This is a genomic window from Xanthomonas sp. BRIP62418 (assembly GCF_003993495.1).
Lineage (GTDB): Bacteria > Pseudomonadota > Gammaproteobacteria > Xanthomonadales > Xanthomonadaceae > Xanthomonas > Xanthomonas euroxanthea.
Window position 1 is genome coordinate 171,576 of sequence record NZ_QEZG01000019.1, and the last position, 53,117, is coordinate 224,692.

Consider the following 53,117-nt stretch of genomic DNA (forward strand, 5'->3'; position numbering starts at 1 on the left):
ACCAGCGCAAGCCCCAGGCCATTGCCGTCGCTGCGGCCGCTGACGAACGGCTCGAACAGCTGCGCCGCGATGGTCTCGGCGATGGCCGCGCCACGATTGCTCACCTGTAGCTGCAGCAACCCATCGCTGGCGCTGGCCTCCAGTGTCACCGTGCTGCCGGCATCGGCGTGCTGCAGCGCGTTGCGCAGCAGATTGTGCACGGCGCGCCCGAGCTGCTGTGGGTCGAACGTCCAATGCAGCGGCGTGTCCGGGGCACGCAACCGGGGCGCAGGCGCGCCTGGTGGGCGCAAGGCCGGATCGAGCAAGGTCGCCAGCCAATCCTGCACCACCACCGTTTCCAGCTGCAGGCGGATCGGCTGCACCATGCCGAGCAGGCTTTCGACCACCCCGTCCAGGCGACGGATCTGCCCCAGCATCAGCTCGCCGTGTGCGGCATCGTCCGGCGTGCCCTGGCGCATGGCGATGTCGTTCTCCACCGCCAGGCGCATCGTGGCGATGGGGTTGCGAATCTCGTGTGCCACCGTGGCCGTCAGGCGCCCGAGCGCGGCCAGCCGCTCGTGCCGTGCCAGCTCTTCGGCCAGCCGCCGTGTCTGCGCCAGGGCCTGCGCATTGCGCTGTGCGTAATCGCTCACCGCAGCGCTCAGCCGGTCCAGTTCGGGGGCACCGGTGACCGGAATCTGCGGAAGTTCGGTATCGGCGGCCAGCGCCTGTTGGATGCGCTGCAGGCGCTGGCTCCAGCGCCGCACCACCACGCCCAGCGCGATCGCCGACACCGCCACCATGGCGAAGATCAGCAGCATGCCGATCACCAATGGCCGCCAGGCATCGGAGGTGCTCGCCGGCACCCGCGACATGGTCCATGCCGCAGTACCGGCGGCCAACGGGCAGGCGCTGATCAACACCACTTCACGGCTGCCGTCGCGACGAAACTCCACGGCCTTGTTGCCCACCGCACTCTGCCGTGCAGTGCTGACGATCGTGGTCCACTCGGCCGCCGGGATATCGGTCTTGTGATCGCTGCCGTCATAGGTGGGATAGGCGTAGGCAACGAATCCCTTGTCGAGATTCCACACCCCGCCCTCCACACCGGGCGCATCGGCCAGCACCAGTTGCACCACCACTGCAGCCAGCCCGGCGCCGTTGTCACCGCTGCGCGCCGCCTCGCTCGCGCCGGTGTAGCGCTGCACGATGCGCGTGCACTGCGCGGTCAACTGCTGGCGCGCCTCGTCCAGGCGCACGCCTTCGGTCTGTCGGTACAGGCCATACAGCATCGTGGCCACGCCCACACAGGCAGCCAGGATCACCACCCAGATCAGCAGCAACTGGCGCAACAACGAACGCGGCATGCGAGGGTCCGGTAAAGACGTGCAGTTTCAGAGCGCTGCCACTGTGTCAGCGCATGTTGGTCTTGACCAGATCGATCACTTCATCGCCGCGCCCGGTCATCACTGCCTTGAGCAGATACAGGCCCATGCCTTTGGCCTGTTCCAGCTTGATGGCCGGCGGCACTGCCAGTTCCTGCGTGGCGATGCGCACATCCACCAGCGCCGGGCCGGAATGCGCGAAGGCCTGCCGCAATGCGCGCTCCAGTTGCGCGGACTCATCGACGCGGATACCCAGGATGCCCATTGCATTGCTCATCGCAGCGAAGTCCGGATTACGCAGCTCGGTGCCGGTATCCAGATAGCCGGCAGCCTTCATCTCCATCGCCACGAAGCCGAGCGAGGCATTGTTGAACACCACGATCTTCACCGGCAGGCGCAGCTGCGCCAGCGAGATGAAATCGCCCATCAGCATTGCAAAGCCGCCATCACCGGACAGCGCAATCACCTGACGGCCCGGATATGCCGACTGTGCACCCAGCGCCTGCGGCATCGCATTGGCCATCGAACCGTGGTTGAACGAACCCAGCAAGCGGCGTTGTCCGTTCATGCGCAGGTAGCGCGCGGCCCACACCGTCGGCGTGCCGACATCGCAGGTGAACACCGCATCCTGGTCGGCGATCCGGCTGATCATGCGCGCCACGAATTGCGGATGCAGCGGCTCGCCCGGATCGGCCGGCACCGCCAGATCGTCCAGCCCTTCGCGCGCCTTGCGATAGTGCGCCAGCGACTTGTCCAGGAAGTCGCGTTTTTCGCGCCGCTGCAGCTGCGGCAGCAAGGCGGCGATGGTTTCGCCGACATCTGCGGCAATGCCCAGCTGCAATGGCGTGCGCCGTCCCAGCGCGCCCGGGTCGCGATCCACCTGCACGATGGTCGCGTCCTTCGGGTAGAACTGCCGATACGGGAAGTCCGTACCCAGCATGATCAAGGTGTCGCAGTTGAGCATCGCGTGGTAGCCGGAGCTGAACCCGATCAGGCCGGTCATGCCGACATCGAACGGGTTCTCCCACTCCACATGTTCCTTGCCGCGCAAGGCATGCACGATCGGCGCGCCCAGGGTGTCGGCCAATGCGACCACCGCATCGTGCGCACCCGCGCAACCGCTGCCGCACAGCAGCGTGACTGCTTCGCTGTGCTGCAGCAGTTCGGCCAGCTGCTGCACATCTTCGGCGGCCGGCAGTACGCGCGGCTGGCGCAGTGGCGGCCAGGCCGTGGGGAGGTGCTTGTCCACTTCCAGCAGCGCGATATCGCCGGGGATCACCACCACCGCCACGCCTTGCTGCAGGATGGCCGCACGCATCGCGCGGTGCAGCACTTCCGGCAGCTGCGCCGGATTGGTCACCAACTCCACGAAATGACTGCACTCGCGGAACAGTTCCTGCGGATGCGTCTCCTGAAAATAATTCAGCCCGATCTCGGACGAGGGAATATGCGCGGCAATCGCCAGCACCGGCTGGCGGCTGCGATGGCAATCGAACAGCCCGTTGATCAGGTGCAGGTTGCCCGGCCCGCAGCTCCCCGCACAGACCGCCAGCTTGCCGGTCACCGCCGCCTCGGCGCCGGCGGCAAACGCGGCCACCTCTTCATGGCGCACATGCATCCACTCGATCGTCTGCATCTCGCGCAGGGCATCGGTCAGGCCGTTGAGGCTGTCGCCGGTCAACCCCCAGATCCGCTCCACCCCCGCGCTCTGCAGCGTCTCGGCCAGAAACCGCGCCAACGTCTTTTTCTTCGCCACGATGCAGCTCCACGCTTGTTCGACAAGCCTGGCATGCTCCCAGCCACGGCGTCAGCACAATGTGCTTGCAGGCCGCAAACGCGGCAAACATCACTGAAAAACAGCTGCTTCTAGACATGCGCGTCACATCGACGCGAGGTAACCACCAATGCATCACGCTTTGTACGTGCGCTGCGCGCATTGCGTTTTGATGACAAGGAAGCGCAGCTGAACCGGGCGCGATGATTTACGCACCAGTCAGTTCAAAATTCAGGCCGCGTTCCATCGAATAACGGAGAATTTACATCTCGGCAGCGAACGGCATCCGCCTCAGCGCCGGCCCAAACCATAAGTACAGGTATCGATCATGAAGAATTCACTGCTGGCCCTCGGCCTTCTCGCAGCCCTGCCGTTTGCGGCCTCCGCTGCTGAAAACCTCTCCTACAACTTCGTCGAAGGCGACTATGTGCGCACCCCGACCGAAGGCCGCGATGCGGATGGTTGGGGCGTGAAGGCGTCCTACGCCGTCGCTCCGAACTTCCACGTGTTCGGCGATTACAGCAAGCAGAACGCTGACGACAACGACAACGTGTTCGAAAGCTCCAACTCCGACTTCCAGCAGTGGGGCGTCGGCGTGGGTTACAACCAGGAGATCGCCACCAGCACCGACTTCATTGCCCGCGTTGCCTACCGCAAGCTGGACCTGGACACCCCGAACATCAGCTTCGACGGTTACAGCGTTGAAGCCGGCCTGCGTAATGCCTTCGGCGAGCACTTCGAAGTCTACGCCCTGGCTGGCTACGAAGACTTCTCCAAGAAGCGCGGCATCGACATCGGCGACAACTTCTACGGCCGCCTCGGCGCTCAGGTCAAGTTGAACCAGAACTGGGGCATCAACGGCGACATCCGTATGGATGGCGACGGCAATAAGGAATGGTCGGTCGGCCCGCGCTTCAGCTGGTAAGCCGCACGTTTGACTGCAACGCGACTCTCTCTCCCGCGTTGCATTGGAAGCCCGGTCCCCCGACCGGGCTTCTTTCTTTTGCGCGATCGGTTGGCGATACGATGCGCATCGCTGCACGGCGGTGGTGGGTAATGCGGGTCCTGCAGGCGCATGGAACCTCGCGCTCAGGCTGTTCGTCTTCCCGCCGGTCGTTGCGATCCGCATCAACAAAAAGCCCGGCATTGCCGGGCTTTTTGTTGATGTCCATGCAATGCGCGCCAACGCGCCATGCCGCAATCAGGTGAACAAGGTCTGCGGATATTCGGGCTTGCGCTCGCGTGCCAGCAATTCCTTCAAGCCTGCTTCCGGGGTGATCTCGCCATGCAGCACCGCACGCACGGCGTTGGAGATCGGCAGCTCGATGCCGTGATGCTCGGCCTGGCGCATGACTTCGTCGGCGGTCTGCACCGATTCCACCACCTGGCCGATCTCGCGGATGGCATCGCTCAGGCTCTGTCCGCGTCCCAGTGCCAATCCCAGCCGTCGGTTGCGCGACAGATCGCCGGTGCAGGTCAGCACCAGGTCGCCCAGGCCAGCCAGACCCATCAAGGTTTCCGGACGCGCACCGATCGCCGCCGCCAGCCGCAGCATCTCGTTCAAGCCGCGCGTGATCAGGCCGGCACGTGCGTTGAGGCCCAGTTGCATGCCATCGGCCACACCGGTGGCCACGGCCAGCACGTTCTTCATCGCGCCACCAAGCTCGGCACCCACCATGTCATCGCCGGTGTAGGCGCGGAAGGTGGGGCCATGCATGGCATCGGCCACGACCTGCGCAAACGCCGCATCGTCGCCGTGCACGGTGATGGCGGTCGGCAGGCCGAGCGTGACTTCCTTGGCGAAGGACGGCCCGGTCACCACGGCCAGCGGAACGCTGGGGCCGAGGATGTCGCGCGCCACTTCGTGCAGGAACCGCCCGGAGCCGGGCTCGAAGCCCTTGGTCGCCCACGCCACGCCGGCACCGGCCGGACGCAACGGTGCGATCAACCGGATCGTCTCGGTGAACGCATGCGAAGGCACCACGACCAGGATCCAGCCGGCATCGGCAATGGCCAGCTGCAGGTCGGTGGTCGCGCGCAGGCTGTCGGGCAAGGCAATGCCCGGCAGATAGCGTACGTTTTCATGACGGCGGTCGATGGCATCCACCATCGCCGCATCGCGTCCCCAGAGCACGGTCGGATGACCGTGTCTGGCGAGCAGCGCGGCCAGGGCCGTGCCCCAGGAGCCGGCGCCGAGAACGGCGATCTTCTGTGTCGAATCGCTCATCGGCGCACGCAAGGCTTAGGCGTTGCCAGCCGGCTCGGAATCGGCCAGCGAGGTGCCTTCGCCCTGCGAACGCTGGCGCAGGGTTTCTGCATACAGCGCTTCGAAGTTGATCGGCTGCAGGTAGAACGGCGGGAAGCCGCCGGCCTGGATCAGATCGCTGACCAGCGTGCGCACGTACGGGAACAGGATGTTCGGGCACTGGGTGCCGAGCAGCACGTCGATCGCCTGCGGCTCCAGGCCGACCAGGCCGAACACGCCGGCCTGCTGCACTTCGGCCACATAGGCGGTCTTGCCACCGGCGGTGCAGGTCAGGGTCACGGCCAGCACGACTTCGAAGGCGTTGTCGTTGAGGCGCTGCACCTTCTGGTTGAGGTTCAGCTGCAGCTCGGGCTGGTTGGCGTCATTGAAGACAGCCGGCGCGTTCGGCGATTCGAAGGAAACGTCCTTGACGTAAATCTTCTCGATGGTGAAAGCGGGGCCAGCAGCGGCGTCGGCCGGCGCAACCGCGCCGTTGATGATTTCGTCGGACATTCCTAACTCCAGAAACGGTTCGGTGGATGCAGCGTTGAATGATGCAGACGTGAAAGTGCAAGTCTCTCACGCCAGCAATGGGGTCTTGCCCGGCGCCTCACAAGATGCGGTCAGGCGCGGCCCTTGACCAGCGGCAGCTCGGCGATCTGCCAGGCGGCCACGCCGCCCTCGAGCCAGTAGACCTGCTCGAAACCGGCTTTCTTCAGCGTCTTGGCCGCGCCTGCGGAGGCATTGCCGTTGCGGCACACCACCACCACCGGCGATGCCTTGGCGTTGGCGAGCAGCTTGCCGGCCGGGTCGAACTTGGCCAGCGCCACGTTGCGGCTGCCGGCGATATGGCCTTTTTCGAAGTCGGCGGTGGGCGACAGGTCGATCACCAGCGCGTTCTCGCTGTTGATCAGGCGGGTCAGCTCGGCCGGCTTGAGTGCGCGGTACCCACGGAACAGGCGCGCGACCTCGGTGACGATCAGGGCGATGGTCAGGCCCACCAGGGCCAGCGACAACATGGGGTTGCGGCCGACAAAGGCCTGCAGCTCTTCGAAATTCACGGGGTCAGGGTCAGTCAAGCGGGCGGGAATTGTCGCACAGCTGGCGCGCGCGCCGGCCAGCGCCCTCGGCACGGGCTATTGGCCCTGCCACAGATCGGGCAGGCCGCTGGCCAGCCACCAGCGTTTGTGCTCGGCGTCCCAGCGCCACAGCTCGATGCTGCGCACCAGCCGTTCGGCCTGGGTATTGCGGTTGATCACCCGCAGCTCGACCTCGCGGCGCAGGTCGCCGTTGACGTCTTCGCCCACCCGCAGCTCGCGGTAGCCGGAGATCTGCACCTGTTCGTAGCGCGAGCGTTCCAGGTCGCTGAGCGGATGCGCCTGGGCATAGGTCGGTTCGACAAAGCCCTGCGCGGCATCGAAATCGCTCCAGCGCACGGCGGCCGTGTAGGCGGCCTGGGTGGTTTCCAGCGCGCGTGCCTGGGCACGGCTGCCGGCAGACACCACCCCGCTGACCATCGTCAGCCCGAGCAACAGCATTGCCCCGATCACTGCACGCATGCGCATTCCCCCAAGTCCAGCGCGCATCCTACCGTTTTGGAAACGCCACGAAGCGCCCGCTCAAGGTGGCCGCCGCCGCGCCGGAACCCAGCGCGATCTGCGCACGCATGCCGATGCGCGCCTTGCCGCGCTGCCGGAAGGTCGCCAGGAACGCCTCCCAGCTGCCGAGTTCGGACGGCTCGGCATTGGCCACCAGGTCTTCGTAGACCGGGGCGACGTAGCGCAGCTGGCTGTCGGCCACGTAGACATCGGCACTGTGTCCGGCCAGTTGCAGCTGCAGCGTCAGCCAGCCCCAGCTGGCCAGCGTCATCAACGACGCCAGGCTGCCGCCGAACGCATTGGCCTTGTCGTTGACGTTGGCCTGCAGCGGCGCACGCAAGCGCAACGCGCCGTCATGCAGGCCGTCCACGGCAATGCCCATCGACAGGACCGGCGGCATGGCGATGAACTGTTGCTGCAGCGACTGCAGGGCGGATGCGAGCGTGCACGAAGGAGTCATCGGCAAAGGCTGGAAGACGGCGAAGGGCGGCATCATGCCGCAATGTTCCGCGAGCGTCTTGTGCACTGGAATGACATGCGGTACCGCATGGTAAAACACGTTCAGCGCCGTCTCGTTGCACGCCTTCGCTAGCGCGCCGCTCAGGGCGCGAACACGACCTTGCGATAGCCCTGCGCCACCCGCAGCAATGCGGTGGCCCTGGCCTTCCACTGCGCACTGCGCTGCTTTTGCGCCTGCGTCAACGGCGCATCGATGGTGCTGGTGAACACGATCTGCTCCGGAGTGGCGTGGAAGAACTTGTCCTGGATGCACGCGGCCGGCGACAGCTGATAGGTGGACAGTTGCTGTGCGACAGGCGATTCGTTCCAGCCGAACAGGAAGATGTCGGCCATGGTGTGCCAGCGCACATCGGCCGCCAGCAGCAGGCGCGCCGCCTCGCGGCTGAGGAGCAACGCCCCGGCGCAGACCGGCCAGCAGTGTTGATGGGGCGAGGGACGCACCAGGCGCAGCTGCCGCCCGCCGACTTCGGCGACCTTGGCGTCGAGCTTGATGCGGTTGTAGGACGGTTCCAGCCGCACGATGCTGTTGCCGCCCGGCAGCCACGCGCTGCTGCGCAGCAGCGCCGGCAGCGCGTCGGACAGATGCATGTCGTCTTCGAAGATCGCGGTGTAGGCGTCGTCGGAGTCGGCTGCGATGCGCCACGCGGCCTGATGGCTCAGGAAGCAGCCGATGTTGGAGGCGGTCCACTTGCGCGGGCCGGTGCTGAATGCGTCTCCGGAGCCCTCCAGCGGCCGCGCGCGTGCGAAGTCGGCAATCTGCGCAGGCGTCAGGGTGGCGCCATCGACCGCGGCAATCCGCTCGAACGGCAGGCCCAGCGCCTGGAACCGCGTCGCCATCGCCTGCAGGCGGTCACCGCTGCGCTGCATGTTGATGAGGTAGGACTTGATCACGGCGCCACTCCAGCTCGATCGTCGTGGCGGAGCGTGGGCGGAAGCGATCAGTGGCACAGACACGGGGACGAGGTTCTGGCCGCAGAAACGCAGGCATCGCGGCGGGCAGGCACGCAAGGCCGGACAACGCGCCAGGATCAACGCGTCGTCGGCGCCACCGCAACGCGCGACAGCTGCCCCGACACCTCATTGCTCTCGCATAATCACTGGATGACATCTCCCGCCCCCGCTGCCGACGCCTGGACCTTGATCTCGCTGCGGCCCAGCGGTGCGCACGCCCCACTGCGCCGCGCCGCCGCGCGGCACGGCGGACGGTTGCTGGCACTGTCGCCGTGGCGGCTGCAGACCAACCACACCCCACAGGCACTGGCCGCATTGCGGCAAGCCTTGCACGCGCCGATCGCGGTGTTCACCAGCCCGGCCGCGGTGCATGCGGCGCATCGCCTGGCGCCGCTGCAACGGCCGGCGCAGGCGCACTGGGTCAGCGTGGGCGATGGCACCGCGCGCGCGCTGCAGGCCTGCGGCATCGACACGGTGATACGTCCGACGCGCATGGACAGCGAGGGCCTGCTCGCGTTGCCGTTGTTCCGGCAACCGCTGCAGGCCGTCGGGCTGATCACCGCCCCCGGGGGGCGCGGCATGCTGGCGCCGGCCCTGGAGCAACGTGGCGCCCGCATCCTGCGCGCCGATGTCTATCAACGCGTGGCGCTGCGCCTGCGCGCCTCGTCAGTGCAGGCGCTGGCCGATGCGCTGCCGGAATGTGTCTTGGCGCTGAGCAGTGCCGAGGCGCTGACGTTGGTGCTGCAGCAATTGCCGACAGCGCTGATCGACGCGTTGCGGCAACGCCCGGTGGTGGCGTCCAGCGAACGCATGCGGGAATCCGCACACGCCGCCGGCTTCCATCAGGTGGTGCGCGCCGCAGGGCCCTTGCCCGAGCAATTGGCTGCGGCTGCCGCCGCGATCGTGACACCATCGCGACCTTGCTGAACTTCGAACGCGAGCACGGCTTGCGGGTGTCTGCCGCTGCACGCCATGCTGTGGCAGATGATGGCGGCACCTGCACCCGTCGTGACCGCGCGAGGATGGACGAATGACCGAACTGCCCGCTTCCACGCGACGCTTTCCCCTGGCATGGCTGCTGCTCGTCCTCGCGCTGGCCGCCGTGGGCGTGGCGCTGTTGTTCGGTTGGCGCGCGTGGCGGGACTACCAAGGCACGCAGCTGCAGGCCGCCCAGGCGCAGCAACAGCGCTGGGATGGCGCACAGCAGATGCTGGAGATGCTGCGCCGTGACCAACGCCTGGCCAACGAACGCCTGGCGGATGCGGCAGCCACCAACCGCGTGCTGCGCGACGAGATGCTTGGCCTGAGCCAGCGCAGCGCCCTGCTCGAGGAAACCGTGCAAAAGCTCGCCGATCCCAACCGCCATGGTGCGCAGGCGCTGCGGCTGGATGAGGTGGAGCTGCTGCTGCGGCTCGGCCAGCAGCGGCTGAGCATCGCCGGCGATGCCGATGGCGCGCGCCGCGCCTATGCGCTGGCCAATGCCGCACTCAATGGCGTCGACGATCCCGGCTATCTCAATCTGCGCCAGGCGCTGGTGCAGGAACGCGACGCCCTGGATCGCCTGGGCGCCGGCCCGCAGGCGCAGGCTGGTCACACCCTGGATCAGTTGGCCGGTGAGCTGCAGCGCCTGCCCGAACAGACCGCCACCGACAGCGAGGCCGCGCGACCGTGGTGGCAGAAAGCACTCGCGCCGCTGGTGGACATCCGTCCCAGCCGTGGCGATGCGCTGCTGACCACCGGCGCCGACCGCCACGCCGCGCGCGACGCCCTGCAGATCGAAGTCAGCCTGGCCCGCGCCGCGGCCGAGCGCGGCGATGCCGCCGGTTTTGCGCAATCGCTGCGGCGCGTGGATACCTGGACCACCCGGCTGTGGCCGGATTCGCCACAACGTCGCCAGGCGCGTACGCGCCTGCGCGCACTGCAACAAGCGCCACTGCGTCCGCACCTGCCGGAACTGGGCACCACCCTGCTGCAACTGCAGGCCATGCGTGAAGGGAGATCCACCCAATGAAAGTGTTGCGTACCGTCTTGATCCTGTTGGTTGCCGTGGCGCTGGGCGTGCTCGGTGCGCAATGGCTCTCGCATCAGACCAGTTACGATCTGGGCAATGTGGTGGTGAGCGTCGGCGGCAACGACTATCGCGCCGCCATGCCGCAGGCGTTGCTGATCCTGGTCATTGCGCTGCTGGTGCTGTGGCTGGTGTGGACGCTGGTCAGCCTGCCGTTCCGGGTCTGGGGCAAGTATCGCCGCAAGAAAGGCCGCGCCCGCCTGATTGAAGGCCTGCGCGCAGCCGATCATGGCCAGTGGCAGCGTGCCGAGCGCCTGCTCGTCAACGCCAGCGAGGATGCCGACGTCAGCGGCATCGCCCTGGCCAGTGCGGTGCGCGTTGCCGATGCCCGCGGCGATGAGGCGTCGGCAAACGCGCTGGCCCAGCAATTGGCCGAGCGCGACCCCACCGCGCACGCGCTGCTGCAGGGCGAGCGGCATCTGGCGCGGCAACGCCCGGTCGAGGCGATCAACGCGCTCGATCATGCCAGCGCGCAGCCACTGCCGGCGCGCGGCCTGCTGCTGCGCACGCACGCCCTGGCACAGATCGGCCGTGCCGACGAGGCCTACGGTCAGCTCGGCGCATTGCGTCAGCAGGCGGTGCTGGCACCGGAGGCCTACAGCGCACTGGAAGCCACGCTGGCCGAGCAGACGCTGTTGCAGGCCGGCGATGCCAATGCGCTGGCCGAACGCTGGGAAGCGCTGCCCAAGCCGCTGCGCACCTATCCCGCGGTGGTGGGCGCCTACGCACAGCGCGCGGCGGTGCTGCACTGGGACGATGCGGCGGTGCATAGCCTGGAACAGGCGCTGGACGCGCAGTGGGACGAATCGCTGGTGCGTCTGTACGGCGTGCTGCCATTGGAAAAATACGATTCACGCCGCGCCAGTGCGCAGCGATGGCTGACTCAGTACCCGGACAGCCCTGGCCTGTTGCTGACCCTGGCGCGTCTGGCGCGGCACCAGCAGCAGTGGTCGCAGGCCGAAGAGTTCCTGCATCGCGCGGTCGCCAATGGCGCGGGCAGCGAGGCCTGGGAAGAACTCGGCCACGGCTTTGCCGCCGCGGGCGACCTGCTGTCCGCGCAGCATTGCTACGCCAATGCCCTGCGAGCCGCACGCGGCGAGCCGGTGCACGAGGGCCTGCCGCAGCAGTCGCTGCGCGGGCCGATCGTATCGGCATACCCAACGCCGCCGGCCGACCCGCTCGCACCGGACGATCGCCTGCCTTGATCGCTGGGGTCTGATCGCTGCGGCAACGCTGCGCGGACAAAGCAAAAGCCCCGGCCTGTCCGGGGCTTTTGCTTTGTCCGCGTCTGCACGCGAGAACCGCCACGCAGGTTTACCGGCTGGCCGGGAGATCTGCAGGAGCGCGACGCACAACCGCTCTTAAGGCGTGTGCAGGCGCACCGCCACAAATTACCAATCGCGTGCGCGCCGGGGTGGCGCCGGCAACTCGTGCAAGAACGCATCGCAGGCGCCCAGGAAACGCGACTGCGCGTCGTCGACCGAGTGCGGCGACAAGACACGCGACCCCAGTCTGCCGATCAACAGCATGACCGCCATCACGCCAGCGCCGGCCAGCCAGCCGATCGCGCCATCCAGCACCAGACCACCTGCCAGCAATGGCAAGACCGACGCTCTGGTGATGACGGCATAGCGCACCCGGCGCCGCTCATGCTGCAGGCACAAGGTCACCACATGCGCGCTGCGCTTGCGCAGCACCAGGGCCAGGATCAGATACGGCAGTACGCCCATCAGCAGCGCCAGATAGATCGCCGGATGATGCCAGTGGAAGATGTAGCGGCGCGGCGAAGTGTCGGCCGGCGCATTGCACTTGACGCAACGTGGCGGCAGATCGGCGCCCGGCGTGCACACCAGCACATCGCCCTCGCGCCACACGGCACCGTGCGCCGGAGGCAGGTAGAGCGTGGGTGGTTCGCGTGCATCAACGTTCGACATCCATGCGTCCTTGCAGGTTGGGGATTCCGGATTGGGGATTGGGGATTCGTAAAATCAGGAGTCCGCTTCATGCGTTGCGAATCCCCACTCCCGAATGCCCAATCCCACGCTGCCAAGCAGCGTCAGCGCTCGACGATGGCCACCACGCCCATGCCGCCGGCGGTGCAGATCGAGATCAACGCCCGCCCGCCGCCGCGCTCTTCCAGTTGCTTGGCGGCAGTGGCCACCACGCGTGCACCGGTGGCGGCGAAGGGGTGGCCGGTGGCCAGCGACGAGCCCAGCGGGTTGATCCTGTCCGGGTCGATACGCCCAAGCGGCGCTTCCAGCCCCAGGCGATTGCGGCAGTAATCCTCGCTTTCCCAGGCACGCAGCGTGCACAGCACCTGGGCGGCGAAGGCCTCGTGGATTTCGTAGATGTCGAAGTCCTGCAGGGTCAGGCCCTGGCGCGCCAGCATCTGCGGTACCGCAATGGTGGGCGCCATCAACAGGCCTTCGCCATGCACGAAATCCACCGCCGCCACCTGCGCATCGCGCAGATAGGCCATCGGGGTGTGGCCGTGCGCCAGCGCCCAGGCTTCGCTGGACAACAGCACTGCGGCCGCACCGTCGGTGAGCGGGGTGGAGTTGGCCGCGGTCAGCGTGCCGCGGCCGGAGGTCTTGTCGAAGGCCGGGCGCAGCGTGGCCAGCTTTTCCAGCGAGGTGTCGGCGCGCAGGATGTTGTCGCGCGAGACGCCGCGGAACGGCGCGATCAGCGTGTCGAAGAAACCGCGCTCATAGGCGGCGGCCAGCTTGTGGTGCGAGGACACCGCCCATTCGTCCTGTGAATCGCGCGAGATGTTCCATTCCTTGGCCATGTCCTCGCAATGGTCGCCCATGCTCTTGCCGGTGCGCGGCTCGGCCACGCCGGGGAATTCGGGCTTGAGCTCGCCGAACTTGAAGCCACGCAGCAGCGCCTTGAGCTTGTCGCCGGTGGCCTTGGCGCGGTTGGCGGCCATCAGCCGCGCGCGCAGCTTCTTGCCGTAGACGATCGGCACTTCCGAGGTGGTGTCCGAGCCGCCGCCGATGCCCGAATCGATCTGGCCCAGCGCGATCTTGTTGGCGATGGTGATCACCGAATCCAGGCTGGTGCCGCAGGCGCGCTGCAGGGTGATGCCCGGCGTCAGCGGCGACAGCCCGGACGACAGCGCCGCCTCGCGCGCCAGGTTCCAGTCCGAGGAGTGCTTGATCACCGCTCCCATCGCCACTTCGCCCAATTGCTGCCCATGCAGCCCGAAGCGCTCGACCAGCGCGCCCAACGTGCGCACCGACATGCCCAGGTTGCCCACGTCCGCGTAAGCGGTGTTCTGACGACAGAACGGGATACGAACGCCGCCCAGAATGGCGACGGGACGGGCTGCGGGCATCGGTTGACCTGGCATGGAGGACTCGGGGACATGGCCTGCACAGGGCCGGCAGGCATAATGGCCGCAGTGTAGCTTCGACCCCGTGATGGGCCAACCGCGAATCATGAGCAAGACCGAACACGGCGTGACCGCCATGGGTGTGATGGCGCTGGAATTGACGGGCGGCACCGCCCCCGAGCGCGGCGCCCTGGCGCCGGACCAGGCCGGCATGCTGGCCGAACACATCGGCCGCGACCTGGCGCAATGGATCCCCGAAGTCCGCGAGCTCGAGCTCAGCGTGGCAATGGCGCATTTCGACCCGGCCGAAGTGCTGCGGCCCGGCTGGCCGCTGCATCGCCGGCTGGACGAGCTGCATGCACGTGCGCCCGGGCGCGACCAGGGCCCGCGCGTGCTGGCGTTTGGTGCCGATGCGCAGGGCGAGATCCCCTTGCCCTTCCAGGCCGACCCGCAGCTGATCGGCGGCGGCCTGCGCGTGCTGCCGTTCCTGCTGTCCGGCGATCCGCAGACCGTGGCGACGGTGGCCGATGCGATGGAAGAGGTGCTGCTGGCCCAGGGCATGGCGCAGGCCGATACCGCGCTGCTGGCGCAGGAAAGCTTCGGGGCACGCATCGAGCATGCGCGTTATCTCACCGCGCACGACCTGGCGGCGATGATGTCGATGCAGTACGACAACCAGGGCCTGGCGCCGCTATGGCCGCTGATCGAAGCCGCCCTGCTGGCCCCGCACACCGAAGAGTGGCTGGAACAGCCGCCCGAGCCGGTGCTGCGCTATGTCGATGGCGAAGTGCGCATCGCGCTGTTCGACCCGGCCGGCTGGTGCGATTACTACCAGCACGACCGCGAGCATTGCGAGCGCCTGCGCGGGGTGTATGAGCAGTATCTGTCGCGTCAGCGGCAGATGGCCGCAGTGCTGGAAGCCCACGGGCTGCCGGTGCTGTACGTGCATGTGGAACCGGGCCAGGATCCGCGCCAGGCACTGGCCGCGTGAGCCGGACGCCGGCTTCCACGGCACCTGCGTTGCAGGGCATCCTGGAAACCGGCGTGTATGTGGCGGATCTGCAGCGCGCCTGTGCGTTCTACGCCCGCGTGCTGGGAGTGGACGCGATGTATTGCGACGCACGCATGGCCGCATACGCAATCGCGCCCGGGCAGGTGCTGTTGCTGTTCCTGCAAGGCAGTACAACTGCGACAGTGACGCTGCCGGGCGGCACGATTCCGCCGCATGATGGCAGCGGGCGCACGCATTACGCACTGGCCATCGCTACCGATGCACTCGCCGCATGGGAAGCACACCTGCAGGCCTGCAACGTGCCCATCGAAGGCCGCACGCAGTGGCCGGGCGGCGGGCAGAGCCTCTATTTCCGCGACCCGGATGGGCATCTGCTGGAACTGGCAACGCCGGGGCTGTGGCCGAATTACTGAGCCGGTGATGCCGCCGATCTGGTGCCGGCGATCAACGTCAGCTGCCTGCACAGCGCGCCCGGATCGGTCCGTAGCGACATCTCGATGCGTACCGACAGGCCCCATGCAACGCGCGATGCGCGGCATGCCGGAGGCGCCATACGCCCGCACACACATGAGCGGATCGCTCCCAGTGCTGCACAAAAACAGCAACGCCGCGGTGATCGATCACCGCGGCGTTTTGCCGGGCTGCTGGCGTGTCCTGCTTACTTGGTTGCCGCTGGCGCGTTGTCGGTGGTGATCACGCCGCAGGCCAGGCGACCGCCGGCGTTGCCGGTGGGCTGGGTCTTGTAGTCGTCGGCATCGGCATGCACGATCACCGCGTGGCCGGCGATGTCGAACTGGTCGGCCTTGCCGAGGTTGACGTTGCTCGACACCGGACCATCGATGCTGGCATTGCCCTGCGCATCGGCCTTGATGTTGGGCATGTCGCCGCCGTGGTGCGGGTCGGCACTGACGGCGCCGTGATCGGATTGGGCCGGATTGAAGTGGCCACCGGCACTGCTGCCGTCCGGTGCGCTGCAATCGCCCTTCTCGTGGATATGGAAGCCATGCTCGCTGTCGGGCTTGAGGCCACTGAGCTGGCCGGTGACACGCAGCGCGCCGTCGACGATCTTGAAGCTCACCGTCCCTTTGACCTCGCTGCCCTTGGTCGGCTTGAGTTCGGCGGTTGCGGTGGTGGTGGCCGCCGCTTCGGTGACCATGGACGCGGCGTGCTCGCCGCCATGCGCCGCTTCAGCCGGTGCGCCGGCCTGCGGCGCGGGTGCAGGATCGGCCGGGGCGGGCTCATCGCGCTTGCACGCGGTCAGCACCAGCGCGGTGGCCAGGAACAAGGTGGTTGGAAGAATGCGCATGAGTAACTCCTGTAGAAAGGCCGCAGCTGCAGCCAGGGGTGCCCCGACTCAGGGCTGCGAAGGGGGTGTGCGCCACTGGGTGACGCGGATGACGCCGCAGGCCAGACGTGCGCCGGCATTGCCGCTGGGTTGGCTGCGATAGTCGTCGGCATCGGCATGCACGACCAGCGACTTGCCGACCACGTCGGTGGGCGCGGCATCGCCCAGGGTGATGCCGGCAACGATCATGTCCAGATGCGCGACACCTTCGGCATCGGCACGCAGGTTGTCCATGTCGCCGGCGTGGTGGGGAGTACTGCCGGCCCGCCCGTGCGGCGCACCGGCGGGATTGAAGTGCGCGCCGGCGCTGCTGGCGTCGGCGGCGCTGCAATCGCCGCGTTCGTGCACGTGGAAACCGGCCACGCCGCCGGGGCGCAGGCCACCGACCGTGCCGGTGATGCGGATGCCCTGCAACGCCGGCACCAGCACCACCCGACCGCTGACCAGACTGCCCGACGCCGATGCCAGCGCCGCTTCGGCCTGCTGGACCGGACGGACCGGCACCACGCGCGCCGCCGGGGGTGGAGGCGGTGGCGGCGGTGGCGTGCTGCTGCAGGCGGCAAGCGCCAGCGCGGTGAGGGCAACGATCGTGGGCGACCGGTAACGCATCGAGCTGTTCTCCTGATCAGGCTGGAAACCTATGCGGGCGCATGTTCACGTGTCATGAAAAGCGCTTGGGGCAGCCCAGGAGTTTACGGGGTTGGTGTCGCGAGCCGGGATATGTGCAAAAGCGCCCTCACCCCAACCCCTCTCCCGCAGGCGGGAGAGGGGTTGGGGTGCGAGGATTCATGCCTGCCTTGCCTGCCTGCCTGCCTGCCTGCCTTGCCTTTTGTCACCTGCCTTGCCTTTTCCCGCGTGTTTGACCTTGCTCGCGTGCCTTGCCTTCTCCCGCGTGCGGGGGAAGGTGCCCGAAGGGCGGATGGGGGCGTCGTACGCCGCCAGATAATCGAGGCGGTGGCACGTGCGAGCGAAAAACGGCGAGTTCATCCCCGCTTGCCGCCGTGATGCGCGTCAATCCCGCCTGGTTCGCTGCTTGGCTCGACCACCTGCGCGCGCAGTACGGCTTTTCGCAGGCGCCCCTCTCCCGCCTGCGGGAGAGGGGCTCGACTCCGGGTGTGGGCCAATCAGCGGCGCTTGCGCCCCGGCCCGAGCTTGCGGGTGACGGTGTTGCGGCCCAGACCCAGGCGTGCGGCCGCTTCGGCGCGGCGGCCCTGGGTCAGTTGCAGGGCGGCTTCGAGCAGGGTCTTGTCCAGGCGTTCGCGCGCTTCGGCATGCAGGCCCTGGGCGCCTTCGCTCAGGCGTTGCGCGGCCCAGCTGGAGAGCATCTCGTCCCATTGCCCGTCGCTGCGGCCGGCACGCTGGCGGCGGCCGCCGCGTGCCAGCGCCGATTCCACGTCGACCACGTCGATGATGTCGGCAGTGGACAACGCGGCCAGGCGCCAGCATACGTTCTCCAGTTCGCGCACGTTGCCGGGCCAGTCGTAGTGGCGCAGTTGTTCCAGCGCGGCCGAGGACAGTCGCTTGGGCAGCATGTCGAGCTTGCGCCCGGCCATGGCCAGGAAATTCTCGGCCAGTTGCGCGATGTCGCCGCGGCGCTCGCGCAGCGGCGGCAGTTGCAGGCGCACCACGTCCAGGCGATGCAACAGGTCGGCCCGGAAGCGGCCTTGTTCGACCAGCGCCTCCAGGTCCTGGTGGGTGGCGGCAATCACGCGCACATCGACGCGAATCAACTCGCGCCCGCCGACACGGAAGAATTCGTTCTCGGCCAGTACGCGCAGCAAGCGGGTCTGCAGCGGCAGCGGCATGTCGCCGATTTCGTCCAGGAACAGCGTGCCGCCGTCGGCCTGTTCGAAGCGGCCAATGTGGCGTTTGGTGGCGCCGGTGAAGGCGCCGGTTTCGTGGCCGAACAACTCGCTTTCCAGCAGTTCCGCCGGAATGGCGGCGGTGTTGAGCGCGACGAAGGGTTTGCGCGCGCGCGGCGACTCGTTGTGCAGCGCGCGCGCGACCAGTTCCTTGCCGGTGCCGGTTTCGCCGTTGATCAGCACCGACAGCGGTGCCTGCGCCAGCCGGCCGATCGCGCGGAACAGCGCCTGCATCGCCGGGGTGTCGCCGATCAGCGCCGCCGAGCCTTCCGCCAATGGGGTCCCGATGATCTCCTCGACACCGGCGTCGGCATCCGGCAGCGCGCGTGCGGCCAGTGCCACCGCATCGTCCAGGTCGAAGGGCTTGGACAGGAACTCGTGCGCGCCGCCCCGGAAGGCGCCGGCGGTGCTGGCGACATCGGTGTAGGCCGACATCACGATGACCGGCAGCTGCGGATGCCTGGACTTGAGCTTGTCGAGCAGGCTCAGGCCATCCTCGCCGGGCATGCGCACGTCGGTGAACAACAGATCCGGAGTCGGCCGCATGGCCAGCGCCTGCAATGCGGCGGCGGCACTCTCGAAGCCGTCGACGGCGTAGCCGGCATCGCGCAAGGCGGTGGACAGCACGAAGCGGACCGAACGGTCGTCGTCGACCACCCAGATGTGGTGGGATGCGGCGGCGGCCTCAGCCATGCAGATGTTCCTTGTCGTGGTCGCCGGCCAGCTCGGGCAACAGCAGGGTGAAAACGGTATGCCCCGGCCGCGAGCGGTAGGTCAGCGTGCCGTGGTGTTCGCGCGAGACCTGCTGGGCCAGCGCCAGGCCCAGGCCGCTGCCTTCGGCGCGCCCGCTGACCAGCGGCAGGAACAGGTGCTCGGCCAGTTCTTCCGGCACGCCGCCGCCGTCGTCGATGATTTCCAGCCGCAGCGACATCGCATGCACGCGGTCGCGGATGCGCTGGCCGTGCTCGACGCGGGTACGCAGGGTCACGCGGGTGGCGCCGGCCTGGAACGCGTTGCGTACCAGATTCCACACCGCCTGGGTCAGGCGGTCGCCGTCGCCGAGGATGTCGGGAATGCTGGGGTCGTAGTCGCGCTGCACCTGCACCGACCAGCCGCCCTCGGCTTCGGCCAGGCGCAGCACGCGTTCGAGCACGACATGGATATTGAGGCGGTCGTGCGGGCGCGCCGGCGTGGGCGAGAGCAGGCGTTCGAGCAGGGTGTTGAGGCGTTCGATCTCGGTGCCGATCAACTCGATCAGCTCGCGCTCGTCCTCGTCGCGGCCGGCCGAGCGCCGCGCCAGCAACTGCGCCGCGCCCTTGAGCCCGGCCAGCGGATTGCGCAGTTCGTGCGCCAGGCCCTTGAGCGCGGCGCTCAGGGCATTGGGCAGCGCATGGGTGGGATCCAGCGCGGGAAACTCGTCGACCGGGTGGGTTTCCAGCAGCCAGCCGCCATCGTCTAGCCGCGACAGCCAGCCTTCGGCAAAACGCGGTGCGTCATTGGGCAGGCCCAATGCCAGCCGGTGCAGGCGCAACACGTCGCGCTCGTCGTTGAGCAGGAAGCGGGCCAGCGCATCGCCCTGCACCTCCAGAGCGGCCAGCGGTTGATCGACCAGGCGCCGGGCACTGACCCCGAGCCAGCGCGCGAAGGCCGGATTGACGCCCAGCACGCGGCCCTCGCGGTCGGCCCAGGCCACCGGTGTGCCCAGGCTGTCCAGCGATGGCAGGAGCGATGGCATCAGCATTGCACCAATTTAGTGCAAGCACGCCCGGCCTGCGCGTGTGTCGCGCAACACGCAGCATGCATGGAAGGAATTCGGGCCGGACGGCGGCAGGTCGCACCGATCCAGCGGGCATCCGCGCCGACCGTCACAGGCGTGGGGCTGGTCATGCAGGCACCTCGGCAGTTGGTCCGCCGCCAGCGCGGCAACGGGGAAAAACGGACCCGGCACGGCTCTCCCGGCCGGGTCGTTGCGCCACCCGCGGCAGCGTGGCCGCGGGTGTGCATGCTCAGGACTCGTATGCCGCTTCGCCGTGCGAGGTGATATCCAGGCCCTCGCGCTCGGCTTCTTCGGTGACGCGCAGGCCGAACACCAGCTTGGCGACCAGGAAGCCCACCACCGAGACCACGCCGATCCAGACCAGGGTGATACCCACGCCCAGCGCCTGGATGCCGACCTGATGCAGCATGTCGTAATCGCCGCCCTTCTGGCCGCCCAGCGAAGCGGCCGAGAACACGCCGGTCAGGATCGCGCCGATGATGCCGCCCAGGCCGTGCACGCCGAACACGTCCAGGCTGTCGTCGGCGCCCAGCAGGCGCTTGAGGCCGGTGACGCCCCACACGCACAGCACGCCGGCGGCCAGGCCGATGACGATCGCACCGAACGGACCCACCGTGCCGCAGGCCGGGGTGATGCCGACCAGACCGGCGACCATGCCCGAGGCCACGCCCAGGGCGGACGACTTGCCCTTGATGATCTTCTCGGTCAGCGACCAGCCCAGGATGGCAGCGGCGGTGGCCAGCAAGGTGTTGAGGAAGGCCAGCGCCGCACCGGCATTGGCTTCCAGGTTGGAGCCGGCGTTGAAGCCGAACCAGCCCACCCACAGCAGCGAGGCACCCACGAAGGTCAGGGTCACGTTGTGCGGCTTGATCGCCTCACGGCCCAGGCCGGCACGCTTGCCGACGAAGTAGGCGCCGACCAGGCCGGCGATACCGGCGTTGATATGCACCACCGTGCCGCCGGCAAAATCCAGCGCGCCCAGGCCGAACAGGTAACCGCCGGTGGCCCAGACCATGTGCGCCAGCGGCAGGTAGCCGAAGGTGAACCAGATCACCGAGAACAGCAGCACAGCGGCGAACTTGGCGCGCTCGGCAAAGGCGCCGACGATCAGCGCGCCGGTGATGCCGGCGAAGGTCGCCTGGAACGCCACGAACACGTATTCCGGCAGGCTGACACCCTTGGTGAAGGTCGCCGCCAGCGTTTCGATGGTCACGCCCTTGAGCAGCGCCTTGTCCAGGTTGCCGATCCACGGGCCTTCGCCGGAGAACGCCAGGCTGTAGCCGTACACCACCCACAGGATGGTCAGCAGCGAGAACACCACCGCGACCTGGATCAGCACCGACAACACGTTCTTGGCGCGCACCATGCCGCCGTAGAACAGCGCCAGGCCCGGCACCACCATCAGCAGCACCAGCAGCGTGGAGGTCAGCATCCAGGCGACATCGCCCTTCTCCACCACCGGTGCGGCCTCGGCGGCGGCCACCGGTGCGGCGGGCGGCTGCGCCGACGGCAGCGGTTCGGTGGTGACCGGCTCGGTCGGCAGCGGGGTGACCTGCGGCGTGGACTGCGCGTGCGCACTGCCCATGCCGCCCACCACCAGCGCGCTGAACAGCATCAGCATGCAGACACTGTAGAACCGGGCCTTCCACCCGGCAAAGAGAGCTGTCTTCATAAGAACTCCGGGGGTGGGGGATTCAGAGCGCATCGGCGCCGATCTCGCCGGTGCGGATGCGCACGACTTGCTCGATCGCGGTCACGAAGATCTTGCCGTCGCCGATCTTGCCGGTGCCGGCGGCGTTCTGGATCGCCTCGACCACTGCGTCCAGCCGGTCGTCGGTCACCACCGTCTCGATCTTGATCTTGGGCAGGAAGTCGACGACGTACTCGGCGCCGCGGTACAGCTCGGTGTGGCCCTTCTGGCGCCCGAACCCCTTGACCTCGGTCACGGTGATGCCCGACACGCCTGCTGCGGACAGGGCCTCGCGGACCTCGTCGAGCTTGAACGGCCGGATGATGGCGGTGATCAATTTCATGCGCATACCCCGAATGGTGGAAAAGACCGGCCGGCATTGCGCCGCCCGGCGGTGTCATTCACCTGGATGCCAACCCCGGCATCCGCGCGTTCGCGATTACGCAGACCTCGGCCGATGCCGATGCATCCGCCTCGTGGGAGAGGTCAGGCCCGCGCGTCGCGAACTGTGTGCTCTCTCAATCCCCTACGATCCACGGCCGATGCCGTGGACCGATCGAACGTGTGCGGCGATGGCGGAGGTGGGAGGGGGGGCCTCCGCCATCACCGCGGTGGAACTCAGTTGCCGTAGTACAGCTGGTACTCCAACGGGTGGGTCGCAGCACGGAACTTGGTGACTTCCTGCATCTTCAGCGCGATGTAGCCGTCGATGAAGTCGTCGCTCATCACGCCGCCGGCCTTGAGGAACTCGCGGTCCTTGTCCAGCGCTTCCAGTGCCTGGTCCAGGCTGGAGCAGACCTGCGGGATCAGCTTCTCTTCTTCCGGCGGCAGGTCGTACAGGTCCTTGTCGCTCGGGGCGCCCGGGTCGATCTGGTTCTTGATGCCGTCCAGGCCGGCCATCATCAGCGCGGTGAAGGTCAGGTAGCCGGACTGCAACGGATCGGGGAAGCGCATTTCGATACGGCGCGCCTTCGGGTTGGTGACCCACGGGATGCGGCACGAGGCCGAGCGGTTGCGGGCCGAATAGGCCAGCATCACCGGTGCCTCATAACCCGGGACCAGACGCTTGTAGCTGTTGGTGCCGGAGTTGGAGAAGGCGTTGATTGCGCGCGCGTGCTTGAAGATGCCGCCGATGTACCACAGCGCCATCTGCGACAGGCCGCCGTAGCCGTCGCCGGAGAACAGGTTGACGCCGCCCTTGGTCAGCGACTGGTGCACGTGCATGCCCGAGCCGTTGTCGCCCACGATGGGCTTGGGCATGAAGGTCGCGGTCTTGCCGTTGCGGTAGGCGACGTTCTTGATGATGTACTTCATCGTCAGCAGTTCGTCGGCCTTCTGCACCAGCGAGCTGAACTTGGTGCCGATCTCGCACTGGCCGGCGGTGGCCACTTCGTGGTGGTGCACCTCGGTCTCGATGCCGACCTGTTCCAGCGTCTTGATCATTTCCGCGCGCAGGTCGTGCAGCGTGTCGGTCGGCGGCACCGGGAAGTAGCCACCCTTCACGCCCGGACGGTAGCCGCTGTTGCCGCCGTCGTACTTGGCGCCGGTGTTCCAGGCAGCCTCTTCCGAGCCGACCTGGAAGAAGGTGTGGCCCATGTCGTTGGCAAAGCGCACCGAATCGAAGATGAAGAATTCCGGCTCCGGGCCGAAGAACGCCTGGTCGGCGGTGCCCGAGGACTTCAGGTAGGCCTCGGCGCGCTTGGCGATGCCGCGCGGGTCGCGCTCATAGCTCTGCATGGTGGCCGGATCGAGGATGTCGCAGGTCAGCACGATGGTCGGATCGGCGAAGAACGGATCCAGATACGCAGTGCCGGCGTCCGGGAGCAGGACCATGTCCGACTCGTTGATGCCCTTCCAACCCGCGATCGAGCTGCCGTCGAACATCTTGCCTTCTTCGAACAGCGCCGGCTCGATGATGTTGGCCGGAAAGGTGATGTGCTGCTGTACACCACGCATATCGACGAAGCGCAGGTCGACAAACTCGACCTTGTTGTCCTTGATCAGCTTTTCAACATTTTCCACGGACATCGGAAGAAACCTCTGCAGAGTTAAGTGGCTCGTGGACGGAGCTACAGCAGGGACCATGCCAAGCGCCGGACCTTCACAAGTCGTTGATTTTGCTTGTTTCGCTTGAGGCCGCTGACGCAGCGCTAGCACCCTTAAGGTGCTAACCAATCGCATGTTGCACCGATATGGTGCATGCCGCAATGCACTATCCTGACGCCTCCCCCATCCCCTCTCCAGTCCGATGTCCGATCTGATTTCCGCCCTGCTGTTGGGCATTCTCGAAGGCCTCACCGAATTCCTGCCGATCTCCAGCACCGGCCACCTGCTGATTGCCGAACAATGGCTCGGACGCCGTTCTGACTTCTTCAACATCGTCATCCAGGCCGGCGCGATCCTGGCGATCTGCCTGGCACTGCGGCAGAAGCTGTGGACCCTGGCCACCGGCCTGGGTGAGCGCGCCAATCGCGACTACGTGCTCAAGGTCGGCGTGGCCTTCATGGTGACTGCGGTGGTGGGCCTGATCGTGCGCAAGGCCGGCTGGCAGCTGCCGGAAACCGTGCATCCGGTGGCATGGGCGCTGCTGATCGGCGGGCTGTGGATGCTAGTGGCCGAGCACTTCGCCAGCAAGCTGCCCGAGCGCGATGTGGTCACCTGGAAGGTGGCCATCGCGGTGGGGCTGGCGCAGGTGGTGGCCGGCGTGTTCCCCGGCACCTCGCGCTCGGCCTCGGCGATCTTCCTGGCGATGTTGCTGGGCCTGAGCAAGCGCTCGGCGGCGGCGGATTTCGTGTTCATGGTGGGCATCCCGACCATGTTCGCGGCCAGCGCTTACGCCCTGCTGGAGATGTACAGGGAAGGCGGCTTCGGCAGCGAGAACTGGGCCGATGTGGCGGTGGCCTTCGTGGCGGCGACCATCACCGGCTTTGTGGTGGTGAAGTGGCTGCTGGGCTATATCAAGAAGCACCGCTTCACGGTGTTTGCGGTCTACCGCATCGTGCTGGGCGCCGCCCTGCTGTTGTGGCTGCCGGCGCTGGCCTGAGACCGCTAGCGGCTGCGTGTCGTGCCGGTTGAACCGGACGCGAGGTGCAGGGCAGATGGCCGGGCAGTGACTTGCGTCATTGCCCTGGCCGCGCGGTGGCGGTATCACTGACGCATCGATCACCGGGAGCCGCCGCATGCGTGCCGTGTTGTTTGCCCCTGCACTGCTGGCAGCGGGCGTGACGGCCTGCGGGTCGAGCGCAGCGCCGGAGCTGCCCAGGTCCGGTGCCGACACTGCTGCGGCCGCGTTGGCCGCAGCGGCTGCCGCCAACGCCCCGCTGCAGGCTGCCCTGCAGGCGCAACACTGGCAGCTGCAGCAGGCCAGCGACGCGCATGGCACCGCCTTGCGCAGCCTGTTCGTCGCCGGCACCGCGCCCTTGCAGCTGGATTTTCGCGATCAACGCATCCAGGTCAGCCAGACCTGCAACGCATTGGGCGCCGATTACAGCCTGGCGCAGGCGCACCTGCAGATCGGCCGGGTGGTGTCGAGCAAACGCCTGTGCGCGCAACCGCGGCGGATGGCCCAGGAACGCGCCGCCAGCGAGCTGCTGTCCGGTCGCTTCGCGGTGGCGCTGAACACCGCGCAGACCACGCCGCAACTGACCCTGATCCGCAGCGACGGCACCCGGCTGGTGTTCGGCGGTGTCGCCACCGCCGACACCCGCCATGGCGGCCCCGGCCAGACGCTGCTGATCGAAGTGGCCGCCGACACCGTGCCCTGTCGGTCCGATCCGGCGCGCCACTGCCTGCAACTGCGCGAACAAGGCGCCGATGGACAGCCCGCGACCCGCGCCTGGCAGCCCTTCGATGGCAGCATCGAAGGCTTCGAGCACGAGGCGGGCATCCGTACCCTGCTGCGCGTCACCCGCTACCCGGCCGCCGCGGGCACGGACGCTGCGCCGGTGTACGTGCTGGAGCAGATGATCGAGGCGAGTGGGTAGTTTGGGAATTGGGAGCAGGATCGGAAGCGGGAAGCGGGAAGCGGGAAGCGGCGAAGTGTTGCGTGACCGTTATGCAATGGCGCTTCGGAAGCGACAGCCTGCTCTGCTTGAGGCGCCCGGGTGACCCACGTGCTGATCGCCCTGACATCACGGTTGCGGCGCTTGCAGCTTCCCTGTCACCACCACCGCGCGGCCTGGTGGCCGTGCAGTGGTGGTGATCTGCGCTTAGCGCAGCGCCGGATTCAACGTGTAGGTGCCATGCAGGGCTGCCTCGGCCAGTACGTGGCCCTGGATTGCCGACAGCACATCGGCGGCGGTGAAGGTCTCAGGCAGGCTGAGCTGCGCTACGTCCAGCGCGAACACGCGGAAGAAATAGCGGTGCACCCGCAGGTCGTTGAACGGCGGGTACGGGCCGTCGTAGCCCAGGTAATTGCCGGCCATGTCGGCATTGCCGGCAAACCACTGGGTATACGAATTCAGGCCCTGGCGCGCCCCATCCGGGCCGGCCGGCTGCTGCTTGCCCTTGGGCACGAAGCCGTCGCTGCAGCTGCCCGCGGCGATCGCATGCACGTCGGCGGGGATATCGGCCATCGCCCAATGCACAAAATCGGTGCGTGGCTGATCGACCGGGATCTGCACTTCGTCGCGGCCCACGGTTTCCGGCACGGTCGGCACATCCGGGTCCAGGCACAGCAGCGCGAACGAGCGCGTGCCGGCCGGCACTTCGCTCCAGGCCAGGTGCGGGTTGCGGTTGGGCGCAAAGCCCTCGGGCGTTCCGGCGGCAAATTCCACCGCGATCGGCTTGCCGTTTTCGATGCTGTTGCTGGTCAGGCGCATGCAGGAGTCTCCGCGGGAATGAGGCCGACCAGGGTGCCTGGGTCCGCGTCGCAGAGGAAGCCATCGCCATGGAACCCTCTGGTGCGCGCGGCCGGGTTTATCGCTGCCGGTGCATCACACCGCCGAACACTGCGGTCGCCGGCGCCAGCTGCGGCGTGCGCGTGCTGCTTGGCGCACCCTCCCCGCGCCCCGACAAGAAGCGCGATATCCAGTCGATACCCAGCCCCGTAGGAGCGGACCTGGCCGCGACGGGGCTTTATCGGAAACGCCTCATCGGTGCGGAGGCATTCCCTGTAACGCCCCGTCGCGGCCAGGGCCGCTCCTACGGGTGTGCGAGCTGCCGCGGGCGGCGCTCAGTCCTGCGGGTAGCCGAGGCGCACCGCGATCGGCGTCAGCAGATCGAATTGCGCGCCAAGCACGTTGCGGTAGCTGCGCCAGCGCCCCGCGGCCAGGCGCGCCGGGCCGCGCGGTTCGACCAGCGGGAAGCGCAGGCCGAACGCCTGTTCCAGCGCGGTGGAGATGCCTTGCGGGTCGCTCTCGATGCCGTCCAGGCGGATGATCCGGTGCGGATACAGGTCGCGCTCGTGCAGCACGGCGAGCTGTTCCAGCGCCGCCAGCAGCCAGTCGGCGGCCTGCTGCGGCGATTGCACGGCCAGCGGTGCCGGCGCGCCGGCCGACAGCCAGTCCAGCAGCATGTCGCGCGGGTCGCGCAGCGCGATCGCCAGCCGGCCTTCGGGCAGATGCGGGCGCAGCGCGGTCAGCAGGGTGTTGTCCCACCACAGCAGCCAGTCGATGACGTTGCCGTCGTCGATGCCGCGCCGCGGCAGCTGCGCCTTCCAGCCTTCCACCAATGCCATCGGCGCCAGCTCGCCGGAGGCCAGCTGCTCGACCGTGCGGTAGCTCTGCAGCGCATCGGACGGCGGCGTGGTGCCATACCGGTCGTCGCGCACCAGCGGGGTGGCCGCGCCCATCACCGCGATCAGGCGTTCGACATGCGAGCCGGGCGTGCCAAAGACGAACAGCGGCCGTGCCGTCACGATCTCGGGGATGGTCCCGATGTCCGGCCACTGCATCGGCTGTCTGGCGGCCTGCGGCGGCAACGGCAGGCGGTGCTGGGCCTGCTCGCGCTGGAACTGCATCCAGGTGGCCACGGCGGCGTCGGGCTGGCCGGCGCGGTCCTGCACATTGCCCAGCCACGGCCGCAGCACGGTCTGCTGGGGCGCGGGCAGCGAGTCGATCAGCGACTGCACGCAGGCGATCGCCGCCGGTGGGTCGCGCTCAAGCAGGGCTTCGACGATGCGCTGCTCGCCGCTGATGCGGCCCGGCTCCACCGCCACGATCTGGCGGGCCACCATTTCGGCCTGTTCGGCATGGCCCTGCATGTCGTGCACGCGCATCAGCGCTTCCAGCGCCGGCAGATGCTCGGGCATGGCCAGCAGCCAGCGCTCGATCACCGCCTGCGCCTGCGGCCCGCCGACCGGCTCCACCGCCAGCCGTGCCAGCCACAGGTCGTGCGCCGTGGCCGAGGTGGCCAGCGCCGCGTCCAGGGTGTCGCGTGCATCGTCCACCGCGCCCAACCGCTCCCAGGCGGTCAGCAAGGCGTGCAAGGTGCGCCGGTCGGCCGGCCAATGGGCCAGCGCCAGGCGCAGGTGCGCGGCGGCCTGGTCGGGGCGGCCGGCCTGCAGTTCCATCTCGCCGGCGAGCCGGCGCATGGCCGGGATGTCGCCGCCGGGCTGGGCGAACACGCCCTGCATCGCGGCCAGCGCATCGTCCAGGCGGCCCTGGCGCTGGGCCAGCTGGGCGATGAAGGCGCGCAGCGCGGTGCCCGGCGGGTTGAGCTCGACCACGCGCTCGAAGGCGCGCTCGGCAAATGCGAAGTGTTCCTTCTGCAGATACGCAAAGCCCAGCGCGAACATCACCCGCGGGTCATCCGGCAGTTGCTCGGCGGCGCGGGTCAGCAGCGACAGTGCGCGATCGCCCTGGCCGCGGCGCAGCTCCACCACGCCATCGACGGCCAGCAACTGCGGGTGCTCGGGCGCCAGCCGCGCGGCGGTGCGGCTCAGCCGCTGCGCCTCGTCCAGATCGCCACGCGCCACCGCCAGATGCGCCTGCATCACGTAGGCATTGAACTGGTTGGGGTCGAGCGCGGTGGTACGCGACAACGCGTCGTCCGCCGCAGACAGCGCGCGCGTGGCCAGCAGCAGCCCGGCGCGCAGCAGATGCAGGTCGGCATCTTCCGGCGTCAGCGTCAGCGCGGTTTCGATGCTGGCCAGCGCCAGCGCCGGTTGCCCCTGCTGCTGCAGGGCCAGGCCGAGCCAGCGATGCGCGGCGGCGCTCTCGGGCGCGCCGAGGACCCACTCGCGGGCCAGCGCCACCGCATCGTCGGCCGCATTGCGGCGCAGGGCTTGAAGAATGGCGTCTTGCATGGCGGTGGGCGTGTCCAGGACAAACGCCTATTGTAACGATGCGCGGGGTGGCGCCGACTTACACCTGCGCGGCCAGCCGCTCGGCCACCCAGCGCTCGGCGAATCCGTCGCCGCGGGCGTTTTCCAGAAAGCCGCAGTGGCCGCCCCAGCGTGCGATTTCCAGCCGTGCGTGCGCCGGCAACTGCCAGGCGGCGAAATCCTCGAACGGAATGACCGGATCGTCCTCGGCCATCAGGATGTCCACCGGCACCTGCAGGCCGGCCAGGCGCTCGCCGGCGATCGAATAACTGTCGAAATACGCTTCCAGCGAGCCATGCCCGGTGTGCTGTTCGGCCAGCCAGGCCATCAGCCCGCGCATGTCCAGCGCCAGGGTGGCGTCGTCATAGCCATGCTGATCGGGGAACAGCTTGCGCTTGCGCAGCAGCGACTCGCGCCACTTGCGGCGGAAATACCAGTCGTAGAACTGCGGGCCTTTTTCCAGCTGCAGCATCGTCGCTGCCGGGTCCAGCAGCGGGCATACCGCCGCCACGCGCGCCAGCGGCAGGCCGGCCGCCGGTGCACGCAGCGCCAGCCGCAACGCGAAATTGCCGCCCAGCGAATAGCCCGCCGCCAGCAGCTGCGGCGCGGGAAACCGCCGCCACAGATCGCCCGCAGCATTGACCACTTCCTCGATGCGGTCGGAGTGAAACAGGTCCACGTTGAGGTGGTGCGTGCCGCCGTGGTCGCGGAAATTCAGCCGGAATACCTGATAGCCCAGGCCAAGCAGGCGCGCGGCGGTCAGGCGCATGTAGTTGGAATCGGCGCTGCCTTCCCAGCCATGCAGCAGCAGCACCGTGCCGCGCACGGGGGCATCGCCGGGCGGGATGCTCATCCAGCCCTGCAGGCGCACGCCATCGCCGCCGTCGAGAATGTGTTCGCTGGTGACCGCACCGCTGGCGGCCAAGAGCTGGCGGCTGCGGAGCCGACGCAAGGCACTGCTGCCCAGCACCGACTGCACATGCGGATTGCGCAGCCAGCGCGGCGGCAGATAGTCGGAGGCGTTCATGCGCTCATCGGGCCGGACAAGGGGGTGCCGGCCGCATGGAGGATGCGCGCTTGCATCGTCGGCTCAGGACTCCATCGCCGCGATGATGCGTTGCCGCGAGGTATCGGCCAGGCGGCGACGTCCGTCGATATCCAGCGCACCGATCGGCTCGAGAAAATGCACCTCGGCCAGCCGCGACGGCTCGCCGAGCAGGCGCACGATATTGGCGAAGAAACTCTCGCGCTCGCCGAACGCCACCACGGCCTGCGCATTGCCGCGCTCTCCGTAACGCAGGGCCACCGGCTGCACCGGCACGCCGGCCTCGACCGCGGCCTGGAAGATGCGCGCATGGAACGGGCCGACCTCGGTACCGCCACGGGTGCGGCCTTCGGGGAACACGCCCACCGGCTTGCCGCTGCGCAGGCGCTGCAGCATTTCCTGCAGCACGCCGCCCAGCGACTCGGTATTGCCGCGCTGGTGGAAGATGGTCTGGCCCTTGGTCGCCAGCCAGCCCACCAGCGGCCAACCGGCGATCTCGCGCTTGGCCACGAAGCCCATCACGCGCTGGCTGTGCAGCATCGAGATGTCGACCCAGCTGACGTGATTGGCCACGAACAGGGTCGCGCCCGGCAGCGGGGTGCCGAAGCGACGCAGGCGGAAGCCGAACACGCGCATCAGGTTGCCCTGCCACCAACGGATCATCAGCTCGTCCAGGGTGTCGTCGGGGCCGGTGCGGATGCGCGCCAGCGGCGGCGCCACCACGCACAGCATGGTGATCGGCAGGCAGATGCTCAGATGCAGCAGCAACAGCGGCACCCGATACAGGTACCGGAACCAACGCAGCACGCCGCCAGCGTCGCGCGTGGCGTCCAGGGATGACTCGCTCATTGACGGAACGGGACCGGTACCAGGGGAAGGAAGCGCAACTATTGTGACAGCAGCGTGGCCTGCGCGCAGTGCCCGCGGCGGGTGGCGCTGTTCCACCCATGCACTTGCACGGCGTGCTCAGCCATTGCTGCGTGGCACCACGGCCAGGGTCAGCCGTGACACGCACACGCGCTTGCCGGCCGGATTGTCGATGGTGATGTCCCAGACCTGGGTGCTGCGCCCCACATGCACCGCGCGCGCGGTGCCGGTGACCAGGCCATCGGTGGCGGCGCGCAGATGGTTGGCATTGATCTCCAGCCCGACGCACATCCGGGTGGTCATGTCCACGCACAGGTTGCCGGCGCTGCTGCCCAGGGTTTCGGCCAGCACCACCGACGCACCGCCATGCAGCAGGCCGTACGGCTGCCTGGTGCGCGCATCCACCGGCATGGTGGCGCGCAGCCAGTCGTCGCCGGCATCGGTGAACACGATGCCCAGATGTTCGATCAAGGTGTCGCGGCTGGAGGCGTTGAGGGCGGCCAGGTCGACGGGTTCGCGGAAGGTCATAGGTTGGGGATTGGGGAATCGGGAATCGGGAATCGGGAATCGGGAATCGGGAATCGGGAATCGGGAATCGGGAATCGGGAATCGGGAAAGCATCCGCGGCGCGGGGGTTGGATGCAACTGCCCTTGGCTGGCGCTACGAGCCGAGTTGCGACGGCGACTTTCAGCTGATGGCGGTGTGCGGCGCGCCGCCCATCTACGTCAGCGCACCGCGCCATTGCAGCGGTGCGGCACGCCACGATGCACCGGTTGCCACGCGCCGTCTCGATGCCGGCGCCGGGACCGGCGCCGCTGCGATCAGAGGATCGGCACCAGTCCCGCACCGAAGGCGGTCAGCATCCGTACCAGCAGCCACTTCGGGCCGACGTTGACCTCGGGGAAATCGCCTACCGCCACATAGCACTTCCGGAACTGCGGGTCCTGGCGCTTGAGCGGGAACGGGCAACCCGGCCCCGGCTGGAACTCGTAGTTGGTGGCGTAGCGCCAGGGCCAGAAATCCAGCACCGGCAAGGCTTCGGACACCTTGCCCACGCTGTAGTTCAACCCGCTCAGCACCGGCGGCTTTTCGCGCGGGGCCACGGTCCAGGCGTTTTCCGGCGCCATGTCGCGCGCGATGCTGGCCGCCAGCGCCTGCGCAAAGCGCGCATCGTCGATCACCACCGCCGCTTCGGTGTTGTAGTTCTCGCTGCGCGGATCGAAGTTGTGCGTGCCGATCACGCCGATGCGGCGGTCCACCACCAAGGACTTGGCATGCAGGCCCATGCGCGCACCGGCACGGGTCACCGGCAGCGGCTTGTTGACCGCGCGCGTGCCCAGGAACGACGGCCGCGTCTCGGTGCGCAGCACGCGCCGATCGACCTCGCTGCCGCCGGGCACGCGGCCCGCGCCGCCCCCGCTGCCGCGGATTGCGCTGCCGGCCGTGCCACCACCACCGCCACTGCCCCGCATCGCATTGCCGGCCGCACTGCCGCCGATCACCCGATTGACGCGACTATCGTCGTCGGCCGGCTCGGCTGCATCGGGGTTGAACGGATCGGGCACCAGGTTGGCGTAGTCCACCGGTGCATTCAGCGGGAACGGCTTGAACTCGTAGACGTTGAAGCCCAGCTCGCGCATGTTGCGGCGTTTGAACTTGTACGACAGCGCATACACGATCGGGTTGTCGGTGGCGGCCAGGCTGTTGGTGGACACCACGATGCGTGGCGGCTGCGGGCGCTGGCGCAGTGCGCGGAAGATTGCCTGGGCCTGGTCGGACAGCACCAGGTAGGGCGTCTGCAGCAGCACTTCCTGCTGCGCGTTGGCGATCAGGCCGTCCAGCTCGGGCGCGGTGGATACCGCCTTGGCGGTGTGTTCCTTGCGGTGCTTCTGCGGCAGGTCGGCCACATACAGCACGCGCTGCACCGGCATGGCCGGGGCCACGAACGCCTCGCGCACGAACTGCGGATCGCGCGCCTCCTGGTCGACCCGTTCCACCCGCTCGGGGCGGCGGAACGTGGCTGGCGGCATCTTCGGTGCGCCCTGTTCCAGCAACAGGCGACCGACATCGTTCAGACGCTCGGCCGGCACGCTGCGGCGCGCGTGCCAGAACGCGTCGAAGTTGGCCGCCATCGCACGCACTTCCGGCCCGGCCAGGATCACGTCGCGGTCGCGGAAGTTGTACTCGCTGTCCCAGTCGTAATAGTCGTCCTGGTAATTGCGCCCGCCAACCACGCCGAGCACGTCGTCCACCACCAGCAGCTTGTTGTGCATGCGCTGGTTGAAGCGACGGAAGCAGCACACCACGCTGCCGGCATAGTCGAAGTAATTGAGCTTGACCTTGCCGAAGGTCGGGTTGTAGATGCGTAGCTGCAGGTTTTCATGGGTGCTGGCCAGTGCACCGAGAATCTGCAGATCGGCAATCGCCGAGAGCTGATCGATCAGGATGCGCACCTTGACCCCGCGCTGCGCCGCATCGGTCAGCGCATCCAGCACCATGCGCGCGCTGTCGTCCTTGTCGAAGATGTAGGTCTGCAGGTCGATGCTGCGGGTGGCACTGCGGATCAGGTTGAGCCGCGCCACCAGCGATTCTTCGCCATGGTCGACGATGGTGGCGTAATGCCGCGGCGCGGCCGGCGTGGAGGCGGTGATCGCCTCGCCACCCAGCGCGCGCAGCGGCGAGGGCTGGGCGCAACGATTGGCCTGCGTGCAGCTGACAACGGTGCTGCGGGCGGCGGCGGCCACCCCGGCGGCACGGTTGCGCTCGATTTGTGACAGGCCGGCACATCCGGTGCCGAGCAACAGCGTTGCCAGCACAATCACCCTCAACAGGAACCTCACGGGCGCCGCGCCTCCTGCAGCCGCCCACGCAGAATGAACGTCACCCTGTCGCCCAGGGCCATCTGCCACGCATTCATTCCGTAACGTCCACGCAGGACCGTACCTCGACTGATCACATCGCAATCATAGCCCGGCCGCGCGCATTCAGCCGGCACCACATGCAGGGTCTCGACGTGGGTGATTCCGCGAATGGTCAGGTTGCCGGTGATGTCACCGCCCTTCTTCACCACCTCCTCGGCGTAGGGACGCGACTCGAATTCCACCACCGGATACTGCGCGACGTCGAAAAAATCCTCGCCGCGCATCCACGCGGTGTAGCGATCCTTGCCGGGAATTTCCACCTGCGTGGCATCCAGGCGGAAACGCACCTGCTGGCGTCCGTCCGGCAATTCCGCCAGTTCACCGCGAAAGCGCGGGAAGAACCCCTCGATCTTCATGCCGAAGCGCGTCCTGATCTCGAACCCGAAGCGCGATTGCACCGGATCGATGGAATGCAGCTTCTGCTGCGCCACGCAGGGAAGAGCGACCCAGAGCGCGAGCCAGGCAAACCAGCGCAGCGACGATGGCACGGATCAAGGCCACCAGAAGGCGGTCAGGCGGGCGATGCCTGGTTCGATGGCCGCGTCTAGTGGCAATGCCAGCAGGGCGATCGCGGCGGTCGGCATGCCGCGGTAGTCGCCGGTCTGGCCGCTGTGCATCAGCGCCGCCAGCCGTTCCAGGCCCGGGTTGTGGCCGACCAGCAGCAGCCGCTCGGCATCGCGGTGTTCGTCCACCAGGCTGGCCAGGGTCCCGGGCGTGGCGTCGTAGATCCGTTCGTCCAGGCGTTGTTCGATATAACCGGTGAGCTCCAGCACCGCTTCCAGCGTCTCGCGCGCACGCCGCGCCGGCGAGCACAGCACGCGGTCGGGCACCAGGCGCTGCTCGCGCAGCCAGCGGCCGGCCGATTCGGCCTCGGCGATGCCGTGCGGGGACAGCGGGCGGTCCAGATCGGCCTGGCCGGTATCGGCCGGCTCGGCGTGGGCGTGTCGCAGCAGTATCAGTTCGCGCATGAAAACACTCCGGTCTAGGATTTCTTGAGCCACTTGAACAGCGGCTCCCAATCCTGTTGATGGTCGCGCACCTGCGCCGAGCGGTAATCGAACAGGCTGCGTCCCAGCCCGGCCATGACCACATAGGCCTGGGTGTCGCGCAGTTGGGACACCAGGGGATAGGGCCAGGCGCCGATCATCTCGGCAGCTTGCTGCGAGGTCTGGGTCCAGGGGCGGGCGCGGTTGAGCACCAGGCCCACCGGCAGCTTGCGCTGATGCACGCGCGGCACCTTGGCCAGCGTGTTGAGGAAGCCGACCACCGCTTCGATATCCAGCGCCGAGGACAGCACCGGCACCACGATGGCGTCGACGTGGTCGAGGAAGCCGCTCAGATCATCGGCCATTGCACCGGCCGGGGCATCGATGATCAGCTGGTCGGTGCCGTCGGGCACAGCGGCCTGCCAGTTGCGACGGCGGGTGGCATCAATCGGCAGCACCGCACTTTCCAGGCTGGCGCGACGCTGCGCCCAACGCGTGGACGAGCCTTGCGGATCGGCGTCGGCCAGCACGGTGCGCTGGCCCTGCAGGGCCGCATGTGCGGCCAGATTGGTGGCGATCGTGGTCTTGCCGACGCCGCCTTTGGAGGCGGCCACCAGGACTGTCTTCATGCACGCCTCGCTTCCGGGAGCAAGCCAGCAGCGTACACCGCGACGAAGTGAGGAAGTAGTCGAAAGGCGTTAAACGTCCCTCGGCAGGCGCCATCGCGCTGCAACATCGGCCCCGGCACATGGCCGCTGCCCCGTGCAACGACCACGCGGATCAGCGGATCAGCGGATCTGGCTGCTCGCGGCGCCGGGCTGCCAGTCCGCCGGCGGTTGCGCGGCAAGGCCTTGATGCTGCAGGCGCGCGCGCAACGCCGGCACTTCGCCCTGCGTCAGGATCGCATCCAGTGCGGCAACCTGCGCATCGACCGAGGGTGCGCTGCGCTGCTGTTGCTGCTGCAGCCACTGCAGCTCCCGCATCCGCGCCTGCCAGCGGGTGGCGTCGGCGCCGCTGCTCAGTGCGGCCATGCCCTTGGTGCCGATCACGGCCGTGGTCAGGGTGGACTCGTCGTTGGCCACGTTGTTCAGCACGACCATGCACTCGTCGCGTAACGCAGGCGTGGTGGCACCGGGGTTGCAGCGCCGCATCAGATCGCCGAGCGCGGGGAGTGCATGTGCAGACCAGGTACCCATCACGAACATCGCCGCCATGCCGGCGCCCGTGGACGGAAACCCCTGGGCGTCGAGTTTCTCGCGCAAGCTGACCGAGGCCAGCGATGGCCATTGCACGCCGTCGTAGACGGCATAAAGGGCCTGGCCCAGCTCCAGCACACCGCTGTCGAAATGATCGGACTGCACGGCCGCCTGCCAGGCGCGTTCGGCGGCCGCCTGGTCGCCGCGGCGCTGTGCAGCCGCATAGGCGCGCAGATGCACGGCGGCATTGCCGGCATCGGTCTGCTCCAGGAACGCCCGCGCGGCGCCTGGGTCGCAGCGCAATCCTGGGGCACAACCGACCGCTTCCATCCGCGCCACCAACCGGTCGCGCGGCCGCGCGTCCAGGGCACGCTGCAGCCAGGCGCGCTGGATGGGTGCATAGCCTCCGTCTGCGGCCGACACTGCCTCGTCCTCGGCATCGATCCACAGCAGACCGGCCAGATACAGCTGCCTGGGCTCGCCGCTGGCCGCCATGCTGCGCAGGCGTGCCTGCATGGTCTGGCCGACCTGGCTCACCCAGTGAGTCATCAGCGGATCATCCGCCGGAACCGGGGGGGTGGCGGGCGATGCCGCCAGGGCGGACTGCGCCGCGAAGACGCCGCCAAGCCATAGCAGCGCAGTGGTGATCAAGCGATATCCGTGCATGTGTTGCTCCTGTCCGTGTGGCGCGCGCAATGGCGCGCGCCAGCATTTCACACGGGGTACGCCGCATCAAGCGGCCAGGCGCGCCAACAGCCAGGCCCATGCCGGCAGGGTCAGCAGCGACAGCAGGATGCTGTAGCCGACCATCGCCGCGGCCAGGCGCGGCGCCAGCCGGTGCGAGATGGCCAGCGCGGCGGCGGTGATCATGGTGGGCATGGCCGATTCGAGCACGTTGGTCTGCAGCATCGCGCCATGCAGGCCGAGCGCCCAGGACAGCGGCAATGCCAGCACCGGCATCACGGCCAGCTTGAAGACCAGGCCGACGGCCAAGGGTTTGAGTTCGTCTGCAGGCAGGCGCAACTGCAGCGAGAAGCCCACTGCCAGCATCACCAGCGGCAGCATCGCGTCGGCCAGGCTCTTCAAGCCCGAGCCGATCCAGGCCGGCGGCTGTTCCGGCATCACCGTCAGCGCGAACAGCAACGCCCACAGCGGCGGAAACCGCAGCACGCGCACCAGGATCAGCTTCGCAGTCGGCGGCGTGTCGCCGCTGTAGCGGGCCAGCACGTACAGCCCGAACGTGGACAGCAGCACGAAGGTGCCGAACTGGTCGTAGACCACCGCATACGGCAGGGCGTGATCGCCGATCAACGCGCGCACCATCGGAAAGCCGATGAAGCTGGAATTGGTGAACACCACGCACATCAGCAGCGCGGCGTATTCCTCGCGCTTGAACCGCAACAGCCGGCTGCAGCCCCACAGCAGCGGCACGATGAGTGCGGTCAGCAGCCACGGCGTGGCGATCACGCCACCGAGCGAGGCATCCAGATGCAGACGCGGCACATAGGTCAGCACCGAAGCCGGCAGGCAGATGTACAACACGATGCGATTGAGCACATCGGCGCTGTTGTCCGGCAACACCCGCAGGCGCGCGAACAGCAGGCCGAGCCCCAGCATCGCCAGAATCAACGCAAATGCATCCACCGCCATGGCGTGGTCAGGTCCGTGGGAAAGCGGCACTCAGCATCGCATAGTGGGCGTGTCGTGCCTTGATCAGCGACGGGCTGGATCGACGACGGGCTAAATCGACGAGCATGCCTATGCGTGGCGCAGATCGTTCGCTCAACGCCTGGCGACAGGCATGTCGAGGCTTGCCGCTTCTAGGATCCGGCCCATCACTATCGAACAACGCGAATCACGCACTACTCTTAACCATGTGCACCGACCATCTCGACTGGTCCTTGCCCCCCACCGTCGCGGGACCTTACGCGGCATGGATGCCGCGTAAGAGCCTACAAGGACGTACTTGCGGCGTGTCCTGCGATGGTGGGCGGGCAAGGGCCCTGCAGCAAAGCCGCAGATCAACCGCTCTACGATTGAGCCATCGCACGGACGACTGCCTCAAAAGACCGACCCTCTCGACTGGTCCTTGCCCGCTCACCGTCGCGGGACCTTACGCGGCATGGATGCCGCGTAAGAGCCTACAAGGACGTACTTGCGGCGTGTCCCGCGATGGTGGGCGGGCAAGGGCCCTGCAGCCAAGTCGCAGCCCATCCGCTCTACAGCTGACCTACACGCACAGGCCAGTCGCAAGTCGCGTTGGCCTGCTATTGACGGCCGCAAAGCCACGTAAGCGCTGATGCACCGCGGCGCGCTGCAAGGGCTTTCCGCAGCATCCCGCCGAGTTACGGAAATGCCGGCGGGTTCGCCTGCCATGCGGCAAAGACCTCGGCCAGCGTGGCGCGTTCGGCCTCGCGCCAGTCCGGCAGCAGGGTGGCGTAGCCGGCGGTGCTGCTCCAGCGATCCGGCCAGGTGCGCACGGCGGCGGCATACCACTCGACCGCTTCCTGCTTGCGCCCGGTGCGCCATAGCGCCAATGCCGCAGTGGTCGGCAGCCAGGCCGGCGCGGCCGGGCGGCCGTTGGCCAGGGTGGCCCACTGCTGCAAGGCCTTGTCGGCCTGGTCGGCGCGCAACAGATCCCAGCCGTAGTTCCAGGTGATGGCGCGGTACTGCTGGCTGCCACTGGAGACCAGCCCCAGGGCGCCCTGATAGAGCTCGTCGCCCAACTGCGTGCGTCCCCCCGCATAGGCCAGCGACGCCAGCTGCGCGCGCGGTTCGGCAGCGCGGGCGTCACGCTGCACCATCGCCGCCAAACGGTCGATCACTGCATCGCCCTGCCCCTGCACGGCCACCACCGGCTTGGTGGTGCCGCGATCTTCGTCGAAATAGAACTCCTTGGGCTTGGGCAGGTTCTGCGCCTGCGCCATCGACCACACGCCCCCGAGCAAGGCCAACATCGCGGCCCATGCGTATTTCCTTTTCACTGGCTTTATCCCCTGACAGCAAACGACCCTTCCCGTTCCCATCGTAACCGCAGCGCGGCGGCTGCGCATCCGCATGCAACGGGAGCGTGAAAGGCGACTGCTACACTTTGGGCCGCCGTTTTGGAATCCGTCGGGCGTGTCATCCGGTTTCGGATGACACGCGCCGGGTCCCAGCCACCCTTTCCGGGCACGCCATGACCAGTACCGCTGCACTCTCTTCTCCCGACGCTGCCAACACGCCGGAGCTCGGCCAGGTCGATGCGGATTACACGCTGGAGCACAAGTACACGCGCGCCGACGGGCGCATCTACTTGTCCGGCGTGCAGGCACTGGTACGGCTGCCGTTGATGCAACGCCTGCGCGATGATGCCGCCGGCCTTGCCACTGCCGGCTTTGTCAGCGGCTATCGCGGCAGCCCGCTGGGCGGCTTCGATCTGGAACTGTGGCGTGCGCGCAAGCATCTGGACGCGGCCAGGGTGACCTTCACCCCTGGCCTCAACGAAGACCTGGCCGCCACCATGGTCTGGGGCACCCAGCAGACCAACCTGTTCCCCGGCGCCAAGGTGCAGGGCGTCTACGGCATGTGGTACGGCAAGGGCCCGGGCGTGGATCGCAGCGGCGATGTGTTCAAGCACGGCAACGCCGCCGGTACCTCGCCGCATGGCGGCGTGCTGGCACTGGCCGCCGACGACCATGCCTGCCGCAGCTCGACCCTGCCGCACGGCTCGGAAGAGGAATTCGTCAGCGCGATGATGCCGATCCTCAACCCGGCCGGGGTGCAGGACATCCTGGACATGGGCCTGCTCGGCTGGGCGATGAGCCGCTATACCGGGCGCTGGGTCGGCTTCAAGACCATCGCCGAGACGGTGGAATCTTCCGCCTCGGTGGACGTGGATCCGTTCGCACGCAGCATCGTGCTGCCGGAGGACTTCGCGCTGCCGCCGGGTGGCTTGAGCATTCGCTGGCCGGACCCGCCGGTGGACCAGGAAATGCGCCTGCATCGCTATGCGATCGCCGCCGCACAGGCCTTCGCACGCGCCAACCGGATCGACAAAGTGGTGCTGGATTCGCCGCATGCGCGGCTGGGCATCGTCACCACCGGCAAGAGCTATCTGGACGTGCTGCAGGCGCTGGAATACCTGGGCCTGGATGCGCAGGCCTGCGCGCAGATCGGCATCCGCGTGTACAAGGTCGGCATGACCTGGCCGCTGGAGCCGGTGGGCATCAGCGCGTTTGCGCGCGGGCTCGACGACATCGTGGTGGTGGAGGAGAAGAAGGCCTTCATCGAGCGCCAGATGAAGGAGCTGTTCTACAACTGGCCGGCCAGCGCCGGTGCGCGGCCGAGCATCGTCGGCAAGTACGACGAGCAGGGCGAATGGATCCTGCCCTCCACTGGCGAGCTGACCCCGGCCACGATCGCGGCAGTGATCGGCAAGCGCATCCAGCGCTTTGCGCTGCCCTCCAGCGCGATGACCGAGTCGATCGAACAACGGCTGCGCTGGATGGAGACCAAGGAAGCCGAAATGGCCTTGCCGCGTGCGCTGTTCCCGCGCGTGCCGCATTACTGCTCCGGTTGCCCGCACAACACCTCCACCGCGGTGCCGGAAGGCGCGCGTGCGCTGGGCGGGATCGGTTGCCATTACATGGTGACCTGGATGAACCGCTCCACCGACACCTTCACCCATATGGGCGGCGAAGGCGTCACCTGGTCGGGGCAGGCGCCGTTCACCGAGACGCCGCACGTGTTCCAGAACCTGGGCGATGGCACCTATTTCCACAGCGGCTCGCTGGCGATCCGGCAGTCGGTGGCCACCGGCGTCAACATCACCTACAAGATCCTCTACAACGATGCGGTGGCGATGACCGGCGGCCAGCCGGTGGACGGCACGCTCACCGTGCCGGACATCGCGCACCAGCTGCGCGCCGAAGGCATCCACGCGATCATCGTGGTCAGCGACGACATCGGCAAATGGACGCGCCGGCGCGAGCGCTTCCCCAGCGAGGTGGCGTTTCACGATCGCAGCGAGCTGGATGCGGTGCAGCAGCATCTGCGCACGATCAAGGGCGTGTCGATCCTGATCTACGACCAGACCTGCGCCACCGAAAAGCGCCGCCGCCGCAAGCGCGGCAAGCTGATCGACCCGCCCAAGCGCGTGATGATCAATTCGCTGGTGTGCGAGGGCTGCGGCGATTGCGGCGAAAAGAGTTTCTGCGTGTCGGTGTTGCCCAAGGACACCGAATTCGGCCGCAAGCGGCAGATCGACCAATCCAACTGCAACAAGGATTATTCCTGCGTGTCGGGCTTTTGCCCGAGCTTTGTCACCGTGCATGGCGGTGCACCGCGCAAGGGCAAGCAGCGCGATGCCAGCGCATTGCTGGACAACCTGCCCGCGCCGCCGCAACGCACCACGCTGGAACAGCCCTGGAACATCCTGATCACCGGCGTCGGCGGCACCGGCGTGGTGACCATCGGTGCGCTGCTCGGCATGGCAGGGCATCTGGAAGGCAAGGGTGCCACGGTGCTGGACCAGACCGGGCTGGCGCAGAAGGGCGGCGCGGTGACCACGCATATCCGCATCGCGCGCCGGCCGGCCGATATCCACGCGGTGCGCATCGCCGCCGGCGAAGCGGACCTGGTGCTGGGCTGCGACATGGTGGTGGTCAACGATTACTGGGCCCTGTCCAAGGTGCGCGACGGCCGCACCCAAGTGGTGCTCAACACCTACGAAGCGATGCCGGGCAACTTCACCACCCAGCCGGATCTGCAGTTCCCCGCCGCCGAGATCATCGCCGGCGTGCGCACCGCCCTGGGCGGCCAGGAACCGCTGTTGCTGGACGCCACGCAACTGGCGACCGCGCTGCTGGGCGATGCGATCGCCAGCAACCTGTTCGTGCTCGGCTATGCCTGGCAGCACGGGCTGGTGCCGCTGTCGCATGCGGCCTTGATGCGCGCGATCGAGCTCAATGGCGCGGCGGTGGCGATGAACCAGCAGGCGTTTGCGTGGGGGCGACTGGCGGCGGTGGATCTGCCGGCGGTGCAACGCGCTGCCGGCCTGACCACTGCTGACACGTCTGTGCACCTGCACGGCGACACGCCTGCCGCGCGTGCGCCCGGCAGCTGGGAAGACCACGATCTCGGCGGACAGAGCGCGCCGCGTGCATTGGCGCGGACCGATGGCAGCACGCTGCATGGCGATGTCGATGCGCCGGTGCATCCGCTTGACGATGAGCAGCTGGCGCAGTCCTTGGACGAGGCGATTACGCGGCGCATCGCGTTCCTGACCGACTATCAAGACGCTGCCTACGCGCAGCGCTATCTCGGGCTGGTGGAGCGCGTGCGTGCGCAAGAGGCCCAACGCGCGCCCGGCAGCACGGCCTTGACCGAAGCTGTAGCGCGCTATGCCTTCAAGCTGATGGCCTACAAGGACGAATACGAAGTGGCGCGCCTGTACACGCGTGGCGACTTCCAGCGCCGGCTGCAGCAGCAGTTCGAAGGCGACTACACGCTGCGCTTCCACCTGGCACCGCCGCTGTTGGCCAGGAAGGATGCGCACGGCCATGCGATCAAGCGCGAATACGGGCCGTGGATGTTCACTGCGTTCAAGCTGTTGGCGCGGCTGAGATTCCTGCGCGGCGGCAAGCTCGATGTGTTCGGCTACAGCGCCGAACGGCGTGGCGAGCGTCAGCTGATTGCCGATTACGTGGCGACAGTGGACACGCTGCTGGAACGGCTGGATGCCGACAACGTCGGCCTGGCGGCGCAGATCGCCAGCATTCCCGAGCATATCCGTGGCTATGGGCATATCAAGCACGCGCACCTGGAGGAAGCCAAGGCACGCCAAGCCGTGCTGCTGGCGCAGTGGCGCAATCCCAAGGCCTTGCATGTGGTGCAGGCAGCCTAGACGACAGGGCGGCCAGGTCCGCGTTGCAGCGCTGGAACCTTGCGCGCGGATCGGCTGACGCTTGCCGGCAGTGCAGTAGCGACAGGCTCCTGTGATGAAGCTGGGAGATCGCGCCGGCGCCGCTGCGGCACAGCATCGCGTTTATGCACGGCAGCGGTCAGCACCTACCGGGTCGATGCGCTGTCGGTGCACCGCTCGGCATCATCGTCTGCCGAGCGCCAGCAGTCATGCATACGCAGGGCAGCGCGCGTCATTCGAAATGCCGACCACGCATCAGACGGACCGGGCCACGCACCGTGCCCAGGTCGACCACGTCGCCGCGCTGGGTGACCCGTACCACCTCCTTGCGGGCCAGATCGGCAGCAACGGCACGTACCTGCGGCATCAGCGCACGCCAGCGGTTCTCGTCCCCGCTGAGCGCGCGGGCGACTTCGGACGGGCAGATCGACTGCTGCGGCAGCCGGCGCGCCAACAGCGCACGCATGGTCGCGGCGATCTGCCCGTCGTCGATTCCTTGCACGCCAGGCGCGCGAGATCAGAGCGGACGCAACACGCGCAGGCCGAACCAGTCCTTGGCATCGTTCCAGCCGTGGGTGACCTTCAACCCCGCGGCAGCGGCGAGTTCGGCAAAGCGTGCGTCGGTGTACTTGTAGCTGTATTCGACCTGCATCGCTTCGCCGTCGGCAAACGCGAATTCCTTGCCGCCCACCTGCACGCGCTGTGCGCGCTGGCTGATCAGGAAGGTTTCGATACGGCCACGTTCGCGCGCATACACCGCATGGTGGCGGAAGCTGTCCAGATCGAAGTCGCTGCCGATCTCGCGGTTGAGCCGCGCCAGCAGGTTCAAGGTGAACTCGGCCGTGACCCCGGCCGCATCGTTGTAGGCGGCCTCGATCAGGCCGGCATCCTTGTCCAGATCGATGCCGATCAGCGCGCACCCGTCGCTGCCCATGGTCTGGCGCATCGCATCGAGCAACTCGACGGCGGCATCATCGGTGAAATTGCCCAATGTCGAACCGGGGAAGAACACCAGATGCCGGCGCGCCGGGCGCTGCGCCTGCGGCAGCTGCAGCGGCTTGGTGAAGTCGGTGCACACCGGCAGCATCTGGATCTGCGGAAACTGCTGCGCCAGCCGCGCGGTGCTGTCGAGCAAGGCGGTGCGCGAGATTTCCAGCGGCGTGTAGGCCACTACATCGCGCAGCCCCTGCAGCAGCAACTCGGTCTTGCGACCGCTGCCGCTGCCGTATTCGACCACGTGCACGCCGGCGCCGATCGCCTGCGCGATCGCCGGCATGCTTGCCTCCAGCAACGCCAGTTCGGTGCCGGTCAGGTAGTACTCCGGCTGCCGGGTGATCGCCTCGAACAACTGCGAGCCGCGTGCATCGTAGAAATACTTCGACGGCAGCGTCTTGGGCGTTTGCGACAGGCCGGCCAGCGCGTCGGCGGTGATGTCGTCCGGTTGCGGGCGCAGGTCGGTCAGCGCGGCGTGCGCGCGTTGCATGGCGTGGGCGGCGGCGTTCAAGGCAGATCCTTGGCAAGGCGCACGCCGGCAAACTGCCAACGCGCATCGGAGGGAAAGAAGTTGCGGTAACTGGCGCGGACATGGCTGGCCGGGGTGGCACAGCTGCCACCGCGCAGCACCCATTGCGCATTCATGAACTTGCCGTTGTATTCGCCCAGCGACCCGGGCCACGGCGCAAAGCCGGGATACGGCAGGTAGGCGCTGCCGGTCCATTCCCAGACATCGCCGAACAACTGCTGCAGGCCGGTATCCACCGCGTCGGCACCGCGCGGATGCAAGGTGTCGCTATCGACGAAATTGCCCTGCACCGGCACACCGGTGGCGGCCTGTTCCCACTCGGCTTCGGTGGGCAGGCGCGCGCCGGCCCAGCGCGCGAACGCATCGGCTTCGAACAGGCTCAGGTGGCATACCGGCGCATGCGCATCGCGTGGGCGCCAGCCATCCAGGGTGAATTCGCGCCCGTCCGCATCCCAATACAGCGGATGCTGCCAGCCCTGCGCCTGCACCATCGCCCAGCCATCGCTGAGCCAGGCACCGGCACTGCGGTAGCCACCGGCGTCGATGAACGCCTGGAACTCGGCGTTGCTGACCACCCGATGCGCCAACGCATGCGCGCCGACCAGCACACGGTGACGCGGCGACTCGTTGTCGTAGGCGAAGGTGTCGGCCTGCGGCCATGCCGCTGCGCCGATCTCAACGATCTGTTCGTCGCGCGCCTGCCAGCGCAGCGTGCTGGCGACGGCAGCAGGCGGGGCCGGCGCATCGCGATATGCCGGCTGCAGCGGGTTGCTCCACAGCGCATGCTTGATATCGGTCAACAGCAATTCCTGGTGCTGCTGCTCGTGCTGGATGCCGAGTTGCACGATGGTGCAGGCCTGCGCATCCAACGTCCCATCACCCAGGCGCTGCTGCATCTGCGTATCGACTGCGGCCCGGTAGTCGCGCACCTGCTGCAAAGACGGCCGCGACAACACCCCGCGGCGCGCGCGCGCATGCATCGGGCCCACGCTCTGGTAGTAGCTGTTGAACAGGAAATCCCAGGCCGGGTCGAACACGCGGTAGGCCGGATCGGCCTGCAGCACGAAGCGTTCGAAAAACCAGGTGGTATGCGCCAGATGCCACTTGCTGGGGCTGGCGTCGGGCATGCTCTGCACCATTGCGTCTTCAGCGCTCAAGGGTGCGGCGAGGCGATCGCTCAGCGCGCGGGTCTGCGCGTAGCGTTCCAGCAGCGTCAACTGCCGTTGCTGGTGGTGGCCCAGCAGAGGTGAGAGTGCAGACATCGCCATATGCTTGAGGACCGCACGTGAACGCGCCGTGTCGGCAGCGTGGCAGCCAGCGGTAAGCTGTTGCCATGTCCTCTTTTTCTTTGTCCAGCCTGCTCCCCGCGCCCGTCGCATGGGAACATCGCCAGCAGGCATTTGCGTTGCCTGGCGACATCATCTATCTGGATGCCGCCTCGCGCGGCCCGCTGCTGCGCGCGGTGCACACCGTTGCGCATCAGGCGGTGGATGCACTGGCCACGCCGTGGCGGCTGCCGTTCGATGCCTGGCTGCAGGACATCGAGCGTTTGCGCGCGCTCGCTGCCGGCCTGTTCGACGACGATGCCGACGGCGTGGCGATGCTGCCCTCGGCCGCACACGGCCTGGCGACCGCCGCACGCAATCTGCCGTTGCAACGCGGCGAAGCGGTGTTGCTGCTGGACGGCCAGTTCCCTTCCAACCTGCTGATCTGGCAACGCCGCTGTGCCGAGGTCGGTGCACATATCGTGGCGGTGTCCACGGCCGGTGGCGATGGCCTGACCGAGGCGGTACTGCAGGCCATTGCCGACACCGCGGCGCTGCGCATCGTGACGTTGCCGCATGCGTACTGGCTGGATGGACGACAGCTCGATCTGGACCGCATCAGCACGGCGGTACACGCACGCGGTGCGGCGCTGGTGCTGGACCTGAGCCAGAGCCTGGGCGTGCTGCCCACCGAGCTGCCGCGCTGGCGGCCGGATTTTGTGGTCAGCGTCGGCCACAAATGGCTGCTCGGGCCGATGGGACTGGCCTGGCTATGGGTGGCCCCGCAATGGCGTGCGCGGGGCGTGCCGATCGAGGAGCACTGGATCGGCCGCGATGCCGGCAGCAGTTGGGAATTCCCGGTCGCCCAGGCGCCGTCCTATCGCGGCGGCGCGCGGCGCTTCGATGCCGGCGGCGTTGCCGATCCGTTGCGGATTGCCATGGCGACGGCGGCATTGCAGCAGGTCGCTGCCTGGCGCCCGGCGCGCATCGGGCAGGCGCTGGGCGCGCTCACCGCGCAGTGGGATGCGGCGCTGCAGGCACGCGGGCTGGGCAGCTGGGGCACGCCCGCGCACGCGCCGCATCTGACCGCCCTGCAGCCGCCGGCACACCGGCTGGAGGCCGTGGCAACGGCATTCGGCGAACGCGGGGCGATCTGCACGCGGCGGCACGGACGCCTACGTATCGCACCGCACCTGAGTGTCACCGGTGATGCGCTCTCAGCCCTGATCGCAGCGCTGCCAGAGCCATGACGCAGCGCCCGTAGGAGCGGACCCGGCCGCGACGGGGCGTGACCGAAAGATGGCATCATCCCGGTAACGCCTGACAACGCTCGATAAGGCCCCGTCGCGGCCGGGTCCGCTCCTACGTGGTCAGGCGCGTTGGCTGAGGCGCAAGCCACGCGGCGTGACCCAGCGCTCCAGGCCTTCGAACAGCGCCTGCACGATCAGCGCGAGCACCGCCGCAGGAATCGCGCCTTCCAGGATCAGGCCGATATCGTCCAGGCGGATGCCGGTGAGGATCGGCTGGCCGTAGCCGCCTGCGCCGATCAAGGCGCCCAGCGTGGCGGTGCCCACGTTGATCACCGCCGCGGTCTGAATGCCGGCCACGATGGTGCGACGCGCCAGCGGCAGTTCCACCCGCCACAGGCGCGTCCATGCCGGCAGCCCGATCGCCTCGGCGGTCTGGCGCAACTCGCGCGGGATCGAGGTCAGCCCGGCATGCGTGTTACGCACGATCGGCAGCAGGCTGTAGAGAAACAACGCGGCAATCGCCGGTTTGGCGCCAATGCCGAACAAGGGAATCATGAAGACGAACACTGCCAGCGACGGCAAGGTCTGCAACACGCCGGTCAACGACAGCACCACCTGCCCGAGCCGCGGCCGCCGGGCCGCCAGCACGCCCAGCGGCAACGCGATCAGCAAGGCAAAGCCCAACGAGATGCCGACCAGGGCCAGATGCTCGCGCGTATGCCGCAGCAGACGCGCCACACGCGAGTCGGCTGCCGATGCCGGCGCAACGCCCAGCCATTGCGCCGCCACGGCCGCCTCGGACTGACGCTCCAGCTTCACCTGCGCGTTGAGCCGCTGCATGGTCGCCTCGTCGATGCGCCCCTGCAGCCCCTGCAATGCCGTGAGCATCGCCGGTGAGCGCTGCGCCAGGTCCTTGCGATACAGGAACACCGCCTGGTAATCGGGAAAGTAATGGCGGTCGTCGCGCAGCACCTGCAACCGGTAATACGGGATTTCCGCATCGGTGCTGTACAGATCGGTGACCTCGATCGCCCCGCTCTGCAGCGCGCGATACGCCAGATCGTGATCCAGCCCGGTCGCGGTCTGCGGCAGTGCATACGCCGCGCGCACGCCCGGCCAGCCATCGGCGCGCTGCATGAATTCGTTGCTCAGGCCGATCGTGAGCGATGGATGCCGCGCCAGATCCGACATCGAGGCGATGCCGAGCGCCTGCGCACGTTCAACGCGCATGCCGAAGGCATAGGTGTTCTGGAAGCCGAGCGAATCGGTCATCGCCAGCCCGCGCGCGTCCAGTGCGGCGCGCAGTTCGGCCTGGCTGGCCTTGGGCAGCTGCAGCAGTTCCTGCGCCAGCGTGCCGGTGTATTCGGCGTACGCGTCGATCTGCCCGGTCTCCAGCGCACGCCACAGGATGCGCGTGCCACCGAGCTGCGCGCGGTGTTGCACGTCCACGCCGTCGCGCTGCCCGGCGGCGGTGGCGATCTCGCCCAGCAGCACGGCCTCGGTGAAGTTCTTCGAGCCGATCGTCACCTGCGTGGCCTGCGCACCGACGCTTCCGATCAGCAATGCAAGGGCGAGCAGCACGCGCGCGCTCATGCGGCGTCGCCGATGCTGCGCTGCGCAGTGAGAAAGCGCTGCACGAACGGATCGGCCGGCTGTTCCAGCAGGCTGCGCGCACTGCCCTGCTGCACCACCTGGCCGGCCCGCATCAGTACCAGGGTGTCGGCCAGGTAGGCCGCTTCGGCAACATCGTGCGTCACCAGCACCACGGTCTTGCCGAGCTGGGCGAACAGCGCACGCATCTGCGCCTGCAGGTCGTAACGCACGATCGGGTCGAGCGCGCCCAGCGGCTCGTCCAACAGCAAGGCCGGTGGGTCCAGCATCAGCGCACGGATCAATCCCACGCGCTGGCGTTGACCACCGGAGAGCTCGGCCGGATAGCGCGCCAACAGCTCCGGCGGCAACTGGCACAGCGCGCACAAGGTCTGCAGGCGTTGATCGATGCGCTGCCGGGTCCAGCCCAGCGTCTGCGCCAGCAACACCACGTTGCTGCGTGCATCCAGATGCGGAAACAGCCCGCCTTCCTGGATTACATAGCCGATGCGCTGGCGCTGCGCCTGCAGGCTGGCGCGTTGCAGCGGCGCGCCGTCGAAGGCGACCGTGCCGCTGTCCGGCCACTCCAGCCCGACCAGCATCCGCAGCACGGTGGACTTGCCGGCGCCGCTGGGGCCGATCAAGGCGGTGGTGATACCGCTGGCGAAATGCAGCGAGACGGTGTCGAGGGCAACGGCCTGGCCGTAGCGACGGCTGACCTGGTCGAGAGTGAACATGCGCTCGAGCTTGCCGAACGCAGCGTCAGACGCGCGCGAAAGTGCGCATCAGCGCGGCGGCGCCAGCAATTCGCGTGCGCTCAGGTAGCCATCGCCGTTGGCGTCCTGCCGCGCAAAACGCTCGATCAGCGTGGCGCGATGCGCGGCGCGGGTGATCGGCTTGCCGCGTCGGCCAGGCAGTTCGTCACCCTGCAACACGCCGTCGTGGTCCAGGTCGCGCTGATCGAAGGCGTAGCTCATCCACGCCAGGTATTCATCGCGGCCGACGCGGCCATCGCCATCGGTATCCATGCGCTGCAGATACTGCTGGCTGTCCTGCACCTGGGCCTGCACGAACACGGCCGGCCCGCACACACCACAGGCCATCAGCAGGCTACGCATGACCAGACCACGCGCTCGGCGCGCACGCACATCAGCCCGCGTGCCGCCATGCTCACGACCCACTCAGCGCATAACCCTTCAGCCGCGCCGCATAGGCCTGCAAGGCGGCATTGCCGCTGGCTTCTGCCTCGTGGCACCACTGCTGCAGATGCTTGAGCCGTTCGGACGCATCGTGGCTGCGCGCCTCCAGCACGGCGGTCAGGCGCGCGCGGTACTCCACCAGCGTGCGCATGCGCGGGCGCTCGGCCACCCAGTGCTGCAATTGCGCACGCGCATCGGGCTTGAGCCAACGCCCGTCATCGACCAGGCCCTTGCGCAGGCGCCGCGGCAGCAATTGCCGCAGCTTGGCGCCGGTGGCCGCGGCCTCTTCGCGCAGCGCCGGGGTGAACACATTGCGCTGGTAGTCGGTCATGGCCTGGAAGCGATGCGAGAGCAAGGCCTTGAGCGTGTCGGCATCGGGCACGGCGATGTTGGGGCGGATGTCCAGCGACGGCGCCACGCGCAGCACCTTGGCCAGGCCGATCGCCTGCAGCCCGCGAATGGCGACCCAGCCGATATCCAGCTCCCAGCGCCGCATCGAGAACCGCGCCGAACTCGGGAACGCATGATGGTTGTTGTGCAGCTCTTCGCCACCGATCCACAGCGCCCACGGCGTGAGGTTGGTGGAGGTGTCGGCCGATTCGAAATTGCGATAGCCCCACCAGTGCCCCAGGCCGTTGACCACGCCGGCGGCCCAGAACGGAATCCACGCCATCTGGATCGCCCACAGCGCGATGCCGGGCAAACCGAACAGCACCGCGTTGATCACCAGCAGCGCGATCGGGCCGGCATTGGCATGCGGGGTGTACAGATGCCGTTCGATCCAGTCGGTGGGTGCGCCCTTGCCGTACTGCTCGATGTCGGCACGCTGCGCGCGCGCTTCGCGGTACAGCTCCACGCCACGCCAGAACACCTGGCCGATGCCCTTGGTCTGCGGGCTGTGCGGGTCTTCCTCGGTCTCGACCTTGGCGTGATGCTTGCGATGGATCGCCACCCATTCGCGGGTGATCATCGAGGTGGTCAGCCAGGTCCAGAAGCGGAAGAAGTGCGCCACCACCGGATGGAAATCCACACCGCGATGGGCCTGGCTGCGATGCAGGTACAGGGTCACCGCGAAGATGGTGAGCTGGGTGAACACCAGCAGCACCGCCAGCATGCCCCACACGCCCAGCCCGGCCACGCCGGAAGTCAGAACGTCGATGATCGGGTCGGACAACATCGGCATCTCCACAGCGGCGCCATCGGGTTGGGTCGATGCAGACATGATGGGGGCGATGGCGGCAAACTTCACCCTTCGGATGCGTAGGGTGCGCCCTACATTCCTAAAGCGGTTCACACGCCTCCTTTCCCCACTGCGCCTGATGTCACCCGTATGACGGTTACTGCCCAGATGTCCACCGATCCTGCTGCTGTTGCGAACGCCACCCCGTTGATCGAGCTCGACCAGGCCAGCGTGATGCGCGGCCAGGTGCGTGTGCTGCATGCGCTCAGCCTGCGCATCGCGCTGGGGCAGCACACCGCCATCCTCGGCCCCAATGGCTGCGGCAAATCCTCCTTCATCAAGCTGATCACCCGCGAGCTGTATCCGCTGGTGCGCGCCGATGGCCAGGCGGCGGTGAAGGTGCTTGGGCAGACGCGTTGGCAGGTGGATCGCCTGCGCTCGCAGCTGGGCATCGTCACCGGCGATCTCAGCGTCAACCTGGCCGACATGCCGGGGCTGGACGTGGAAAGCGCGGTGCTGTCCGGTTTCTTCGCCAGCTATGTGGTGCCGCCGCATCGCGAGATCAGCGACGCCATGCGCGCGCGGGCACGTGAGGCATTGGCCCTGGCGCGCGCCCTGCCGTTGCTGGACCGGCAGTTCGCCGAACTGTCGGCCGGCGAAACCCGCCGCGTGCTGATCGCGCGCGCACTGGTCAACCGCCCGCAGGCGCTGCTGCTGGACGAGCCGTCCACCGGCCTGGACCTGGTGGCGCGCCAGCACCTGCTCGACACCATGCGCCACCTGGCCCGGCAAGGCATCACACTGATCCTGGTGACCCATCACATCGAGGAGATCGTGCCGGAGATCGCGCGGGTGATCCTGTTGCGGGCCGGCACCGTGGTGGCCGACGGTCCGCGCGATGCGCTGCTCACCGATGCCAGCCTGTCGGATGTGTTCGCCGGCCCGGTGCGGGTGCAGCGCGACGGCGAGCGCTATTGGGCGACGGTCGGGGAATAAGCGCGAGGCCAATGCGGCGGTCAGCGTGACGGCGTTGTCGGAGGCAGGCGCCAGCCACGCTCCGGCCCACGTCAACGCGATTGCTGCTCACGACCGCCCTGGCGGCATGCAGGCCTGAGCGGCACGTGTGGGATATCTGCCCGGTGGCAACCACACCTGACCGCCCTCCCGGCATGACCTTGGACACGGGACGCGGTCGCGGCGGCTGCGCTTAGACTCGGCGCACGCACAGATCAGGAGTCGTTCCGATGGCCCAGTGGTATTTCCATGTTCCCGGACAGGCCGATCGCATCGGCCCACTCGACGACGCCAGCGCCCGCGCGCATGCCCAGCGCCAGCCCGACGCGCTGGCCTGGCGCGACGGACTCGATGGCTGGACGCCGGCCCGCCAGCTGGCCGAGCTGCAGGGCGGCGGCAGCCTGCCGCCACCGCTGACCGGCGCGGCCGGGCGTGCCGACGAGATCGACTACCGCATCGTCGGCAACGACATGCAGTTCGTCGAGGTCGAGCTGGACCCGGGTGAAAGCGCCATCGCCGAGGCCGGCGCGCTGATGTACAAGGACGCCGCAGTGCAGATGGACACCGTGTTCGGCGACGGCTCGCATGCCGGCCAGAGCGGCGGCGGCGGGCTGATGGGCAAGCTGCTGTCGGCGGGCAAGCGCGTGGTCACCGGCGAGAGCATGTTCACCACGGTGTTCACCCATGCAGGCAGCGGCAAGGCCAGGGTCGCATTCGCCGCGCCCTATCCGGGCACGGTGCTGGCGCTGCGCCTGTCCGAGCATGGCGGGCAACTGATCTGCCAGAAGGACAGCTTCCTGGCCGGCGCGCGCGGGGTGTCGTTGGGCATCGCGTTTCAACGCAAGATCCTCACCGGCCTGTTCGGCGGCGAGGGTTTCGTCATGCAGAAGCTCGAAGGCGATGGCTGGGTCTTCGTGCATGCCGGCGGCACCGTGGTGGAACGCGAACTCGGCCCTGGCGAACGCATCGATGTGGACACCGGCTGCGTGGTCGCCTACCACGCCGGCGTGGACATGGACGTGCGCCGCGTCGCCGGGCTGAAGAGCATGTTCTTCGGCGGCGAAGGCGTCTTCCTGGCCACCCTCACCGGCCCCGGCAAGGTGTGGCTGCAATCGCTGCCGTTCTCGCGCATGGCCGGCCGCATGCTGCAGGCCGCCCCGCAGGCCGGTGGACAGCAACGCGGCGAAGGCTCGGTGCTGGGCGGCCTGGGAAGGTTGCTGGATGGCGACAACCGGTTTTGATGGGGTGACGCGGCAGGCGGGCTGACACCCTTCTCCCCGCCGGGAGAAGGTGGCGCGTAGCGCCGGATGAGGGAACGGACGAAGCCTGCTGCGGTCGCATTCCCATGTGGCATCGCTCCGTACCCTCCCCCCC

Annotated in this window: 49 protein-coding genes (1 of these 49 only partly in view); 12 read left to right on the forward strand and 37 right to left on the reverse strand. The window is 67.9% G+C overall.

All coding sequences use genetic code 11. From position 1 onward, the window contains the following. Together EO174_RS00925 and poxB are read right to left on the reverse strand one after the other, a co-directional pair. A protein-coding gene (locus EO174_RS00925) for an ATP-binding protein (RefSeq protein ID WP_126941648.1) crosses the window boundary here: on the reverse strand, positions 1-1,346 show its 5' portion. Its footprint begins 97 nt before the window's first position; 1,346 of the gene's 1,443 nt are visible here — the first part of the coding sequence; the start codon lies at positions 1,344-1,346; the stop codon falls past the left edge of the window. 46 nt (positions 1,347-1,392) lie between these two features. After that, the gene (poxB, locus tag EO174_RS00930) at positions 1,393-3,102 is read right to left on the reverse strand and encodes a ubiquinone-dependent pyruvate dehydrogenase (protein WP_206515026.1); all 1,710 of its coding nucleotides are present in this window, start codon (positions 3,100-3,102) and stop codon (positions 1,393-1,395) included. A gap of 364 nt (positions 3,103-3,466) precedes the next feature. On the opposite strand from poxB, the gene EO174_RS00935 reads away from it, so the two are divergent. After that, a complete protein-coding gene (locus EO174_RS00935) occupies positions 3,467-4,063 on the forward strand; it encodes a diffusible signal factor-reguated Ax21 faimly virulence factor (protein WP_104585418.1) in 597 nt (198 codons plus the stop codon). On the opposite strand, the gene EO174_RS00940 is transcribed toward EO174_RS00935, so the two are convergent. From EO174_RS00940 to EO174_RS00970, 7 genes are all read right to left on the reverse strand, one after another. Beyond that, complete coding sequence (locus EO174_RS00940; protein ID WP_126941652.1) at positions 4,053-4,310, reverse strand: hypothetical protein; 258 nt, start codon at positions 4,308-4,310, stop codon at positions 4,053-4,055. The genes EO174_RS00935 and EO174_RS00940 overlap by 11 nt on opposite strands. 29 nt (positions 4,311-4,339) lie before the next feature. Continuing rightward, complete coding sequence (locus tag EO174_RS00945; RefSeq protein WP_104585456.1) at positions 4,340-5,365, reverse strand: NAD(P)H-dependent glycerol-3-phosphate dehydrogenase; 1,026 nt, start codon at positions 5,363-5,365, stop codon at positions 4,340-4,342. Between the two features lie 15 nt (positions 5,366-5,380). Further along, the gene (gene secB, locus EO174_RS00950) at positions 5,381-5,896 is read right to left on the reverse strand and encodes a protein-export chaperone SecB (RefSeq protein WP_006451124.1); all 516 of its coding nucleotides are present in this window, start codon (positions 5,894-5,896) and stop codon (positions 5,381-5,383) included. Positions 5,897-6,006: 110 nt separating this feature from the next. Next, entirely contained in the window at positions 6,007-6,444 is a 438-nt protein-coding gene (locus EO174_RS00955; RefSeq protein WP_104585420.1) for a rhodanese-like domain-containing protein, read from the reverse strand. Positions 6,445-6,519: 75 nt separating this feature from the next. Continuing rightward, positions 6,520-6,942, reverse strand: a complete 423-nt coding sequence (locus EO174_RS00960; protein ID WP_119130615.1) for a hypothetical protein — start codon at positions 6,940-6,942, stop codon at positions 6,520-6,522. Positions 6,943-6,970: 28 nt separating this feature from the next. Further along, entirely contained in the window at positions 6,971-7,441 is a 471-nt protein-coding gene (locus EO174_RS00965; RefSeq protein WP_026064546.1) for a YiiD C-terminal domain-containing protein, read from the reverse strand. A gap of 140 nt (positions 7,442-7,581) precedes the next feature. Beyond that, positions 7,582-8,391, reverse strand: coding sequence for a glycosyltransferase family 25 protein (locus EO174_RS00970; protein WP_126941654.1), 810 nt, complete (start codon positions 8,389-8,391; stop codon positions 7,582-7,584). A 189-nt stretch (positions 8,392-8,580) separates the two neighbouring features. Between EO174_RS00970 and EO174_RS00975 the strand changes: the two genes are divergently transcribed. The 3 genes from EO174_RS00975 (at position 8,581) to EO174_RS00985 (ending at position 11,724) form a co-directional block, all read left to right on the forward strand. Further along, a complete protein-coding gene (locus EO174_RS00975) occupies positions 8,581-9,378 on the forward strand; it encodes a uroporphyrinogen-III synthase (RefSeq protein WP_305847231.1) in 798 nt (265 codons plus the stop codon). Positions 9,379-9,481: 103 nt separating this feature from the next. Then, positions 9,482-10,462 carry a uroporphyrinogen-III C-methyltransferase gene (locus tag EO174_RS00980; protein ID WP_104585428.1) on the forward strand — a complete coding sequence of 327 codons (981 nt, stop codon included), beginning with the start codon at positions 9,482-9,484 and terminating at the stop codon, positions 10,460-10,462. Beyond that, a complete protein-coding gene (locus EO174_RS00985; RefSeq protein WP_104585430.1) occupies positions 10,459-11,724 on the forward strand; it encodes a heme biosynthesis HemY N-terminal domain-containing protein in 1,266 nt (421 codons plus the stop codon). Before EO174_RS00980 ends, EO174_RS00985 begins: the two co-directional genes overlap by 4 nt. A 186-nt stretch (positions 11,725-11,910) precedes the next feature. Here EO174_RS00985 and EO174_RS00990 read toward each other — a convergent pair whose 3' ends face one another. Both EO174_RS00990 and EO174_RS00995 read right to left on the reverse strand, forming a co-directional pair. Continuing rightward, positions 11,911-12,453: a hypothetical protein gene (locus tag EO174_RS00990; RefSeq protein ID WP_115675627.1), complete on the reverse strand. Its 543-nt coding sequence runs from the start codon at positions 12,451-12,453 to the stop codon at positions 11,911-11,913. A gap of 122 nt (positions 12,454-12,575) precedes the next feature. Then, complete coding sequence (locus tag EO174_RS00995; protein WP_126941658.1) at positions 12,576-13,871, reverse strand: acetyl-CoA C-acetyltransferase; 1,296 nt, start codon at positions 13,869-13,871, stop codon at positions 12,576-12,578. Positions 13,872-13,959: 88 nt separating this feature from the next. Between EO174_RS00995 and EO174_RS01000 the strand changes: the two genes are divergently transcribed. Beyond that, positions 13,960-14,844, forward strand: coding sequence for a hypothetical protein (locus tag EO174_RS01000; protein ID WP_164740029.1), 885 nt, complete (start codon positions 13,960-13,962; stop codon positions 14,842-14,844). Next, a complete protein-coding gene (locus EO174_RS01005; protein WP_164740030.1) occupies positions 14,841-15,278 on the forward strand; it encodes a VOC family protein in 438 nt (145 codons plus the stop codon). Before EO174_RS01000 ends, EO174_RS01005 begins: the two co-directional genes overlap by 4 nt. Before the next feature lie 245 nt (positions 15,279-15,523). Here EO174_RS01005 and EO174_RS01010 read toward each other — a convergent pair whose 3' ends face one another. The 7 genes from EO174_RS01010 to glnA all read right to left on the reverse strand — a co-directional run bounded on the left by EO174_RS01010 (position 15,524) and on the right by glnA (position 23,567). Beyond that, on the reverse strand, positions 15,524-16,171 hold the full coding sequence (locus EO174_RS01010) for a superoxide dismutase family protein (protein ID WP_104585440.1): 648 nt from the start codon (positions 16,169-16,171) through the stop codon (positions 15,524-15,526). A 48-nt stretch (positions 16,172-16,219) separates the two neighbouring features. Next, entirely contained in the window at positions 16,220-16,819 is a 600-nt protein-coding gene (locus tag EO174_RS01015; protein WP_164739296.1) for a superoxide dismutase family protein, read from the reverse strand. A gap of 515 nt (positions 16,820-17,334) precedes the next feature. Beyond that, positions 17,335-18,765 carry a nitrogen regulation protein NR(I) gene (ntrC, locus tag EO174_RS01020; protein ID WP_104585442.1) on the reverse strand — a complete coding sequence of 477 codons (1,431 nt, stop codon included), beginning with the start codon at positions 18,763-18,765 and terminating at the stop codon, positions 17,335-17,337. After that, entirely contained in the window at positions 18,758-19,813 is a 1,056-nt protein-coding gene (locus EO174_RS01025) for an ATP-binding protein (RefSeq protein ID WP_164739297.1), read from the reverse strand. The genes ntrC and EO174_RS01025 overlap by 8 nt, the downstream gene beginning before the upstream one ends. A 265-nt stretch (positions 19,814-20,078) precedes the next feature. Further along, on the reverse strand, positions 20,079-21,521 hold the full coding sequence (locus EO174_RS01030) for an ammonium transporter (protein WP_164739298.1): 1,443 nt from the start codon (positions 21,519-21,521) through the stop codon (positions 20,079-20,081). Between the two features lie 22 nt (positions 21,522-21,543). Further along, positions 21,544-21,882 (reverse strand): P-II family nitrogen regulator, encoded by a 339-nt coding sequence (locus EO174_RS01035; RefSeq protein ID WP_002808480.1) that lies wholly within the window; start codon positions 21,880-21,882, stop codon positions 21,544-21,546. 275 nt (positions 21,883-22,157) lie between these two features. Next, entirely contained in the window at positions 22,158-23,567 is a 1,410-nt protein-coding gene (gene glnA, locus EO174_RS01040) for a type I glutamate--ammonia ligase (RefSeq protein ID WP_006449210.1), read from the reverse strand. Between the two features lie 220 nt (positions 23,568-23,787). Between glnA and EO174_RS01045 the strand changes: the two genes are divergently transcribed. Both EO174_RS01045 and EO174_RS01050 read left to right on the forward strand, forming a co-directional pair. After that, complete coding sequence (locus EO174_RS01045) at positions 23,788-24,582, forward strand: undecaprenyl-diphosphate phosphatase (RefSeq protein WP_126941662.1); 795 nt, start codon at positions 23,788-23,790, stop codon at positions 24,580-24,582. Positions 24,583-24,718: 136 nt separating this feature from the next. Next, positions 24,719-25,522, forward strand: a complete 804-nt coding sequence (locus EO174_RS01050; protein ID WP_126941664.1) for an META domain-containing protein — start codon at positions 24,719-24,721, stop codon at positions 25,520-25,522. Positions 25,523-25,747: 225 nt separating this feature from the next. Here the strand turns inward: EO174_RS01050 and EO174_RS01055 are convergent, their stop codons facing one another. From EO174_RS01055 to EO174_RS01115, 12 genes are all read right to left on the reverse strand, one after another. After that, positions 25,748-26,359: a YbhB/YbcL family Raf kinase inhibitor-like protein gene (locus EO174_RS01055; RefSeq protein ID WP_126941666.1), complete on the reverse strand. Its 612-nt coding sequence runs from the start codon at positions 26,357-26,359 to the stop codon at positions 25,748-25,750. 353 nt (positions 26,360-26,712) lie between these two features. Beyond that, positions 26,713-28,785, reverse strand: a complete 2,073-nt coding sequence (locus EO174_RS01060) for a tetratricopeptide repeat protein (protein ID WP_126941668.1) — start codon at positions 28,783-28,785, stop codon at positions 26,713-26,715. Positions 28,786-28,843: 58 nt separating this feature from the next. Next, complete coding sequence (locus EO174_RS01065; RefSeq protein WP_104585454.1) at positions 28,844-29,830, reverse strand: alpha/beta fold hydrolase; 987 nt, start codon at positions 29,828-29,830, stop codon at positions 28,844-28,846. A gap of 63 nt (positions 29,831-29,893) precedes the next feature. Further along, on the reverse strand, positions 29,894-30,793 hold the full coding sequence (locus EO174_RS01070; RefSeq protein WP_180707992.1) for a lysophospholipid acyltransferase family protein: 900 nt from the start codon (positions 30,791-30,793) through the stop codon (positions 29,894-29,896). Between the two features lie 21 nt (positions 30,794-30,814). Next, the gene (locus tag EO174_RS01075) at positions 30,815-31,243 is read right to left on the reverse strand and encodes a hotdog fold thioesterase (RefSeq protein ID WP_115675620.1); all 429 of its coding nucleotides are present in this window, start codon (positions 31,241-31,243) and stop codon (positions 30,815-30,817) included. Positions 31,244-31,537: 294 nt separating this feature from the next. Then, positions 31,538-33,556: a phospholipase D family protein gene (locus tag EO174_RS01085; RefSeq protein ID WP_126941672.1), complete on the reverse strand. Its 2,019-nt coding sequence runs from the start codon at positions 33,554-33,556 to the stop codon at positions 31,538-31,540. Beyond that, a complete protein-coding gene (locus EO174_RS01090) occupies positions 33,553-34,125 on the reverse strand; it encodes a YceI family protein (protein WP_104585767.1) in 573 nt (190 codons plus the stop codon). The genes EO174_RS01085 and EO174_RS01090 overlap by 4 nt, the downstream gene beginning before the upstream one ends. Positions 34,126-34,128: 3 nt before the next feature. After that, positions 34,129-34,605: a histidine phosphatase family protein gene (locus tag EO174_RS01095; RefSeq protein WP_016904234.1), complete on the reverse strand. Its 477-nt coding sequence runs from the start codon at positions 34,603-34,605 to the stop codon at positions 34,129-34,131. A gap of 14 nt (positions 34,606-34,619) precedes the next feature. Next, positions 34,620-35,252, reverse strand: coding sequence for a ParA family protein (locus tag EO174_RS01100; protein WP_126941674.1), 633 nt, complete (start codon positions 35,250-35,252; stop codon positions 34,620-34,622). Positions 35,253-35,411: 159 nt separating this feature from the next. Continuing rightward, a complete protein-coding gene (locus EO174_RS01105) occupies positions 35,412-36,485 on the reverse strand; it encodes a hypothetical protein (protein ID WP_126941676.1) in 1,074 nt (357 codons plus the stop codon). 66 nt (positions 36,486-36,551) lie between these two features. Further along, positions 36,552-37,469 (reverse strand): AEC family transporter, encoded by a 918-nt coding sequence (locus EO174_RS01110; protein ID WP_119129269.1) that lies wholly within the window; start codon positions 37,467-37,469, stop codon positions 36,552-36,554. A gap of 695 nt (positions 37,470-38,164) precedes the next feature. Next, positions 38,165-38,803 carry a tetratricopeptide repeat protein gene (locus EO174_RS01115; RefSeq protein WP_126941678.1) on the reverse strand — a complete coding sequence of 213 codons (639 nt, stop codon included), beginning with the start codon at positions 38,801-38,803 and terminating at the stop codon, positions 38,165-38,167. Between the two features lie 194 nt (positions 38,804-38,997). On the opposite strand from EO174_RS01115, the gene EO174_RS01120 reads away from it, so the two are divergent. Continuing rightward, positions 38,998-42,705, forward strand: coding sequence for an indolepyruvate ferredoxin oxidoreductase family protein (locus EO174_RS01120; protein WP_126941680.1), 3,708 nt, complete (start codon positions 38,998-39,000; stop codon positions 42,703-42,705). A gap of 250 nt (positions 42,706-42,955) precedes the next feature. Here EO174_RS01120 and EO174_RS01125 read toward each other — a convergent pair whose 3' ends face one another. From EO174_RS01125 to egtB, 3 genes are read right to left on the reverse strand one after another with little or no spacing between them, the layout of a single operon-like run. Beyond that, a complete protein-coding gene (locus EO174_RS01125; protein ID WP_126941682.1) occupies positions 42,956-43,225 on the reverse strand; it encodes a DUF3253 domain-containing protein in 270 nt (89 codons plus the stop codon). Between the two features lie 15 nt (positions 43,226-43,240). Beyond that, positions 43,241-44,227 carry an L-histidine N(alpha)-methyltransferase gene (gene egtD / locus EO174_RS01130; protein WP_126941684.1) on the reverse strand — a complete coding sequence of 329 codons (987 nt, stop codon included), beginning with the start codon at positions 44,225-44,227 and terminating at the stop codon, positions 43,241-43,243. Continuing rightward, on the reverse strand, positions 44,224-45,513 hold the full coding sequence (egtB, locus tag EO174_RS01135) for an ergothioneine biosynthesis protein EgtB (protein WP_164740031.1): 1,290 nt from the start codon (positions 45,511-45,513) through the stop codon (positions 44,224-44,226). Before egtB ends, egtD begins: the two co-directional genes overlap by 4 nt. A 65-nt stretch (positions 45,514-45,578) precedes the next feature. Here egtB and EO174_RS01140 point away from each other — a divergent pair, with 65 nt between their 5' ends. Continuing rightward, positions 45,579-46,760 carry an aminotransferase class V-fold PLP-dependent enzyme gene (locus EO174_RS01140; protein WP_126941688.1) on the forward strand — a complete coding sequence of 394 codons (1,182 nt, stop codon included), beginning with the start codon at positions 45,579-45,581 and terminating at the stop codon, positions 46,758-46,760. Positions 46,761-46,880: 120 nt separating this feature from the next. On the opposite strand, the gene EO174_RS01145 is transcribed toward EO174_RS01140, so the two are convergent. The 4 genes from EO174_RS01145 to EO174_RS01160 are packed head-to-tail and all read right to left on the reverse strand — an operon-like array spanning position 46,881 to position 50,726. Beyond that, positions 46,881-48,353 carry a glycine betaine ABC transporter substrate-binding protein gene (locus EO174_RS01145; RefSeq protein ID WP_126941690.1) on the reverse strand — a complete coding sequence of 491 codons (1,473 nt, stop codon included), beginning with the start codon at positions 48,351-48,353 and terminating at the stop codon, positions 46,881-46,883. Beyond that, on the reverse strand, positions 48,350-49,087 hold the full coding sequence (locus tag EO174_RS01150) for an ATP-binding cassette domain-containing protein (RefSeq protein WP_126941692.1): 738 nt from the start codon (positions 49,085-49,087) through the stop codon (positions 48,350-48,352). Before EO174_RS01150 ends, EO174_RS01145 begins: the two co-directional genes overlap by 4 nt. A gap of 48 nt (positions 49,088-49,135) precedes the next feature. Then, on the reverse strand, positions 49,136-49,531 hold the full coding sequence (locus EO174_RS01155) for a calcium-dependent protein kinase 21 (protein ID WP_164740032.1): 396 nt from the start codon (positions 49,529-49,531) through the stop codon (positions 49,136-49,138). Continuing rightward, the gene (locus EO174_RS01160) at positions 49,521-50,726 is read right to left on the reverse strand and encodes a fatty acid desaturase (protein WP_104650437.1); all 1,206 of its coding nucleotides are present in this window, start codon (positions 50,724-50,726) and stop codon (positions 49,521-49,523) included. Before EO174_RS01160 ends, EO174_RS01155 begins: the two co-directional genes overlap by 11 nt. Positions 50,727-50,879: 153 nt before the next feature. Between EO174_RS01160 and EO174_RS01165 the strand changes: the two genes are divergently transcribed. After that, entirely contained in the window at positions 50,880-51,725 is an 846-nt protein-coding gene (locus tag EO174_RS01165; protein WP_119130111.1) for an ATP-binding cassette domain-containing protein, read from the forward strand. 248 nt (positions 51,726-51,973) lie between these two features. Then, entirely contained in the window at positions 51,974-52,984 is a 1,011-nt protein-coding gene (locus EO174_RS01170) for a TIGR00266 family protein (RefSeq protein ID WP_104650420.1), read from the forward strand. Positions 52,985-53,117: the final 133 nt, after the last annotated feature.

Coding starts and splice junctions, on each gene's coding strand:
- EO174_RS00995 (WP_126941658.1), bottom strand. CDS start 13,871: ATGCCAGGTCAACCGATGCCCGCAGCCCGTCCCGTCGCCATTCTGGGC.
- EO174_RS00940 (WP_126941652.1), bottom strand. CDS start 4,310: ATGGACATCAACAAAAAGCCCGGCAATGCCGGGCTTTTTGTTGATGCG.
- EO174_RS00965 (WP_026064546.1), bottom strand. CDS start 7,441: ATGACTCCTTCGTGCACGCTCGCATCCGCCCTGCAGTCGCTGCAGCAA.
- EO174_RS00985 (WP_104585430.1), top strand. CDS start 10,459: ATGAAAGTGTTGCGTACCGTCTTGATCCTGTTGGTTGCCGTGGCGCTG.
- EO174_RS01025 (WP_164739297.1), bottom strand. CDS start 19,813: ATGCTGATGCCATCGCTCCTGCCATCGCTGGACAGCCTGGGCACACCG.
- EO174_RS01015 (WP_164739296.1), bottom strand. CDS start 16,819: ATGCGTTACCGGTCGCCCACGATCGTTGCCCTCACCGCGCTGGCGCTT.
- EO174_RS01120 (WP_126941680.1), top strand. CDS start 38,998: ATGACCAGTACCGCTGCACTCTCTTCTCCCGACGCTGCCAACACGCCG.
- EO174_RS01170 (WP_104650420.1), top strand. CDS start 51,974: ATGGCCCAGTGGTATTTCCATGTTCCCGGACAGGCCGATCGCATCGGC.
- EO174_RS01030 (WP_164739298.1), bottom strand. CDS start 21,521: ATGAAGACAGCTCTCTTTGCCGGGTGGAAGGCCCGGTTCTACAGTGTC.
- EO174_RS01045 (WP_126941662.1), top strand. CDS start 23,788: ATGTCCGATCTGATTTCCGCCCTGCTGTTGGGCATTCTCGAAGGCCTC.
- EO174_RS01110 (WP_119129269.1), bottom strand. CDS start 37,469: ATGGCGGTGGATGCATTTGCGTTGATTCTGGCGATGCTGGGGCTCGGC.
- EO174_RS01060 (WP_126941668.1), bottom strand. CDS start 28,785: ATGCAAGACGCCATTCTTCAAGCCCTGCGCCGCAATGCGGCCGACGAT.
- EO174_RS01105 (WP_126941676.1), bottom strand. CDS start 36,485: ATGCACGGATATCGCTTGATCACCACTGCGCTGCTATGGCTTGGCGGC.
- EO174_RS01095 (WP_016904234.1), bottom strand. CDS start 34,605: ATGCGCGAACTGATACTGCTGCGACACGCCCACGCCGAGCCGGCCGAT.
- secB (WP_006451124.1), bottom strand. CDS start 5,896: ATGTCCGACGAAATCATCAACGGCGCGGTTGCGCCGGCCGACGCCGCT.
- EO174_RS01165 (WP_119130111.1), top strand. CDS start 50,880: ATGACGGTTACTGCCCAGATGTCCACCGATCCTGCTGCTGTTGCGAAC.
- EO174_RS01075 (WP_115675620.1), bottom strand. CDS start 31,243: ATGACCTTCCGCGAACCCGTCGACCTGGCCGCCCTCAACGCCTCCAGC.
- EO174_RS01000 (WP_164740029.1), top strand. CDS start 13,960: ATGAGCAAGACCGAACACGGCGTGACCGCCATGGGTGTGATGGCGCTG.
- EO174_RS01140 (WP_126941688.1), top strand. CDS start 45,579: ATGTCCTCTTTTTCTTTGTCCAGCCTGCTCCCCGCGCCCGTCGCATGG.
- glnA (WP_006449210.1), bottom strand. CDS start 23,567: ATGTCCGTGGAAAATGTTGAAAAGCTGATCAAGGACAACAAGGTCGAG.
- egtB (WP_164740031.1), bottom strand. CDS start 45,513: ATGGCGATGTCTGCACTCTCACCTCTGCTGGGCCACCACCAGCAACGG.
- EO174_RS00990 (WP_115675627.1), bottom strand. CDS start 12,453: ATGTCGAACGTTGATGCACGCGAACCACCCACGCTCTACCTGCCTCCG.
- EO174_RS00935 (WP_104585418.1), top strand. CDS start 3,467: ATGAAGAATTCACTGCTGGCCCTCGGCCTTCTCGCAGCCCTGCCGTTT.
- EO174_RS01145 (WP_126941690.1), bottom strand. CDS start 48,353: ATGAGCGCGCGCGTGCTGCTCGCCCTTGCATTGCTGATCGGAAGCGTC.
- EO174_RS01150 (WP_126941692.1), bottom strand. CDS start 49,087: ATGTTCACTCTCGACCAGGTCAGCCGTCGCTACGGCCAGGCCGTTGCC.
- EO174_RS01065 (WP_104585454.1), bottom strand. CDS start 29,830: ATGAACGCCTCCGACTATCTGCCGCCGCGCTGGCTGCGCAATCCGCAT.
- EO174_RS01035 (WP_002808480.1), bottom strand. CDS start 21,882: ATGAAATTGATCACCGCCATCATCCGGCCGTTCAAGCTCGACGAGGTC.
- ntrC (WP_104585442.1), bottom strand. CDS start 18,765: ATGGCTGAGGCCGCCGCCGCATCCCACCACATCTGGGTGGTCGACGAC.
- EO174_RS01055 (WP_126941666.1), bottom strand. CDS start 26,359: ATGCGCCTGACCAGCAACAGCATCGAAAACGGCAAGCCGATCGCGGTG.
- EO174_RS01160 (WP_104650437.1), bottom strand. CDS start 50,726: ATGTTGTCCGACCCGATCATCGACGTTCTGACTTCCGGCGTGGCCGGG.
- EO174_RS00980 (WP_104585428.1), top strand. CDS start 9,482: ATGACCGAACTGCCCGCTTCCACGCGACGCTTTCCCCTGGCATGGCTG.
- EO174_RS01100 (WP_126941674.1), bottom strand. CDS start 35,252: ATGAAGACAGTCCTGGTGGCCGCCTCCAAAGGCGGCGTCGGCAAGACC.
- EO174_RS01010 (WP_104585440.1), bottom strand. CDS start 16,171: ATGCGCATTCTTCCAACCACCTTGTTCCTGGCCACCGCGCTGGTGCTG.
- EO174_RS01050 (WP_126941664.1), top strand. CDS start 24,719: ATGCGTGCCGTGTTGTTTGCCCCTGCACTGCTGGCAGCGGGCGTGACG.
- EO174_RS00960 (WP_119130615.1), bottom strand. CDS start 6,942: ATGCGTGCAGTGATCGGGGCAATGCTGTTGCTCGGGCTGACGATGGTC.
- EO174_RS00945 (WP_104585456.1), bottom strand. CDS start 5,365: ATGAGCGATTCGACACAGAAGATCGCCGTTCTCGGCGCCGGCTCCTGG.